Here is a 57,671-nt window from a genome sequence, read left to right on the forward strand (position 1 = left end):
CGTCGACCTGCCGGTGGTCGTGGGCCTGCCGCGCGATCATCGCCGCCCGTAGCAGCAGCGCGGGGTCGGCGGTGCCGGTGGCGGCCAGCTGCCGGGCGGCCAGCCGTACGGCGTCGCTGCGCCGGCGGCCCCCGTGGGCCTTGACCTGCTCGATGTGCTGGATCAGCAGTCGGCGCCGCCGCGACCGCGGCACTCCGTCCCGCAGCACCTCCCCGTACAGCGGGTGGGCGAGGGAGACCGTGGTGCGCCGGCCGTCCTGGTGGACGCGGGTGAGGCCGGACTCCTCCAGCTCGACCAGCGCCTCCAGCCCCGCCACCGCCTGGGCGTCGGCGAGCGCGACCGGCTGGCACAGGGCGAGCAGTTCCAGCACCGCCCGGCCCGGGCCGGTCACCGTGGCCAGCCGGGCGGAGATCAGCTCCGCCAGCACGGAGGGGACCGGAGTCGCGTCCTGTGCCAGCGTCCAGATCTCCCCGTCGTGGGTGAGCGTCCCGGCCTCCAGCGCGGCGTGGACCAGTTCCCGCAGGTAGAGGGCGTTGCCCAGGGACGACTCGAAGAACGCCCGCAGCGCCTGCCGGTCGACCGGACCTCCGAGGACCCCGCGCAGCACCCTGTCGGTCTGCTCGGCGTCGAAGGGAGCCAGGTCGATCCGGAGCATCGCGTCGCCCTGGGCCAGGGCGTCGACCGCGTCGCCGAAGGGCGCGCCGGTGCGCACCGTACCGATCAACCGGATCACCCCGGCGTCCAGCAGGTAGTGCAGGAGCACCGTCGAGGCGGTGTCCAGCAGGTGGAGGTCGTCGACGAGCACCACCCACCGGCGGTTCCCCCGCGGCCCCGCCAGGTCGCGGGCGACGGCGGCGAAGCCCCGTACCGGATCGGTGAGGTCCGCCCCGTCCGGCAGCAGATGCGCCACCGCGCCCAGAGGCACGTGGGGACTGCTCCCGGCGGCTATGTGGGTCCCCGTCCAGCGACCACCCACCGTCCGCGACTGGAACTCCTCCGCGAGCCGGGACTTACCCACCCCTGCCGGCCCGAACAGCACCGCCCCGCGAAGCCGCCGGTCAGCCCACGCCTGATCGAACGTCGCCAGCTCGCTGTCCCGGGCCACCAGAGGCCATGTCGTTCCCCCGTCCGAAACTCGCACAACGCCCCCCTCGCGTCGCGTGCGGCCGCCTCCTGGGAACTGCCGGGGCGGTACGCGCACTTCACCCTACTCATGCGTAATGGCCGCGGCCCGCACAAAGTTCTGTGCTCCCGGTACGGGCCGGGGAGCGGAGACGGTGGGCGTCCGGTGCGAAGCGCTGGACGCCTACCGGTCGTGGCATGAAGAATCACCGTAGTGTGGGCTATGGCCCTGTATGCGCCACAGAGGGGTCATGGGTACACACAATCCGGCTTCCCGCTGGCCCCTGGTCGCGCGGGACGCCGAACTCGCGGCGTTCGGCGAGCAGTGGGCCACCGGACGCTTCCGGGGCTGCGTGCTGTGGGGACCTGCCGGGGTGGGAAAGACGCGACTGGCCGAGGAGTGTCTGGCCCGTGCCGCGCGGGACGGTTACCGCACGGCTCGTGCGCGGGCCACGGCCGGCGCCGGCACGGTGCCTCTGGGGGCGATCGCCCACCTCATCCCGGCGACGGTCGATCTGTCGGATCCGGCCGCGGGTTTCCCGCGCGTGGCCGCCGCGCTCGCAGGGCCGCACGGCGACCGCCGCTGGGCGTTCCTCATCGACGACCTGCACCTGCTGGACGCCACCTCGGCGGTCCTGCTGCGGCAGTTGTCGCAGACCCGGGCGGTGCGGCTGATCGCCACCGTCCGGGCCGGTGAACCGGTCAGCGAGGCGGTGCTCGCCCTGTGCGCCGCCGAAGGGGTCAGCCGTACGGAGCTGGCCGAACTCGACCGGGAGCAGGTCGCCGAGGTCCTGGAGGCGGCGCTGGGCGGCCGGGTGGGACGGCGCGCGGTCCGTGACCTGCACACCGCCTCGGGCGGCAACGTGCTGTACCTGCGCGAGCTGGTCACCGGCGCGCTGGCCGCCGGCACCCTGTACGGCGACGGGCAGATCTGGGAGCTGAACCGGAGCAGGTCACGGGGCACACCGAAACTGGCCGAGCTGATGGCCGCCCGGCTGTCGGCCGCGGACCGGGTCGGCCGGCCCGTGCTGGAACTGCTGGCCCTGTGCGGCACGCTGTCGCTGGCCGACGCCCGGGCGGTGGTCTCCCGCGACGTTCTGGCCGGGCTGGAGGACAGCGGGCTCATCGAGGTCACCACCGACCGTAGGCGCGCCACCGTCCAGTTCCTGCACCCGCTCTACGGCGAGGCGGTACGGGCGGAACTGCCGACGCTGCGCCGCCGGACTCTGCTGCTGGGGCAGATCGAGCGCGTCGAGGCGTACGGCGCCCGCCGACGCGAGGACGTCCTGAACCTGGCCACCTGGCGCCTCGCGGCGCACGGCACGGCCGATCCCGCTCTCCTGCTGCGCGCGGCCACCCTCGCCCGCCATGTGCGGGACTACCGTCAGGTCGTCTTCCTCCTGCGCTCGCTGAGCGCGCGGGACCACACCGCGCGCAGCCAACTGCTGCTCGGCGAGGCCCTCTTCGAGCTCGGGGACGCCACGCGGGCGGAGGAGACCCTCGTCGGGGCCGCCGGGCTTGCCGCGACCGACGCCGAGCGGCTGGACGTGGCCTTCGCCCGCACCCTGAACCTGTTCTGGGCGGCGAACGACGTCGCCGCCACCCTCGCGGTCAACACCGCCGCCCGCGAGAGCCTGTCCGGGGCGGACGAGCAGCGCATGCTGCGGGTCAACGAGGGCGCCCTGCGCGCCGCGTCGGGTGGACCCGCGCGGAGCCTGGAGTTACTGGACGAGCTGGACCCCGACCCGCGGCTGTCCCCGAACTCCAGCGTCTGGCTGATGGCCGCGATGATGAAGCCCGTGGCCCTCGCCGTCACGGGCCGGGCCGAGGAGGCGGTGGCGTTCGCCGGGCGCGCCTACGATCTGCACCGCCGACTGGACGAGCAGTCCCTGCTGTTCGCCCCGATCGGCCATCTGATCTCCCAGACGCTGGCCCTGGCCGAGGCAGGCCGACTGGCGGAGGCACGGACCGTCGGGCACGGCGCGTGGGAGACGCACGGGCACGAGCAGAACCCGGTCACCTGGATCTGGCTCGCCTTCCACCAGGCTCGCACCGAGTGGCTGGCCGGCCATGTGGAGCCCGCCCACCGCTGGTTCGCCGAGACGGTGGCGACCTGCCGCACTTTTCGCATCCATCGCGGTATGCGGCTCGGGCTGGCCGGGCTGGCCGCCTGCGCCGCGCTGACCGGTGACATCGCGGCGGCGGAGAGCATCGAACGTGAGGCGGCGGAGCATCCGCCCTCCGACTTCCGCGCCGGGGAGGACCGGTTGGGCGAGGCGTGGCTGTACGCGGCCCGGGGCCAACTGGCGGAGGCACGGCGGACGCTGACCGAGGCGGCCGCCTCCGCGCGGGTCGGCGGCGACCTGGCTTCCGAGGGGCTGCTGCTCACCGACCTCGCCAGGCTGGGCGGCCCGGAACCGGCCGCCGACAGGCTGGCCTCGATCGCCCAGCGGTGTGACGGGGTCCTCGCGGCGGCCCGGGCCGCCCTCGCCGCGGCTCTTGCCGCCGGCGACCCCGAGGCGCTGGCGGACGTCTCCGGCGAGCTGGAAGCCATCGGCGCGGACCTGCTGGCCGCGGAGGCGGCTTCGGCGACCTCCGCGGCCTGGACGCGCGCCGGGCACACCCACCGGGCCGCCGCCGCTGCCAGACGGTCCGCGGCCTGCGCCGCCCGCTGCGGAGCCGTCCGCACGCCCCTGCTGGCGCCCGCCCCGACCGCAGCCGCTCTCACCGCCCGGGAGCGGGAGATCGCCCTGCTGGCCGCCGGCGGCTCCACCAGCAAGGACATCGCGGCCTCCCTGCGGCTGTCGGTCCGCACGGTCGACAACCACCTGCAGAGCGTGTACCGCAGGCTCGGCGTCTCCGGCCGCCGGGAACTCGCCTGGGCCCTCGGCGGTGCCGGTCGCTCCTAGGGCGGGTCCGCGCCGAGACCGTCCCCGGACGCTCAACCGCTGGTGGCGTCCGGGGCGTTGAGCGCCGCGCCCGGGCGGGGCCGCCTCGTTCGGGGAAGCGGCCCGGCCGGAGGGGCTTCAGAGCCCTGAGCGGAGCTGCCAGATCTGGCGGGAGGCGGACAGGGGGTCGGTTGTCTCCGACGGGGGGACGTCCCAGACCCGGGCGACCGGGGTGGTGGGGGTGAAGCGGGGCCAGCCGGGGTCTCCCGAGGTGGCGAAGGAGGTCCAGGACGTGCGGAGTTGGGCGGACAGGCGGAAGAACTCGGCGGGGGCGGAGCGGCCGAGGAGGAAGGAGCCCATCGGGCTGTGCGGGGTGCCGAAGGTCACCGGGAGGTCGATGGTGTGGACCGCGCCCAGCACGTCGCCCCAGACCGGGCTGTGCCAGGCGAACTCGTAGAGGTGGGTGCGGCCGCCCGCCGCGGAGTGGGCGAGCGCCAGCCAGGTGGTGGGCATACGGAAGAGCGCGTCGGAGTACATGACGGTGTACAGCTGGGGGTCGGTCAGGTCCGGGTAGGCGGTGCGGTAGCTGTCGGCGGCCGCGGCGCCCAGCCGCAGGTGGCCGGCGACGGCGGCGAGGTCCAGCGCGGCGCGGGCGGCGCGGCCGCTGCGTCGTTTGCGCCGGGGGTGGGGTGCCGGGGCGGGCCGTTCCTTGCCGCGCAGCTGCTGGGCGGCCATGCGCAGGGCCATCGGCAGGGTCCTGGCCAGGTCCCCGACACCCATTGCGACCAGGCCGCGCTCCATCGCGAACAGGGTGAACTCGTCGCGGGTGTAGCCGCAGATCAGGTCGACCTCGCGCGCGGCGCCCGCGCGGACGGCCAGCCATGGCTGGTCCACCACCGTGACACCGTCGATGACCGGCGAGAACGCCGTGATCGCCTCCGGCGTGGTCCAGGCCGCGGGGTCGGCCTCCATCGCCTCCAGTGGCGCGTCCTGGACCGCGAGCAGCCGCTCGGGCGGCACGGTGCCCACGTCGGCGGGCTTCACCCCGGCGGCTTTCGCGATGAGGGCGGAGATGCGCGCGGCCTCCTCCTCGGGCAGGAAGCGCCCGGCCATGCTCTGGACGATGGCCCGGTGGAACAGGCCCTTGGCGGCCGGCGCCGACAGCAGCGCCGCCACGGAGGCGCCGCCGCCGGACTCCCCGAAGACGGTCACGTTGTCCGCGTCACCGCCGAACCGCGCGATGTTCTCCGCCACCCAGCGCAGCGCGGCCGCCTGGTCGAGGAAGCCGCGGTTGGCGGGGGCGTCGGGCACGTACCCGAAACCCTCGAAGCCGACACGGTAGTTGAAGGTCACCATGACGACACCGCCGCGGGCCAGGACGGCCCCGTCGTAGGCCGGGTCGGCGCTGTGGCCGGACTTCCATCCGCCGCCGTAGATCCACACCATCACCGGCAGGCGGTCCCCCTCTCCGGCGGGGGTCCACACGTTGACGGTGAGGCAGTCGCATCCGTCCTCGGGACGCCAGGCGACCGGCATCCCCGGGAGCAGTGGCATCTGGGGTGGTGCGGCGCCGAACTCGCGGGCGGGGCGCACCTCTTCCCACGGCTCGGGCGCAGCCGCTGCGGCGAAGCGCAGCGGGCCCTCGGGTGGTGCCGCGTACGGGATCCCCTTGAAGATCCGCAACCCGTCCGAGGCTGTTCCCTCGACCGGCCCGGCGGTGGTCACGACGACCGGATTCATCCTGGTTCCTCCTGCGAGCTGTCTCTTGTCACGGGTACGACACATCGGTGGCCGGCTGGGGGAGGCGCGACCGCGCGCCGCTCCCGGACCGTGCGGCGGCGGACGCCCAGAACGCGCACTGGTGGTCGGCGGCGAACGTGGTGATGGTGCGGGTGGCCCCGTCCGGGCGGAGGCTCTGGACGAGGTAGGTGTCACCGGTCAGCGGCGGCCAGGCCGTCCGGCCGACGGCGGCCGGGTCGCCGGTGAGGGCGAAGGCCGCCCAGGAGCGCTTCATCTGGTCGGCCAGCACCAGCTGTGCGGGGGTCAGCGGGCGGTCGGCCATGGTGAAGTCGAAGAGGTAGGCGAGTTCGGCGCTGTGCGCGTTGGACTCGTCCAGCCCGGGGACCTGGGCGCCCGCGAGGGTCGGCGAGTTCGGGTCGTCGAACTCGTAGACGTAGGTCGGCACTTGGCCGCGCAGGACGTTGGCTGCCCGGTAGGTCTGGCAGGCGAAGGTGGAGTCGGTGAGCAGCGCGGACCAGGCGAGGTAGGGCGAGGCGTAGTGCGTCAGCGGGTAGTGGGCCAGCACGTCGGGCGCCGCGGAGCCGTAGGTGGCGGTGATCTGGGCGGTGTACTGGTCGGGGGTGAGGTAGGGCTGGGTGAGGGCGACGAAGAAGCGGGCCTCGGCGGCGTTGGAGCCGATCAGGATCGGTACCTTGTGCCAGTCTCCGGCCGCGATGGCCTCGGAGGGCTGGCGGGGCAGGACGGGTGTGCCGGTGGCCGGTCCGGTGACGGGGTGCGCCTGGGCGGCGGCGAGCAGGGCGGATGCCGGTGCGTTCCTGAGGCAGTCGAGGGTGCCGGGGCCCTGGGGGCAGCCGGCGTCCGCGGCGTACGCCTGGCCGTCGGCCTGGGCGCTCTGCTGGTCGGGGGCGGTGAGGAGGGTGCAGGGGCCGCTCTGCAGAATGGCGCGGCTGAACAGCCCGGTGGTGCTGGGGGACGTGAGGAGCGCGCAGACCGACGCGGCGCCGGCGGACTGGCCCGCGATGGTGATGTTGCCCGGGTCGCCGCCGAACGCCGCCGCGTTGCGGCGGGTCCAGGTGAGGGCGGCGATCTGGTCCTGCAGGCCCCAGGTGCCCGATCCGCTGGTGCCTTCCTGGCCGAACTGCCGCAGGGCGAGGTAACCGAGCTGGCCCAGCCGGTAGTTGACGCTGACGACGATGGTGCCGGTGAGATCGGCCATGGTCCGGCCGCCGAACTGGGTGCCGGTGCCCTGGGTGAAGCCGCCCCCGTGCATCCAGAAGATCACCGGCAGCCTGGCCCCGGGGAGCGCGGCGGCCGGGCGGTAGACGTCGAGGTAGAGGCAGTCCTCGCTGACGTTCCGCGGGTCCCTGAGACCGTACGGCGAGAACTGCAGGCAGGCCGGCGCCTGGTGGGTGGCCTGCCGCACCCCGTCCCAGCGGGCCGCGGGTCGGGGTGCACGGAAGCGGCGGTCTCCGGTGGGCGGGGCGGCGTACGGGATGCCGAGGAACTCCTGTGCGCCGTCGGTGGTCTGCCCCGCCACCACCCCGGAGGTGGTGACCGCCAGTGGTTGCGGGGCGGAGTCCGTGGTCGCTCCGCGGGCCGGGAGGGCTTGCGGTAACAGGACGGCGAGGGCGAGTGCGAGGAGCAGGACGATACCGCGGTGCGGTCGGACGAGCGCGTGAGGTCGCATGAGTGACTCCAAGGGATGTGGGGGGTGCTTCTCGCGCCGGGTGGTGGGTCAGGGGGCGGGCACGCGGTCGCCGGTGGCCGCTTCCAGGCCGTGGACGGTGCGGAGCGGGTCGCCGCTCACGCGGGTGCGCCGGTCGAAGATCATGGTGGGACGGTCCCGGGGTTCGAAGGCGGGCCAGCGGGCACCGGGGGTGCCATGGCGGGCGAAGGCCGTCCAGGCGGCGCCCATGGCGTCCGCCAGGGGCCGGGGCGGTGCGGCCCCGGTGAACCGCGGCACGGAGCTCTGGCCGAGGTTGCCGAAGACGAAGGGCAGTTCGAGGGAGTGGCAGGCGCCCAGGTGTCCGCCGAGCGCGGTCGAGCGCCAGGTGAACAGGTAGTGCCACACGTCGGGGGTCCATACGGCGTGGGCGTCGGCGATACGGGCGGTGGGTGCGCGGAACATCCGCTCGGTGGCGAGCGCCGTCGCGAGGCCGGTGGGCGTCGGGTCGGGTTCGACCGCCCGGTACGCCGCCAGGGCCGTTCCCGGATCGCGGTAGGCGGCTCCGAAGAGCCCCGGCAGCGCCGCCTCGTCGACGGGGTCGGGCGGGGCGAGGAGCAGGGACAGCCGTGCTTCCTCGAGAGTTGCGCCGACGATCAGCGGGACGCGCGCGGCGCGCCCCGACCTGATCGCCTCCAAGGGGGTCGTCGGCAGCGTGATCGCGTCGACGACCGGGAGGAAGGGCAGGCCGGGGCCCTCGCCGCGGGCCGCCATGGCCTGCTCCAGCGACTGCTGGGCGGTGACGAGGGCCCGCGGTTCGACCTCGTGCAGGCGGTGGGCGGTGGCCTCGTCTAGGCCGAGCAGGGAGAGGAGTTCGCGGCTGAGTGCGGTGGCGCGCTCCGGCGGGTGGACGAACTCGGCGTTGCCGCTCTGGATGATCGCCTTGTGGAAGAGCCCCCTGGCGGCGGGCACGGCCATCAGGCACAAGGCGCTCATGGCACCCGCGGACTGCCCGAACAGGGTGACGTTCGCCGGGTCGCCGCCGAACGCGGCGATGTTGTCACGGACCCAGGCGAGGGCGGCGACCTGGTCGAGCAGGCCGGTGTTGCCGCTGTGCGCGTACTCCTCGCCGAGCAGGTCGCCCAGGTGGAGGAAGCCCAGCGCGCCGAGCCGGTAGTTGACGGTGACGACAACGACATCGTGACGCTCGGTCAGATGGCCCGCGTCGAAGACCGGGTCGCTGCCCGACCCGGTGCGGAAGGCGCCACCGTGGAGCCAGACCATGACCGGCCGCGGACCGCCGCCGGTGGACGGCGTCCACACGTTGACGGTCAGACAGGCGGCCTCGTCGGTCGGGAACGGCGGCCGGCCGAACATCTTCTCCAGCAGCTCGTCGCGCGGCTGCGGGGCGGCCGGGCCGTAGGCGGTGGCGGGCCGGGTCTCCCGCCACGGTGTGACCGGCCGCGGCGGCCGGAAGCGCAGCGGGCCGGTGGGCGGGGCGGCGTAGGGGATGCCCTTGAAGACGGCGCCACCGGCGGTGGCGGTGCCCTCGATCGGGCCGTGCGCGGTGTGGACGATCACGTCGCGGGTTCCTTCCGGCGCGAGAGGTGTCCGGTGGGGGCCCGGCCGGTGGTTCCGGCCGGCCCCTTCACGGGGAGGTCAGGTCCTGGGCGCGGTGGACCACGCGAGGTCGGGCAGGGAGCCGGGAGAGGCGGCGAAGCCGGTCACCTTGCGGGCGTTGTAGGCGTAGATCCCGTCCATGCGCAGGACCGAGACGAACCATGCCTGGTCGACGGCGTACCGCATGATGTCCTGGTAGAGGGCCGGGCCCCGGTCGGCGGGCGCCGCCGCGGCGGCGGCCAGGCGGCGGGTCAGTTCCGGGTCCTGGGTGGCGAAGGGGTTGAACGCGGTGGGGTGCGGCAGCATCCAGTCGAGGGAGACCACGTAGCCGGTGGCGCCGCCGTAGCCGAAGCCGAGGGCGGAGTACTTCCGGGAGGTGGCGTTGCCCAGCCACTGGCCGATGCTGGTGTCGGTGGTGATCTCGGCCTTGACGCCGATCTGCTTCCACTGCTCGACGACGGCCTGGGTGACGAGGTCGATCCCCATCAGTCCCTGGGTCTCCATCTTCAGCGAGAAGCCGTTGGGGTATCCGGCCTCGGCGAGCAGCTTCCTGGCCTTGGCGGGGTCGTAGGGGTAGTGGTTGTCGTAGTCGGCCGCGTAGCTGTCCAGGCCCGGCAGGGTGATCTCGTCGGTGGGCGCGCCGTACTGCTGGACGATGGCCTTGGTGATGGCCGGGCGGTTGACGGCGTAGTTCAGGGCCTGCCGGACCCGCAGGTCCTTCAGCGGCGCGGCGAGGGTGCCGTCGCGGTCGGCGAGGTTGACGCCCATGAACACGGCGGGCGACTTGGTGATGGTCAGGCCGCCGGACCTGGCGGTGTCCACCTGGCCCGGGTTGAGGGTGATGATGTCGGCCTGGCCGGTCTTGACGGCCTGCAGCGCCGAGTTCGGGTTGGGGATGACCTTGATGACCACCTTCTTCCAGTGGATCTTGGACTTGTCCCAGTAGTGGGGGTTCGGGGTGTACGTGTAGTGGTCGCCGGAGGCGGTGTGCGCGGTGTCCAGGAGGTAGGGGCCCGCGCCGAAGGACTGCGTGCCCAGTTTCGACGGGTCCGCCAGTCCCTTGGGGCTGATCACCGAGCCGATCATCAGGACCTGGCTGAGCATCTGCGGCAGGTTGGGGTGGGCGGACGAGCAGTGGATCCGTACGGTGAGGGGGCCGGTGGCGGTGACGGAGTCGATCGCGGAGACCCAGGCGACGTTGAGGCCGTTCTTGCGCGAGTAGTTGAGCGAGGCCGCGACGGCGTCGGCGGTGACGGGAGTGCCGTCGGCGAACGTGACGCCCTCACGGAGGGTGAAGTCGAAGGTCCGGTTGCCTGCTCCGACGTATCCCCACGTGGTGGCGAGTCCGGCGTCGACCGTGCCGCCCGCGCCCATCCGCAGGACGGTGTCGTAGCTGAGGTTGACGAACCAGTTGTCGGAACCGACGTTGGCCTTGGCCGGGTTGAGGCTCGCCGGCGGGCTGGCGGAGACGATGGTGAGGGTGTCGCCCTGACTCTGGGAGGAGTGTGCCGCGCTTCCGCAGGCGGTGACGGAGGCGGCGAGCAGGGCGACTGCCGCCAGGGCGGGGGCCGTTCGGCGTCTGAGCATGGTGCGTCCCTTCGGGGTGCGGGTGGTGGGCCGGACCGGCGACGGTCAGGCGGCCGGAGCGGCCAGTTCGTTCGAGCGGTGGCAGGCGGACAGGTGCGCGGCGCCGTCGGGGACCGATCCGGTGGGCAGCGGCAGCAGGACGGGCCGCGCGGTGCGGCAGATGTCGACGGCGTGGGCGCAGCGATGGGCGAAGGCGCATCCCGTACGGGCCGGGGGCGCGGGCGGGGCAACCGCCTCGCGCGCTGTTCTGCGGGAGCGTTGGGCGGCCGGGTCCGGCTCCGGGACGGCGTCGATGAGCATCCGGGTGTAGGGATGCGCGGGGAACGCGTACAGCCGCTCGGCCGGTCCCGACTCCATGACCTGGCCCCGGTACAGGACGACGATGCGGTGCGAGAGGTGCCGGACGACGGGCAGGTCGTGGGCGATGAACAGGTAGCCGAGGTTCATCTCCCGCTGGAGGTCGGCCAGCAGGTTCATCACCTGGGCCTGGATGGACAGGTCCAGGGCGCTGACGGGTTCGTCGCAGATCACCAGGCGCGGGGAGAGCATGAGAGCGCGGGCGATGGCGATGCGCTGCCGCTGCCCGCCGGAGAACTGCCCCGGGTACCGGTGCGCGGTGCCGGCCGGCATACCGACGCGCTCCAGCATGGCCGCCACGCGGTCGGCGGTCCGCCCGCGCCCGGGTCTGTCGTGGACCAGCAGGGGTTCGGCCAGCGTCTGGCCGATGGTGCGAGCCGGGTTGAGGGAGGAGTACGGGTCCTGGAAGACCACCTGGAGGGACGAGCTGATGGTGCGCCGGGTCCTGGCGTCGGCCCGGGTGATGTCGGTGCCGTCGAAGAACACCTGGCCGGAGTGGACGGGGTTGAGGCCGAGCACGGCGCGGCCGATGGTGGACTTGCCGGATCCGGACTCTCCGACGAGGCCGACGGTCTCGCCGTTGCCGATGGTCAGCGAGACCCCGTCGACGGCTCTGAGCGGTGGGGTACGGCGGCCCTGGCGGAATTCGACGCTCAGGTCGCGGATGTCGAGGATGGTCGGGGCGGTCATCGGCGCTCGGCCTCCAACAGGAGCTGCTCGGCACGGACGCAGCGGGTGATCCGGGCGGGGGCCGGTTCGGTCAGCGGCACGGCGGCGGCGGTGCACCCCTCGTCGGCCCTGGTGCAGCGGGCGGCGAACCGGCAGCCGTCGGGCCAGTTGCCGGGCGGCGGCACGGTGCCGGGGATGGTGGGCAGTGCCCGGCCGGCGGCCGCCAGGTGCGGGTTCGCCGCCAGGAGCCCTGCCGTGTACGGGTGGAGCGGGAGGGCGAACACCTGCTCGACGTCGGCGCGTTCGACGACCTGGCCCGCGTACATGACCACCGCGCGGTGGCACAGGTCCGCCACCACACCCCAGTCGTGGGTGACGATGACGACGGCCATGCCGGTCTTGTCCTGCAGGGTGCGCAGCAGGGTGAGGATCTCCGCCTGGACGGTGACGTCGAGCGCGGTGGTGGGTTCGTCGGCGATGAGGAGCCGCGGTTCGCCGGCGAGGGCGAGGGCGATGGCCACGCGCTGTGCCATGCCGCCGGAGAGCTGGTGGGGGTAGCGTGCCGCGACGGCCGCCGGGTCGGGGATGTTGACCATGGCGAGGAGTTCCAGGACCCGGTCGCGGGTGGCGGCGCGGGCACCTCGGTGGTGCGTGCGGACCGCCTCGGCCAGCTGCCTGCCGACGGTGAACGTCGGGTCGAGAGCGACCATCGGCTCCTGGGAGACATAGGCGATACCGGCACCGCGCACACGGGCCAGCGCCGCGGGATCGTCCACTAGGTCGGTGCCGTCGAAGACGACCCGGCCACCGGTGACCCGGCCGCCGCCCGGCACGAGGCCGAGGACGCCGAGGGAGGTGACGGACTTCCCGCAGCCCGACTCGCCGACGACGCCGAGGGTCTCCCCCGCGTGGACGTCGAAGCTGACGCCCTGCACGACGGGGATGCCGCCGATGGAGATCGACAGGTCGCGTACCGACAGCAGCGCGTCGTGGTCCGGCGGGTCGGCCGCCTCGCTCGTGGACGACCGCTCCGGTACGGGCGTGCGCCGCGGGGACGCGGTGCTCCGGCCGGCCGACCAGTTCTCCACCGCGGCGTCGCGGATCGCGTCACCGAGCAGGCCGAGGGCGATCACGGTGATGACGAGCGGGACGCCCGCGGGGACGAGCATCCACGGGTCCCGGTCGATGGCCTGCGAGGCGTCGGCGACCAGGCCGCCCCACGAGGGGTTCGGCGGCTGGGCACCGAGCCCGAGGAAGCCGAGTCCGGCCTGGATCGTCACGACGATCGCGGCGAACAGCGCGGCCTGGACGATGACGGTGCTCGCCAGCCGGGGCAGGACGTGGCGCCGCAGGATCTGGCCGCGGGACAGGCCCGCGACCCTGGCCGCCGCCACGTACAGCTCCTCGCGGATGCCGAGGGTCTGCGCGCGCAGGATCCTGATCAGCCCGGGGCTGCCCAGGATGCCGAAGGTGATCATCGCGGCATGCAGGTTGCCGGGGAAGACCGACAGGACGACCAGGACGATGATGATGCCGGGCAGGGCGAACATCAGGTCGGCGGTCCTGGTGACCAGCCAGTCGACCCAGCCGCCCAGATAGCCCGACGCGAGGCCGAGGGTGACGCCGATGACGAGGAACACCGCCAGCGCCTCGACGACCGCGAACAGCGTGGACCGGCCGCCGAACAGCAGGCGGCTCAGCAGGTCCCGGCCGAGGGTGTCGGTGCCCAGCGGGTGCGCGCCCGACGGTCCGGCCAGGACGCTGTCGAGGTCCTGGTCCAGCGGCCCGTGCGAGGCGATCAGCGCCGCCCCGGTGGTGACCGCGGTGAGCATCGCCAGCCAGCCGACCGCGAACACCGCGGACGGGCGCCGGGCCAGACGGCGCGGCAGGCCACGGCGCGCGGGCGCCCCGGCGGCATCGGTGAGAGGAGTCCGGTCGGTCATGCCGCACGCACCCGCGGGTCGAGGCGCCCGTAGGCGAGGTCGACCAGGAGATTGACGACGACCACCAGCACGGTGATGTAGAGGACGGCGCCCTGGATGACCGGGATGTCGTGCTCGACGGTGGCCTGCTGGGTGAGGCTGCCCATGCCCGGCATGGCGAAGACGGTCTCCACGAACACCGCGGCTGCCAGCAGGTTGACCAGGACCACGCCGAGGACGGTGACCACCGGCAGGGCGGCGTTGCGCATCACGTGCCGGTAGAGGAGGGAGCGCCGCCGGAAGCCGTTGGCCTCCATGACGCGGATGAAGTCCTTGCCGAGGGTGTCCAGGACCGAGTCGCGGGTCTGCTTGGCGATGATCGCCACCGCACCGAGCGACAGCGACAGGACCGGCAGTACCAGCGAGCGGGCCCACTGGGCGGGATCGTCGAGCAGCGGAACGTACCCGGTCACCGGGAACCACGGCAGCTTGACGGCGAAGAGCGCGATCAGGACGAGCGCGAACCAGAACGCCGGTACCGCCAGGCCCAGCAGGGACAGCCCGTCGACGGTCCTGACCAGCAGTCCGCCCCGTCGCGCGCTGGCCAGGCCGAGCCCCACGCCCAGCAGGCCCGACACCACGGTGCCCGCGACGATCAGGGACAGCGAGACGGGCAGCCGGCTGTTGAGCAGGGAGGTCACGGGCTCCCCGCTGAACAGCGAGGAGCCGAGGTCACCGTGGAAGACCTTCTCCAGCCAGTGCCAGTACTGGGCGGCCAGCGGCCGGTCCAGGCCGAGTTGAGCGCGGACGCTCGCGTACTGCTCGGCCGTGGCGTGCTGGCCGGCGATGGTGCGGGCGGGGTCTCCGGGTACGAGGGAGACCAGGACGAATGTCAGACCTGAGACGACGAAGAGCAGGGGGGCCGACGAGAGCAGCCGTCGGGCCACCAACCTGAGAATGGCCATGCTTACCTCATTTGTTGCGCGACTCTGGAGACAGCGGGGTGAGGTGTGGACGCGGGGCGGTGGGCCAGGAGTCATGGGGCAGCCGGTTGCGACCGGGGCCGGGAGTCGGATCACACGTGTCACCACCGGTGAGGGTGGAGTGGTGTCACGAGTAACCGGCGGTGGGTGACCGCGGCGGGATTTGCCCCGCCGCGGTCCGCGGGTGGCGGACGGGCTCGGCTCAGCCGGCGGCCAGGCCCCTCGGGTCGTGGACGGCACGGCCGCCGACGAGGGTGAGATCGGGTTGCAGGGTGGCCAGTTGGCCGGTGGGGCAGGTGAACGGGTCGGCCGCCCACAGGGTCAGGTCGGCGAGCATGCCGGGGGCCAGGGCGCCGCGGATGTCGGTCTCGCCGAGCAGGCGGGCGGCGTTGGTGGTGTGCAGCGCGACCGCCTCGACGCGGGAGATGGCGTGCCGCGGGCCCTGGGGGCCGACCACGGTCTGACGTGTGGTCATGCCCCACACCGAGGTCATCGCGCCGTACGGGCCGACCGGGAAGTCGGAACCCGCCGTCAGCAGGGCGCCCTCGTCCAGCCACTCCCGCAGCGGGAAGAGATCGCCGACCCGGTCGGCGCCCCACTCCCTGATCTGGGCCGCCGCGGCGTCGTGCAGCAGCGGGTGCTGCACGGTCACCGGGATGCCCAGGGCGATCGCGCGGGCCCGCTCCCCGGCGCGGGCCAGCCCGCCGTGCTCGATCACCAGCGTGCCCCGCGGCAGCCCGGGGTAGCGTCCGAGCACCTTCTCGTACACGTCCAGCAGCACCCGCAGGCCGCGGTCCCCCCAGGCGTGGACCCCCACCCGCCAGCCGCGCCTCACCACCCGGTCGACGGCTTCGACCAGGGTGTCCGGCTCCCACAGCAGCGTGCCGCAGTAGCAGGGCCTGTCGGTGTACGGCGCCTCCAGGGCGCCGGCCTCGATGCCGCCGTCGATGCCGAACTTCACGCCCCACACACGCAGCCAGGGGTCGTCGTGGTCGCGCCAGCCCTCCATCCGGTCCAGCAGGTCGTCGACGTCCGCCGGGGTCCGGGCGCCGAAGCCCGACACCAGGGCCCGGATCCGGACGCCGAGGGCTCCGGCGTCGTGGGCGGCGCGCAGCACCTCCAGGTCGTCGACGGGGACCATGCAGTCGCGGACCGTACCGATGCCGGTGGCGGCGTAGTCGGCGGAGGCCGCCCGCAGGCCGTCGATCCGGCCGGCCAGGTCGGGGCGCGGGAGCAGCCCCTCGACCAGCGCCATCGCCGTGTCGACGAGCCGTCCGGTCAGCCGACCGTCCGCGTCGTGCTCGATGTGACCGCCGGCGGGCTGCGGGGTGTCCTCGGTGATTCCGGCGAGCCGCAGCGCGTGGGAGTTGAGCACGTCGTTGTGGCCGCCACGTTTGACCAGCACGGGGTGATCGGTGGTGACCTGGTCCAACTCGGCCGCCGTGGGCAGCCGTTGCTCGGCGAGGTTGACCTCCTGCCAGTTGACGGTGGTGCGGATCCACTCCCCCGGCGGCGTGACCGCGGCGCGCTGCCGGATCAGGTCGAGGAATTCCGGGATGGTGCGGGCCCGGTGGACCGGCACGTCGTGGATGCCGTACGCGGCGAAGATCAGATGGGTGTGGGTGTCGTCGAAGGCCGGCAGCACGGTGGCGTCCGGTGCGTCGATGACCACGGTGGTCTCCGTGATCCAGCCGTCGAGGCCCGCCGGATCGGGCGAGACGGCCGTGACGCGGTCGCCCTGGACGGCCAGGGCGCGCTGTGGGGCCGCACCGGGCACGAGTGTGTGCACGGCACCGGCGCGGATGACCAGATCAGCCTGTGGTGGGGGCAATTCCCTCTCCTCGCTCAGTTCGATGGAAGATGCGGCCGGTTCAGCTCATCGGCGGGATGTCCAGGGCGACCGTGAGGCGGCGGTCCGCCACGCTGCGCCCGGCCTCCACCGCGTACTCACCGGGACGGACCCGCCAGTTGGCCGCCGAGGTGTCCCAGGTCTGCACGGCGCGCAGCGGGATCTCCAGCCGCGCCGTGGCCTCCTGCCCCGGCGCCGCCTCCACCACGGCGAACGCGGCGAGCTGCCGGGCGGGACGGGACGGGTCGCAGCCGTCGTGGGCCAGGTAGAGCTGGACGATCTCCCGCCCGGCGCGCTCCCCGGTGTTGCGCACCACGACACTGACCTCGGCGACGGCCGCGTAGGGGTCGTCTCCCGCCACGGGGTCACGGACGAGCCGCGCCTCCAGGCTCTCGTACGACCAGTCGGTGTAGCCGAGGCCGTGGCCGAACCAGTACGCGGGGGCCGCGGTGGAACGCTGCCAGGCGCGGTAGCCGATGAACAGGCCCTCCTCGTACGGCAGTACGCCGTCCTCCGGCTCCACCCGCAGGACCGGGGAGTCCGCCTCCTCGGCGGGCCAGGTGGTGGGCAGCCGGCCGCCCGGCTCGACCGCGCCGAGCAGGACGTCCGCGAGGGCTGCCCCCGCCTCCTGTCCGGGGAACCAGGTGAGCAGGACGGCGGCCACCTGCTCGCGCCAGGGCATGAGCACGGGAGAGCCCGCGTTGACCAGCACCACCGTACGGGGGTTGGCGGCGGCGACGCGCGAGACCAGTTCGTCCTGGCGGCCGGGGAGCGCCAGGTGGGCGCGGTCCACGCCCTCGCTCTCCACCTCCTCGGTGGTGGCCACGACGACGACAGCGATCTCGGCCTCGGCGGCGGCCTCGACCGCCTCGGCGATGAGCTCCTCCTCGGTACGGCCGGGCGCGGCGTGGCCGAGCGAGAAGGACACCAGGCCGAAGCCCGCGAACCCGGAGCCTTCGGGAAGGGTGTGCAGCAGGCGGATGTCGACGGACTGGCCCGCCGTCAGGTCGATCTCGGCCACCCGCTCCGGCGGGTTGAGGAAGGCACCGGCGGGGTCGTCGCCCTCGAACTCCAGGACGCCGTCGAAGAGTTCCCGGCCCGCGACCTCCAGCCGGAAGTGCCCGGCGCCGCGCACCGCCAGGCGGTGGGTGCCCGTCGCCCCGGAAGCGAGGGAGCCGGTGACGCGAACGGCGGCCAGCTCACCGAAAGCAACTCCTGCCGGGAGTTCGCCGATCCAGCGTACCGACCCGTCGGCGAGGGCGGTCGTGGCAAGCGACCGCGCGTCGCGGCCCAGGAGTTCCGCGGTGAGCGGGAAGGCGGCGGGAGCCAGGTGGACCCGCGGGTCCACCCCGAGCGCGTACCGCAGTTCGATGTCGTCGGGCAGCGCGGCCCGCAGCCCGTCGAGGGGGCTGATCACCCGGGTGGGGAAGACCTGGGCGCTGCCGCCGCCGCCGATCCGGGCCTCGGCCGCCGCCGCTCCGATCAGCGCGATCCGGGAAAGGCCGGTCGCGAGTGGCAGCGCGCCGCCTTCGTTGCGGACGAGGACGAAGGAGCGGGCGGCGATCTCGCGGGCCAGTGCCTCGCCGTCGACGGGCGCGGGCAGCCGCTCGTCGGGTACTGCGGCCGGTGCGCCCTCCAGCAGACCTGCCCGGGCGGCGAGCCGGAGCACCCGGCGGGCCAGGTCGTCCACCGCCGTCTCGGGGACCAGGCCCTCGCGCACGGCGGCGACCAGGTGCCCGCCGTAGACAGTGACCGGACCTGGCATGGCGATGTCCATGCCGCCGAGCGCGGCGCGGACGGTGTCGCGCGCACCCGTCCAGTCCGAGACGATGACACCGTCGAAGCCCCACTCGTCGCGCAGCACACCGTTGTTGAGGGCGTCGTTCTCGGTCATGCTGACGCCGTTCACACGGTTGTAGGAGGCCATCAGGCCCCAGGGCCGGGCCTTGCGCACGATCGCCTCGAAGGGCGCGAGGTACAGCTCGCGCAGGGTGCGCTCGTCGGCCCGGACGTCGACGGTGTAGCGCTCGGTCTCGGAGTCGTTGCCCACGAAGTGCTTGGGCGTGGTGCCGACGCCGCCGTCCTGGACGCCGGAGACGAACGCGGCGCCCAACTCACCACTGAGGTACGGGTCTTCGGACAGGCACTCGAAGTGGCGGCCGCCGCGCGGGCCGCGGTGCAGGTTGACGGTGGGCGCGAGGACCACGTGGGCGCCCTTGCGGCGGGCTTCCTGGGCGAGCAACCGGCCGGTGCGGCGGGCCAGTTCCGGGTCCCACGTGGCGGCGAGCGCAGTCGGGGACGGGATCGCGACGGACGGGTCGTCGGGCGTCCAGTGCTCGCCGCGCACGCCGGCGGGACCGTCGGACATCACCAGGCGGCCCAGGCCGATCTCCTCGTTCGGCGGCAGGGACCACATGTCGGCTCCGGCGAGCAGGGCGACCTTGGAGGTCAGGCTCAGCTTGGCGAGCGCCTTCTCGACGGCGGCCTCCCGGTCCCTGTCGTGCGCGGCGGAGGCTTCGGTGTGGGTGTTCATGGTTTCCTGACGGTCGGATCGGGTGGGTTGGCGGGTGAGTGGTTCGGTGGGTGGCGGCGGGCTCGGGCGCGGGGCCTGGTCGGTCACAGCCAGCCGTCGAGACTGGAGAGGAAGGCGTCCGGGTCGTCACGGTGGATGCAGTGGCCGACGCCGGGCACCACCCGCACCTCCAGACCGCGCTCGCGCATCTCCTCGACGGCCGCGGGGCGGAAGTGGGCCAAGCTGTCGGAGGCGAGCTGCGCCAGGCTGGGCACCGGCGGATGGTCGGGGACGGAGTCGGCGGCGGCGATCAGGATCGCCCCGTCGACGGTCGCCGTGTCCCACAGCGGCAGGGTGGCCAGCTCCACCTCGACGTCGGAGGGATCCCAGCGCGGGTTCACCGCCACGATCTGCTCGCGGGTGGCCTCCTTGAACCCGGCGAGCATCGACAGGTCGAACGGCGGGTCGGCGTGCACCGTCATCCAGGCCGGGTCGCTGTAGACGGCGCGGGCCGGGCGCAGCCGGTCGGCGGCCAGAGCGAGGGCGACCGCGCCGAGCGAGTGCCCGATGGCGAGGTCCGGCTCGGGAGGCAGGGTGTCGACCAGGTCGTCGGCCCAGGTCCGCGGGCTGTACGAGCCCCGCGGACTCTGCCCGTGGCCGCGCAGATCGACCGCGACGACCCGGTAGCCGAACTCGGCGATCCTCGGTGCGACCCGATGCCAGGTGCGCGAGTCGGACATGATCCCGTGGACCAGCACGGCGGTCCGCTCCCCGCTCCCCCACTCACGTGTGTGCAGTTTCATGGCCGGGCCTCTCTCTGGTGACGGTGAGTTCGTGACGGTGCGTCAATGACGGTGCGTCAGTGACGGCAGGTCAGTGGTGGTGCGGCCTCCCTGACGTGACGTCAGCGGACGCTGCGGATGGGGACGATGGCGAGGGCGCCGAGTACCGACAGCGCGCCACCGACCACGAACAGGGCGGTGTAGCCGCCGAGGTCGGAGATGACCGCGGAGGCGACGAACGGCGCCATGATCTGGGGGCCGGCGCTGGCGATGTTGAGCACGCCCATGTCGCGGGCCGCGTTCTCCGCCCTGGGCAGCACCAGCGTGACCAGCGCGGTGTCCACGGCCATGAAGCAGCCGAAGGCCAGACCGTTGAGCGCGCTGAAGACGATCATGCCCGGCCAGCTGGGGCTGGCGACCGGGACCGCCATCACCAGCCCCGCCAGTGCGGCGGAGACGCCGACGAACAGCTTGCGCCGGTTCCAGCGGTCCGAGAGCACACCGCCGATGACGGTCGAGACGGCCATCGCACCCATCGACACCGGGGTGAGGATCGCGACGGCGGAAGGAGCCGACAGACCGGCGGGCAGCGTGATGTGGTCGGTCAGGATGTAGAGCTGGTAGCCGACGACGGAGAAGTAGCCGAGCACCATCAGCGCGCGGCCGATGAACGCCCAGCGGAAGTCGTGGTGGGACAGCGCCGACAGGAAGGCCGCGACCTGCTGGCGCAGCGGCGCGGCCGGCTCCGCCGCGCGCCGCGGCTCGCGGCCGAACGCGGTCAGCAGGGCCGCCGCGACGGCCACGATCGCGCCGAGCACGAGATAGGCGGTGCGCAGATGGTCCACCAGCTGCGAGGCGACCAGCACCCCGGCGGTACCGCCGATCGGAAGCCCGAGGCCGACCAGAGCTGACGCGGTGCCGCGCTTGGCCGGCGGTATCCGGTCGGGCACCACCGCGGTGACCGCGGCCTGGTAGACGTTCATCGTGGCCTGCCCGAGGCACCAGCCGATGGTGATCAGCAGGACGGTGCTGACACTGCCGAGGAAGGCCATCGCCGCCAGTGCGGCGAGGCCGCCGCCGAGGATCCAGGGACTACGGCGGCCCGTCCGGTCGGAGAGCGCACCGGCGATCGGGTTGAAGACGGTGGCGAAGACGGCGCTGACCCCTGCCACCATCCCGAGCGTGGCGACCTTGTGCGCCGGGTCGACCTGGGCGATCTGGACGGGCATCAGCACCGCGCCGATACCGAGGTAGAGGGCGAACATCGACGAGTTGGCGAGCGCCAGCATCGTCATCAGCCCGCCCAGGCGGGGCGGGGCGGCCTCGGGGGCCATGGTTCTGGTCGGTTCGTCCACGGTTTTGAGGGTCATGGTCTGCTCCGGTACGCGGGGGCTGCGCGGGGCCACGCAGCGATGGCGGGGGGACGTCCGCTCCTGGATGTGGGCAGACATGGGCGGCGACGGGGCGCCTGCCGCTGAGAGGTGCCAATGTGAGGCGGGACCTCGGCCAAAGCGTCGGTAACACGTGTAACCATGTCTAACACCTGCCCCCGGGCTGCACCAGCCCCCGACGACCTGGAATGATGCAATCGTTATGTCACCTCAGCCGAACCCCGGACCTCACCTCACCAGCGCCGACGTCGCACGCGCCGCCGGGGTCTCCCGCACGACCGTGTCCTTCGTGCTGAACGACACGCCGTCAGCGCGGGTCAGTGAGGCGACCAGGGCCAGAGTGCTGGCCGCCGCCGAGGACCTCGGCTACGTACCGCACGCGGCGGCCCGCTCCCTGCGGGCCGGGCGCAGTGACCTGGTGGTACTGCCGACGGCGGGCGCCGCCATCGGCCGGCTGTTCAGCGACTGGCTGGACCGGCTGGAGACCGCCCTGGGCAGCCGGGGTTACACGGTCGTCCTGCACGGTGACAGGTCGGCCGACCCGGTCGCGGCCGCCGCCGCCTGGGCGCAGCTCCGCCCGGCGGCGGTGCTCGACATGAGCGACGGCCGGCTGACCCCCGAGGCGGCGCAGGTGCTCACACGTGCGGGCGTACGCGCCGTGGTGACCATCGGCGCCGCTCCCGTCGAGGGGATCTTCACTCTTGTCGGTGACCAGTCGGAGATCGGCGTGGCCGCCGCCGAGCACCTCATCGCCCGGGGCCGCCGCCGGATCGGCGTCGTCATGCCGGCCGAACGCGGCCTGGCCCGGTTCGCCGATCCCCGGCTGGCGGGCGTCCGGCGGGTCGCCGAGGCACACGGCGCCGAGGTGACGACCCTGCCGCTGCGCTACAGCGACGACGCGGCGGCCGCGCTGGCCACGCTCTGCCGCGCACTGGGCCTCGACGCCGTCTGCGGGTACAACGACGAGTACGCGGCGCTGCTGTCGGCCGCCCTGGGTGACTGCGGCATCGACGTCCCCGGGGAGATCGCCGTGGTCGGGGCGGACGACCTGCTCCTCGCCAGGGTGGTGCGCCCGCAGTTGACCTCCGTGCGCTACCACCTGCCCGACGCCGATCTGGTGGCCGAGCGTGTCGACCAGCTCGTCAACACCGGCACGGCACCCGCCCTCCCCGACCTGTGGTTCGACGTCGTGCACCGTCAGTCGTCCTGAGCCCCTCCGCAGGAATGCTCAGGGAGCGTTGAACACGTCCGGGCCGAAGGGTTCCAGCCCCGGTGCCCCGGCGAACCCGATATGCCCGTGGCCGTCGCTTCCGCCGTCGTGAAGGCCGAGCAGGTCCTCGTAACTGCGCAGGGCGGAGTAGTGGTTGTAGAAGCCGGAGGTGTTCACGCTGCCGACCCGGACGAAGCGCTTGCTGAACAGGACGGCGCCGGTCTGGCCGCCGCCGGGGGCGTTGTCGACCGTGGCCTTGAAGGTGCTGTCGCCCGGCGCGACGACATTGGGCCCGGGCTGCTCGAAGCAGCACGCGGCGGCGTATCCGGGGGTCGACGGGTCGGCGTCGGCCTCGTCGAACGTGAGCACCACGAGGGTGTCGCCGTGCTGGTAGGCGGGCGAGCCAAGGATCAGTGGCATCCAGTGCTTGAGCCAGAGGTCGGCGGCGGCCAGGCCGCCGGTGTGGCCGCCCTCGGAGTTGACGCCCGCGCAGGTGTCGTCGTGCCCGTCGTCGCACAGGTTGGGTGTGATGAAGCCGAACCGCGGGGTGCGGGACGCGTCGGCCAGGTCCTGGGCCAGGTGCCCCGAGGGATCGGGGGTGCCGTCGGCCCGCAGCTTGCCGAGCGGTACGACGTTGGCGTCGCACTCGGCCCGGTTGTCGATGGCCGAGTGGAAGTACATGAACGGGTTGTGCCGCATGGCGTACTGGTCGGTCGCGGTGGCGGCCTCCGCGGTGTCCGGCGCGCCGACCGCCGGGTGGGCGCAGTCGGTGCCGCCGCTCGGGTCGGGCGTGCCGCCGTCCCGCGCGGGGTCGTTGCCCATGTCCTCGGCGTACTCGCGCCAGGCGGCCCGGTGGGTGGCCGGGTTCGGCGGGAACCGGGCGTCGAGCTGGTCGGCGATGGTCGGCGCGCCGTGCGAGCCCGTCGCCGGATTCGGCGCCGGGTACACGCAGCCGTTGCCGTCGACCTGGCCCGGATGGGTGGTGGGGTTCGGGTCGTCGGTGCCGGGGAGGACGTCGACGTATGTGAAGGCGCGGGTGGCGAAGTCGCCGCAGTCGGCCTTGGTCAGCATGGTCGGTGCCTGGCCGGAGACCTGGGCGATGTAGTTGTCCAGGCTGAAGTGGCCGGTGGCGTAGTAGTGCGGCACCAGCTCTCCCTGGCTGCGCAGGGTGGTGTTGAGGTAGGTGGCGGGGGAATGCGCGCCGAACGTGGTGTCGTATCCCTCGTTCTCGAGGTCGATCACCAGGACGTGGTTGATGAGGCCGGGCGCCAGTGCGGCCCGGTCGGGGGCGGTGTTCGCGGCGGCCCGGTGACCGGCCCGGACCGGTGAGGCGCCGGCCGAAGCCGTACCGACGCCCAGGGCCAGCAGACAGCAGGCCCCGACGACGGCACGCAGGCCGGGGCTCCGAAGCAGGGTGGTCGCTCCGGATCGACGCGGAGGCTGTGGCAACGTCAACTCCTCTCTCATGGAGGGTGGTTACTCGTGTAAGTGATTACACGTGTCACTTCTTAGCAGTGGACTCCCCCGGTCCGCCAGACCCCGGCACAGACGGGTACGCGGAGCCTGCGGACCCAGGGACCGCGTTCGCTCCGCTCCTGGCGCGTGAGGCGGACCGCCGCCGGGTCAGTCGCCCTGGTGCGACGCGGGCTGTTCCAGACCGGTGACGGCGGTGACGTGGCGCAGGCTGGGCGCGGCGAGCAGCGTGTGGAGTTCGACGAAGACCCGCCGGGCCTCGACGGCGTTCCAGTCCTCGGGCAGCAGTTCCACGGGCAGCCCCGGGTCGAGGTAGGGCAGCCGCCGCCAGTCGGTGAGCATCGGCACGTAGTCGCGGAACGCCTCGACGTCGCCGAACTCCGGGTACTCCCGCAGTTCCTCGGCGATGGGCTGGTAGGTGTCGGTGAAGGCGGCGTACTGCTTCTCGATGGCGGTGAAGTCCCACCAGGAGCTCACGGCCTGCTTCAGTTCGGCGAAGTCGGCGTACTGAGCGGTGAAGAGGTGCACGTACTCGCTGAGGCCGAGGCGCTGGAGCATCCGCCGGGCGTCGGGCAGCAGGCGGGCGGGCGCGAGCCAGACGCCGGAGGCGGCGTTGCCGAAGCCGAGCCAGGTGAGGCGGGAGCGCAGCTGGTAGCGGTGGGCGCGCTCGGACTCGGGCACGGAGAACACCGCGACGACCCACCCGTCCTCCAGGGCGGCGGGTTCGAGGCTGCCGAAGATGCGGTTGTCGCCCTCGTCGAAGACCGGGCCCATCTCGGGGCCGAGCCGGTAGCCGATGCCGGTCCGGCGTTCCTGGACGATGGTGCCGCCCTTCTTCAGGCGGGAGATCGCGGAGCGTACGGCGGGCCCGTCGACGTCCAGTTCCGCCATCAGTCCGATCAGGTCGGCGATGGAGATCCAGCCGCCCAGGCGGCGGACGAACTCGCCGTAGACCGTGCTGATCAGGGAGCTGGGCCGCGCTGCGGTCTCCGGCATGCTCCTCCCTCCTCCTGGACGTCCCGGTGATCCTGGTGATCCTACCCAGCCGGGCTACCGCCTCCGACGGGGCGGTCCAGGGCCATCGGGCCTCCGGCCGCGTCATCCGGTGGCGGCAGTCACCTCGCTCACCTGCGGCGGCGTGTCGGCGTAGGCGCCGGAGAGGAGGTGGCCTGCGCCGGGGGCGACGGCGGGAAGGCCGAGGGAACGCAGCATCTGGTGGACGGTGCAGACCGCGGCGGAGACCACCGGCTTGCCCAGCTTCTGCTCCGCCTCGTCGATGGCCGACAGCGACGGCATCTGCACACAGGCGGACAGCACGACGGCGTCGGCGTCCTGGTGGTCGAGGCGCTGGGCGATCGCGGGCAGCTCGGCCGGGTCGTGGGCGGCGACGTCGAGGTTGCCCGGGATCTCCAGGGCCGCGTAGTCGAGGACCGTGAAGCCTTCGTTGCCCAGGTAGTCGACGACCGTGCGGGTCAGCGGACGCATGTACGGGGCGACAAGGGCGATCTTCTTCGCACCCAGGGTGTGCAGACCGTTGACGAGGGCGCCGGCGCTGGTGACCACGGGCGCGGGAGAGCCGTTCTCGGCCGTACGGGTGTGCAGGCGCCGCTGCGAGACGCGGTGGTAGCCGTGGCCCATGCTCATGATGGCGACCAGGCAGGCGTAGCCGAGGACGTCGACGGCGGCGTCGGAGAGCTCGACGGCGCAGCGGTCGGAGTCGGCGTCCATCGCCTTGAGCTGTTCGGCGGTGACGTGGGTCATCCGCATGCGGCTGGAGTGGAAGGTGAAGCGCTCGGGCGCGACGGTCTCGCGGGCGCGCAGGATGGCGGGGACCTCGGTCTCCATGGTGACGTTGGAGCTGGGGACGATCTGGCCGATCCGGTAGGTGCGTGCCGCCATGGGGCGCTCCCTTGTTTCGTGACGGAGGGTGGGGTGGGTCGTGGGGCGGGGTGGGTCGTCCGGCCGGAGCGACACGGGGACACGGGGGTCAGCGGGCGTCGACGACCGGGTTGGCGAGGGTGCCGACGCGCTCGATCGTCGCCTCGACCAGGTCGCCCGGCTGGAGGAACTGCGGCGGAACGTGTCCGGCGCCCACGCCGGACGGGGAACCGGTGGCGATGACGTCGCCGGGTTCGAGGGTGACGCCGGAGGAGATGTCGGCGATCAGCCGCCGGATGGGGAAGAGCATGTGCCGGGTGTTGGAGTCCTGCTTGGTGTCCCCGTTGACCCGCAGCGACAGGTCGAGGTCCAGCGGGTCGGGGATCTCGTCGGCGGTGACCACGGCGGGGCCGAAGGGCGCGTAGGAGTCCTGCCCCTTGGAGAAGAACCACTGACCCGATCGGCGCTGGTCGCGGGCGCTGATGTCGTTGATGACGCTGTAGCCGAAGACGTGGTCCATCGCGTCGTCCTCGCTGACGCGGAAGGCGGGGCGGCCGATGACGACGGCGAGTTCGCACTCCCAGTCGAGCTGCCCGGTCAGATCGGCGTTGTGCAGGATCGGCTGTCCGGGGCCGGTGACGGCGGTGGCGGGCTTGGAGAACAGCACCGGCCGGTCCGGGATCTCCCGGTGGGTGTCGAGGGTGCGGTGGGACTCGGCGACGTGCTCGACGTAGTTCAGGCCGACTCCGATGATCTTGCCGGGCCGGAGCGGGGCCCACAGGGTGACGTCGGCGAGCTTGTGCACGGCGCCGCCGGGCAGCTGTCCCGGGTCGGTGCCGTCGAGCAGGGCGCGCAGCGCGTCCAGGGCAGCGGGTCCGGCCTGGATCAGGGAGAGCAGGTCGCCGGGCAGGTCGGGGCCGGTGGTCCGGGCGGCCGCGGCGATGTCGATCACGCGGTCGTCGAGCTGGGCGCCGAGGCGTGCGGACGCCCGGCTCGTGTCGTGCGGGGAGAAGGTGACCAGGCGCATGGTGGCTCCTTGCGTTGAGGGTGTCGGGATGTCCCCGGGAGGGGGAAGTGGAGGTGGGGGTGGGCCGGCGATGCCCGGTCAGGTGGGTGGATCGCCGGCCCACGTTCTCGTGGCCGCTACCGGCCGTCAGAACCGACGGGCTGGTGGCCGTCGTTGTCGGTGTAGGACTCTTCGCGGGTGAAGCTCAGTGCGTTCATGACCGGGAAGTCGTTGAAGGAGAACAGGCAGGCGTCCTCGGACGGGTCGAGGTTCGCGTGCTCGTGCCAGGCCCAGGAGGGAACGCAGAAGATGTCGCCCTGCTTCCACTCGAAGCGCCGGCCCGCGATCACCGAGACGCCCCGACCCTTGGCCGCGGTGTAGATCACCGATCCGGTGTGGCGGTGGGCCTTGGTGGCCTGGCCGGGGCGCAGCAGCTGGATGTGGGCGCCCATGGTGGGCATCACGGAGCCGCCGGTCAGCGGGTTGGTGTACTCCATGATGACGCCGTCGTAGGGGGAGCCGTCGGTGGCCCTGGCGAGGTCGAGCAGGGCCTGGTAGGTCGGCTCCCAGGGGTAGCCGAACACCGGGGAGTACGGGCGGGTCCACTTCTCCGCACCGTACGGGAGCAGGTTGCCGCCGTAGCTGAGGACGGAGGAGTTGATGACCTTTCCCGGGGTCTGGTACATGTCGGGGTGGATCTCGTAGAAGCCCGCGTCAAGGGCGTTGACCAGGGGGATGTCCAGGCCGTCCTGCCAGATGACGGGGGCGTCGTCGGCTTCGTTGCCGTGTTCGTGCCAGGTGCCGTTGGGGGTGATGGCGAAGTCGCGCGGGCCGACCTTGAGCTTCTGGCCGTCGACGATCGTCCAGGCGCCGGTGCCCTCGTGGACGAACCGCAGGGCGGCGGCCTGGTGGCGGTGGGCGGTCATGAACTCGCCGGGACCCATGATCTGCAGGCCGGTGTAGAGCAGGCCGACGGCGGCGCTGACGTCCCGGCGGCCGGGGTTGACCAGCATGACCACGCGGCGGCCGGCGTCGTCGGCCTTGACCAGGGGCAGGGCCTGGCGGACCAGGGGCCGCAGTTCGTCGTAGCGCCACAGGACGGGCACGGACTTCGGCTGGGGGTACCAGGGTTCGATCTCGTTGGCGACGGTCCACAGTGCGCCGGCGTCGAGCGTGGCCAGCTCTTCGTAGTAGGCGGCGAGTTCGGGCGTGGTCGCGACCCGGGCGCGTCCCAGCTTGGTGTCGTCGTAGTCGGTCACGATTCCTCCTCCAGGGGAGCGGTGGTGGGGGCGGCGGTCCGCGTCCGGACGGGGTCGTCGCCCGTCGTGGGGTGCGGAGCGGCGGCGGGCGGGTCGACGAAGGCGAGCGGGCCGCGGGGGCGGTTGTCGACCTGGAGCTGGAAGATGTCGAAGCGGTTGTAGTGGCCGACGATGTCGTGCATCTGCTTGGGCTGGATGCACTTGCCCAGGTCGATCTCGGCGTAGACGATGCCCTCGTCGTCGACCAGCGGCTCGGTCACCGGCCGCCCGTCGGGGCCGAAGATGCCGGACAGGGCGCTGCGCGGGCGGGCCAGTTGCTTGCGCACCTGCTGGTCCTCGCCCGCGACGAGGTCGACGATCTCCGGGGAGATCGTCGAGCAGGCCACCACCGAGAAGACCTTGCCCTCGAAGCTGTGCGCCGCCGTGCGGACCGCGATGGCGTCCGCCATGTCGTAGTCCTCGGGGGCGACGGGCAGGGCGATGTAGCTCGCGGCGTGGACGAGTTCGCCCTGGGCGAGGAGTGTGAAGCGGGCCAGGGTGTTGGTGTTCTCCCCGCAGGCGAGCACGCCGAGGGGGCCGACGGCGGTCCGGTGGACCTTCAGTGAACTGCCGTCACCGCCCGTCCAGGTGAGCTTCTCCGCCCAGGTCGGCACGAGTTTGCGGTGGACGCCGAGGAGTTCACCGTCGGCGCCGATGGTCAGCAGGGTGTTGTAGAGCACGCCCAGGCTGTGGGATCCGCGTTCGTTGACGCCGATGACGAGGACCACCCCGGCCTGGCGGGCGGCGGCGCACAGGGTGTCGACGTGCGGTCCCGGCACCTCGATGGAGGAGCGGTAGAGCCTTTCGAACCAGGGCGAGCCCTGGACCGGGTTCATGGTCCAGTTCCAGTACGGGTATCCGGGGACGAACACCTCGGGGAAGACGACCAGTCGGGCGCCGTTTCCGGCGGCCTCGTGGATCAGGGAGACGGCCTTGTCGACGGTGGCGGCCGCGTCCAGGTAGACCGGGGACGCCTGGACGGCGGCGGCGGTGAAGCGGGGCAGGTTGTCCATCATGCGGGTCCTCCGTGTCCGGTTGCCGAGCGCGGCTCAGCAGGAAGCGGTGGCGGCGAGCGGGCGGGCCGGGGTGCCGGGCACCCATCGCCGGTGGACCGGTGCGGTCCTGGCGCGCAGCAGTTCGAGGCGGGGCGGGACGCGGTCGGCGCGCGGGCCCGGGGGCTTGCGGCTGCCCGGCTGCCAGGGCGCGGGCCAGCTGACACCGGGTCCGGTGTAGCCCTGCTCGGCGGCGGCATGCAGGGTCCACAGCGGGTCGTAGAGGTGGGCACGGCCGACGGCGACCAGGTCGGCCCGGCCGGCCAGCAGGATGGAGTTGGCGTCGTCGTAGCTGGAGATGGCCCCGACCGCGACGGTCGGGACGCCGGTGGCGTTGCGGATCAGGTCGGCGAAAGGCGTCTGGTAGCTGCGGCCGTACGGCGGCCGCTGGTGGGCGACGACCTCGCCGGTGGACACGTCGATGGAGTCCGCGCCGGCGGCGGCCAGGGCCTGGCAGATCTCGACCGCCTCGGCCTCGGTGGTGCCGCCCTCGGCCCAGTCGCTGGCGGAGATCCGTACGACGAGCGGTTTCGCTTCGGGCCAGGCGCCGCGGACGGCGGCCAGGACCTCCAGCGGGAAGCGCAGCCGGTTGTCCAGGGTGCCGCCGAAGGCGTCGGTGCGGTGGTTGGTCAGCGGGGACAGGAAGCCGGAGACCAGGTGGCCGTGGCCGAACTGCAGCTCCAGCACGTCGAATCCGGCGCGGTCGGCGCGCGCGGCGGCCTGTGCGTAGCTCGCGGTGACGGCTGCCAGGTCGGCGGGGGTGGCCTCGCGCGGGGCGGGGTACGCCTCGTCCCAGGGCAAGGGCGAGGCGGCCAGCGTCGGCCAGCCGTTCGCGCCGAGTGGCAGGCCGATTCCGTCGGGCCCGGGGACCGTGGTCGCGCCGCGGCGCCCGGCGTGGGTGAGCTGGATGCCCAGCGGCGTTCCGGACAGCCGGCGGACCGCTTGCACGGTGGTCCGCCAGGCGGCCTCCTGCTCGTCGGTCCACAGCCCCGGGCAGCCGGTAGTGGCGCGGCCCTCGGGGCTGACGGCCGTCATCCCGGCGAAGACCAGGCCCGCCCCGCCGAGTGTCTGGGCGGTCAGCTGGGCGCGCGGGAAGGCGTCCGGCACACCGTCGACCGCCGTGTACGTCGCCAGCGGCGGCACCACGATGCGGTTGCGCAGTGTGAGCCCGCCCAGCCGGATCGGGCGGAACATCGGCGGCACGATCTCGCCCTCGCCGAGGGCGGTGTCGACGGCGTCCAGGAATTCCGCGTCCCGGGCACGCAGGTTGTCGTAGGTGACCCGGCGGCTGCGCGTGAGCAGGTTGAAGGCGAATTGGTCGGGGCCCTGGCCGCGGTACCTGCCGATGGTCTCGAACCACTCCAGGCTGGCCTGGGCGGCGCGTTGGACGGACTCGACCGCGGGGCGGCGCTCGGCCTCGTAGGCGGCCAGCGCCCCGGGCACGGTGGGGTGCTCGTGCAGGCTCGCGGCGAGTGCCAGGGCGTCCTCCATGGCGAGCTTGGTGCCGGACCCGATCGAGAAGTGGGCGGTGTGCGCGGCGTCGCCGAGCAGCACGACGTTGCCGTGGCTCCAGGACGCGGTGCGTACGGTCGAGAAGCGGATCCACTTCGACGCGTTGGGGATCAGACGGTGGCCGTCGAGGTGCCCCGCGAGGATCTCCTCGCACCTGCGTACGCTCTCCTCGTCGCTCTCCCCGCGGGCGAACTCCCGGTCGGCGAGGGCCTCGAAGCCCGCCCGCCGCCAGGCGTCCTCCTCCAACTCGACGATGAAGGTCGAGCGGTGGTCGTTGTAGGGGTAGGCGTGCACCTGGATGACGCCGAAGTCCCGCTGTTCGACGATGAAGGTGAAGGCCTCGAAGACCTTGTCGGTGGAGAGCCACATGTAGCGGCAGTGCCGCTCGTCCAGGTCCGGCAGGAAACTCTCCCGGTAGGTGTCGCGGGTGGCCGAGCGGATTCCGTCGGCGGCGACCACCAGGTCGTACTCCGCGCGGAGTTGCCCGACGGGCGGCGCCGGGGTGCCGTAGCGCACGTCCACGCCGAGTTCGGCGCAGCGCCGCTGAAGGATCTCCCGCAGTCGGTTGCGGTCCAGGGCAGCGAAGCCGTGCCCGCCGGAGGTACGGACCTCGCCCGCGTAGCGGACGTCGATGTCGCTCCACCGCGCGAACTCGGCCGACATCGCGGCGAACACCTCAGGGTCGCCCTGCGCGATCCCGTCCAGCGTCTCGTCGGAGAACACCACGCCGAAGCCGAAGGCGTCGTCACGGGCGTTGCGCTCCCAGAGCGTGATCTCCCGCTCCGGGGAGAGCTGTTTGGCCAGGGCGGCGAAGTACAGGCCGCCGGGCCCTCCTCCGATGACTGCTGCACGCATGAAAGGTCCTCCAGTGGTTCCGTGACACTCACGGTATTCCGCATTTCTTACGAGCGTCAATAATGCGCGATACTTTTCCGAATAAGCGACCCGCAGCGGCTCACCCGGGCTCGCGGCCGCCGGGCGGCGCACGCGCTCAACCGGCGTACGACTCCGGGCGCTGCGGACCGGACTCGGTCAGCTTTCTGCGCGTCTCCTCGGGCCACGGGACCGATCCCGTGGCCGTCGCGGCGGAGTGGACGACGGACATCCGCCCGGTCGCGGCGGGCCCGTTCGGGCCGCGCACCTCGAAGGCGTAGTGCAGCGAGGCCGCGCCGACCTTGTGCACCCTCAGCTCGATGCGCACGAGGTCCCCGAACCACAGCCGTGCCAGGTAGTCCGCCTCGAAGTGCACCCGGGGGATGCTGCCGAACAGCTCCTCCAGGCCGAGCCCGCGCAGCAGCACCGCCTCCGCCGCCTCGGCCCACCGCAGCGCCGAGGAGAAGTGGTAGTGGCCCGCGGCGTCCGTGTCCGACCACTCGACCCTGCGCTCGATCACCACACTGGGCGGCGCCGGGGCCGCGGGGCCGCGGCCGGCGCCGGGCTCGGCGGGTGCGGCGTGTTGGGGCACGGATCGGTCCATGGCGATGCCTTTCATAGGAGGGAGCCACCCCGGGCGCACTCGCGCGGCCCGTCGGGCGGCCGTACGGCGACGGTCAGCGCCCGTCGCGCGCCCGGCGGCGGAGCTCCGCACGCTGGAGCTTGCCGCTGGAGTTACGGGGCAGGTCGTCGACGAACTCGACCGCGCGCGGGTACTTGTAGGGGGCGATGGCCTGCTTGACGAAGGTCTGCAGCGCCTTCACGGTGCCGTCGCCTGCGGGGGCCCCGTCGCAGAGGACGACGTAGGCCTTGACGACCGTACCGCGGCTCTCGTCGGGCATCCCCACGACGGCGCAGTCGACGACGTCCGGGTGTCGGATCAGCGCCTGCTCCACCTCGGGGCCCGCGATGTTGTATCCGGACGAGACGATCATGTCGTCGCGGCGCGCCTGGTACCAGAAGTAGCCGTCGGCGTCGCGGATGTAGGCGTCGCCCGTCACGTTCCAACCGCCGCGTACGTAGACGGTCTGGCGTGCGTCGTCGAGGTAGCGGCAGCCGGTGGGGCCTTTGACCGCCAGCAGGCCCGGCTGTCCGTCGGGCACCGGAGTGCCGTCGTCGTCCACGACGATCGCCCGGAAGCCGGGCACGGGTCTGCCGGTGGCGCCGGGTCTTATGTCGCCGTCGGCGGCCGAGATGAACACATGCAGCATCTCGGTGGCGCCGATGCCGTCGATCAGCCGCAGCCCGGTCGCCTCGTGCAGGGCCTCCCAGACGGCCGCGGGCAGCGGTTCACCCGCCGAGACGCAGCGGCGCAGCCCGCGCAGCCGGTCCGCGAGACCAGCCGCGAGGATCGCCCGGTAGGCGGTCGGCGCCGTGAACAGCACGCTCACCCCGTGCTCGGCCACGAGGGCGGCGAGCTGGTCGGGGGTGGCCTGCTCCAGCAGCAGCGTGGCCGCGCCGGCACGCAGCGGAAAGACCACCAGCCCGCCGAGGCCGAAGGTGAAGGCCAGCGGCGGCGTGCCGGTGAACAGGTCGTCGGGCTCGGGTTTGACGATGTACCGGGAGAAGGTGTCGGCGTTGGCCAGCACGTCGCGGTGGAAGTGCAGCGTCGCCTTCGGACGGCCGGTGGTGCCGGAGGTGAAGGCGATCAGCGCGACGTCGTCGGCGGCGGTGTCCACCGCGGTGAAGACGCCGTCCTTGGCCGCGCACCGCCGCGCGAGATCGTCCGCGCCGTCGCCGCCGTAGGGCACGACGACCAGGCCCGGGGTCTCGGCCTCCTCCAGCGCGTCGAGGAAGCGGTGGTCGCACAGGGCCACGACCGGTGAGCTGATCTCGTGCAGCGCACCGATCTCGGAGGCCCTCAGCAGCGGCATCGTGGTCACGACGACACCGCCGGCCTTCAGCACCCCGAGCCAGCAGGCCACCAGCCAGGGGTTGTTGGGCCCGCGCAGGAGGACGCGGTTCCCCGGTACCAGCCCCAGGTCCTCGGTGAGCACCTGGGCGACCTGGTCGGACCAGCGCCGCAACTCGCCGTAGCTCCACTGCTGAGTAGGCGTCAGCAGGCAGCGGCGGTCCGGGCCCCACGTGTCGACGGCGTCGTCGACAAGGACCCGCGCGCAGTTCAGGCGGTCCGGGTAACGGAGTTCAGGCAGGTCGAACACGAGCTCCGGCCACTGCTCGGCGGGTGGCAGACGGTCGCGACAGAACGTGTCGACGTGGGCGGAAGGGAGCAGCTCCACGGGCGATACCTCATTCGGGTCAGCAGGGAGTGAGGCAAGTATGCAGCCGTTTTGACGACAGTCAATAGACCAACATATTTTTCCCTCGACCTCGCGAGCGGGCCTGGTCCTCGCATGATGACACGTGTTACCTTGCGAGGACCGGGCCGTGGTGCCCTGTCCCCGCACACCCCATCGTGAACTCCGAGGAGCCGCCATGACCGAGCCGCAGCAGGAACCGGACTCCGGCTGGCCGCCGCCGGTCTTTCTCCCGCCCCCGCCGCCGCGCGCCCACGACGGCGTGCTCACCTACGACGCGGTCACCTACGCCAGGACCTCCGGGTACCGGCCGCGCCTGCTCGACGTGCATGTTCCGGCCGGCACCGCTCCCGCGCCGGCCGTCGTGTGGATCCACGGGGGAGGCTGGATGGACGGCGACCGGCGCTACCCGCCGCCGACCGTGCCGGTCGATCTGCTCTTCGGCTCCCTCCTCGACGCCGGCCTGGCGGTCGTCACCCTCGACTACCGGCACAGCCTGGAGGCGCCGTTCCCGGCGCAGTTGCACGACGTCAAGGCCGCGATCCGCTATGTGCGGTACTTCGCCGGGCAGTTGGGGATCGACGGTGAGCGCGTCGGCGTGTTCGGCGAGTCCGCGGGCGGCCATCTGGCCGCGATGGCCGCGCTCACCGATCCCGGCGTCGACGGCGGCCCCTTCGAGTTCGAGGGCACCGACGGCGTCGCCCAGGGAAGCACCTCCGTGCGCTGCGCCGTCGACTGGTACGGGGTGTCCGACATCGGCACCGCCGCGTCCGCCTTCTCCGCTCTCGCGGGGGGTACGCCGCTGGAGGGGACGCTCGACCCGTACACCGCGCTGCTCGGCGTCTCCCCCGCGGACGAGCCGGAGCTCGCCGCCGCGGCCAGCCCGGTCGGCTATGTGCCGTCCGTCGTCCCGCCGTTCCTGCTGATCCACGGCACCGGGGACAACCTCGTGCCGTACAGCCAGAGCGAGCGGCTGGCCGCGCACCTGAGCACGCACGGCGGCTCGGTCGAGCTGGTGCCTGTGGACGGCGCCGATCACATCTTCCTCGGCTCGAAGGAGATCGCGTCGATCGTCTCGCGGAGCGTGGAGTTCCTCGCCCGGCACCTGGCCGCCACCCACTGAACGCGCGGACCGGTGCAGGCCGGTCCGACCCGGTCCGGACGGCGCGCGCGGCGTCCACCGCCGCGGTCCGGTGCGGCCTGTGGTCCGGGCCGCACCGGGCCGCGGCCCGTTGTGCCTCTCCTGACGGGAGCCTCACACCGTGTCCACCGTTCCCTCCCCGCCTCCCCCGGGCCGTTCCGGGCAGATGCCGCCCGCCGGTCTGTTCGGGGCCGCTTTCGCCGAGGACCCGCACGGCCTGTACGCGCGGCTGCGGGCCGAGTGGGGCCCGATCGCGCCCGTCAGGGTCGCACCGGGCGTCCGCGCGTGGCTGGTCCTCGGGTACCAGGAAGTCCTCGCCGTCACCCGCGACGTGGAACTCTTCTCCAGCGACGCACGGCACTGGCACGCCACCACCACCGGCTGGCTTCCCCGTGACTCACCGCTGCTGCCGATGCTCGGCTGGCGCCCGGCCCTGACGCGCCAGGACGGGCCCGCACATCTGCGTCTGCGGCAGGCCGTGTTCGACGCGCTCCGCCGGATCGACCAGCAGCGGCTGCGGCGTGTCACCGCCCGCGACGCCGACGCCCTGATCGACGGATGGCTGCGGGACGGGAAGGCGGACCTGATCGGACGCTTCGCGCGCCCCTTGTCCGCCCTCACCTTCACCCGGCTGCTCGGGATGCCCGACCGCGACGGCGAGCGGCTGCACTCCCTGGCCGGCACCGTGGTCGACTCCGCCCCCGGCGCCCTCGCCGCCGACCAGGAGATCCGGGCATCCCTCCTGCGACTGGTCGCGGCACGCCGCGCCGCGCCGGCCGAGGACATCCCGTCCTGGCTCCTGAACGGCCGGACCGGTCTCAGCGAGGCGGAACTGGTCCACCAGCTGGCGGCCCTGGTCCTCAACGGGCTGGAGAGCACCACCAACCTCATCGGCAACACCTTGGCGTACGTCCTGGCCCGCCCCCACCTGCTGGCCGATCTCGCCGCCGGCCGCTCGACCGTGTCGGACATCCTCGACCTGGCACTGTGGGCCGAGCCTCCCCTGCACAATGCGGGCGCCCGCTGGGCGACCTCGGACGTGACATTCGCCGGCCAGTGGATCCAGACCGGCGACATGCTGGTCCTCGCCCTGGCCGGGGCCAACGCGGACCCTGCCGTCCACCACGGCGCGGATCCCCGTACCCCCACCGCCAGCCGTGCCCATCTCGCCTGGGGAGCGGGCCCTCACGCCTGCCCCGCCCGGGACCCCGCCCTCCTGGTCGCCGAGAGCGCCATCGAACGCCTCCTTCAGCGCGTCCCGGCCCTCACCCTCGCCGTCGACGCCACCACCCTCGCATGGCGCCCCTCCCCCTGGACCCGCGCCCTGACCACCCTCCCGGTGCACTTCCCACCCGCGCCCCGGCCCGAGCCCGACCCGGACGTGACACCCCCGCCCGCCCGGGGCACCCAAGATGCCCCCCGCAAGCCCCGTGCCACCAACTGGGCCTGGTGGAACCTGGACGTGTGACGCCCCGCCCACCCCTTCGCCCCACCGCGGCCGGGCCGCCGCGGTAGGCCACTACCCGGCAGCCACCACCTGGCCGGCCGAGACCTGGGGAGGGTTGGGGAGCAGTGACGCGAGCTTGTCCGCTACGAAATCCGCCGCCTGCCTGACCGACTCCTCGGCGCCGGCTCGGTCGTCGAAGACGCTGGTGGAGACCATCGTTCCGTCCCCGGCGTCAATCCAGTAGTAGGCCACGAATCCGGGGACCCGGCGGAGCAGAGCCACGAATTCCTCGTCCACTCGGCGTCCCGCTTCGGCAGGATCAGTCACGCCTTCGTAGCGCCGAACCACTGCGTACATAGCTGAACTCCTCTTGGATCCCTAGGTCGCCATCCGCGGATCGACATACCCCCACCGCGCGTTTCTCGCTCGCGGGATGTCCGAAAGCGACTCGGATGGGCGCAGAGGTGGTCCGCACGGAGCGCCGCTGCGGCCAGGACCATCGCGGAGGCGCGCGGCACCCTCACTCCCGAGGACACAGCCGGCGGTGGTCTGACCATGGTGGTCTCGCTATCTGCCGCCCGGCAACCGCGATAGGCAGACGGCGCTGTGGGTCAGGGGCGGTCGAGGATGCGCCGGCATCGTCAACCGGTGGTGGAGACCCGAGCATCCTCGTCATGCCCCTTGGCGCCGCTCTCGGTGAGGGCGGTGCGCGCGGCCTGCAGTATTTCCTCGGAGATCGGGTTGCCGCGGGTGGCGCGGGCGAGGGCGAGGGCGCCGACCAGGGTGCAGAACTGTGCCAGGCCGTCGTCGTCGGCAGTGGCGAGCCGGGCAGCGCGGTTCCGTACCCCGTTGACGTAGATGTCGCGAGCGCCAGCAGCCTGATCGGGCTCCCGCGCGAGGTCGGGGGCGAATCCGGAGACCGGGCAGCCGTCTGCCGCGTGATCGCGATGCCAGGTCGAGAGGTAGTCGTCGATCATGGCCTGGCGGGCGACCTCGTGGTCCTGGCCTACCTCCGGCGGGAGGGCCGCGGATGCCGAGTACGGTGCCGGATGTTCGAAGGCGTGGGCGATGGCCTCGTCGACGAGATCCTCCTTCGAGGCGAACTGCTTGTAGAACCCGCCATGCGTGAGCCCCACAGCCTTCATCAGGTCCGCGACGCTCACCGAGGTGCCCTTCTCGCGGAACATCCGGGATGCGGTGGCGACGACGCGCTGCCGGTTCTCCTGCGCCTGGGCTTGAGACACGCGCCCCATGCGGTCATCTCCTCAGTTGGATGCCATTTGACATCTATCGTACCCGCTGTTTAGATTTCAAGCGACATCTATTTACTCCGGGCCGACGAGAACCCGGCGCCGCCTCCGCCACCCGCAGCCCGCGTACTCGCTCCGCGATCGCGCCCTCACCGACAGCACTGGAGAATCCTGTGTCCTCACCGCCCGGCCCCACCGAGTCCCCGACGTCGGCCGCGTCCGCACCGCCCGTGCCGTCGGGCTCGGGACGAAGGACTCCCGAGGCGGTTCACCGCCGACGCTGGGCGATCTTGACCGTGCTGCTGTTCAGCCTCCTGGTGGTGATGCTGGACAACTCGATCCTCAACGTGGCCATGAAGACCGTCGCGCAGCCCGCACCCACCGGACTCGGCTCCACCCAGAGCCAGCTGGAGTGGGCGGTCAACTCCTACACACTGGTCTTCGCCGGACTGCTGTTCACAGCGGGACTCCTCGGTGACCGCCTCGGCCGCAAGAAGGTGCTGCTCTTCGGGATGCTGGTGTTCGGCGTGGGCTCCGTGCTCTCCGCGATGTCGGAGTCCTCCGGACAGCTCATAGCCTTCCGGGCCGTGATGGGCTTCGGCGGCGCGTTCATCCTGCCCGCCACGCTCGCGATCATCATGAACGTCTTCGAGCGCGAGGAGCAGCCCAAGGCCATCGGCATCTGGACCGGTGTGGTCGGTTTCGCCATCGCTCTCGGCCCGATCACCGGCGGCATCCTGCTGGAGCGCTTCTGGTGGGGCTCGGTCTTCCTGGTCAACGTGCCGATCGTGATCGCCGCGATGGTCGCCATGACCGCGATCGTTCCCGACTCGAAGGACCCCAGGCCCGGAAGGCTCGACCCGATCGGCGTGCTGCTTTCGATCATCGGTCTGGCGCTGCTGGTCTACGGCATCATCAAGGGCGGACAGTACGGCGACTTCGCCCGGCCCCAGTCCTGGGTGACAATCCTCGCAGGCGTCGCGGTCCTCTCCGGATTCGTGAGACACGAGGCCCGCAGCAGCCATCCGGCTCTCGACGTCACGTACTTCCGCAACCGGCGGTTCTCGGCATCCGTCGCCGCCATCGGCCTGGTGTTCTTCGCCCTCATGGGCGTCACGTTCTTCAGCGTCTTCTACAACCAGAGCGTCCGCGGCTACAGCGTGCTGCAGTCCGGCCTGCTCGTGCTGCCTCTGGCCGCCTCCCAGATGTTCTTCGCCCCCCGCGCACGGCTGGTCGTCAACCGCTTCGGCGCCCGTGCCGTCTGCGCAGGCGGCCTGATCCTGACCGCCGCGGCCTTCGCCGGCTTCCTGCTGCTCGGCCAGAGCACTCCGATCTGGGTGCTGGAGGCGCTGTTCTTCCTGATGGGCACCGGGATGGCCCATGTCATGCCGCCCGCCACGGTCATGATCATGTCGTCGTTGCCACGGGAGAAGGCCGGCTCGGGATCCGCGATCAACAACACCTTCCGTCAGGTCGGCGGGGCCATAGGCGTCGCGGTACTGGGGTCCGTGCTGTCCACCAGCTACCGCAACGGCATCCACGACCACCTGGGCATGCTGCCGCCGTCCGACCGGCCCGCCGCTGGCGAATCCGTCCAGGCGACCCTGGCCGTTGCCGACAAGCTCGGGCTGGCCGGTCGAGCGCTCGTGCGGCCTGCGAACGACGCGTTCATCCACGCCATGCACATCGCTGCCATGGGTTCGGCGGCCGTCGCTCTGCTCGGCGCCGTCGTGGTGCTGATCTTCCTGCCGCGCAAGGCCGCCGCCACGGCTACCGGCGCCGACGGGGCCCAGCCCCGGCCCCTGGAAGCCCGGCGATGACCACGCGTCAGCTCGCGACACACCGCAGTCGACCTGCCCGCCAATGCCGCCCGCCGCACCCGCCCGAGGCGATGGTCGAGACAGCCCTCGAAGAACGCACGCGCGGAAGTGAAACCCCTACCGCGTCCCCGGCAGGTCCGATCACCCCTCGACACCGACACTCACCCCACCCGAAGGAGATCCACTGATGGTCACCAGCAACCTTGTCCTCATCCCCGGTGCCGGCGGGGTAGGCCGTGCCGTCTTCGATCAACTGCGTGCCCACGACGTGCCAGTGCGCTTCATGGTGCGCCGGGAGGACGAGCGCGCGGCTGAGCTGCGGGCGCTCGGTGCGGAGGTGGTCGTCGGCGACCTGACCCGGCCCGAGACGGTCGCGGCCGCTCTGCAGGGCGTGAAGCGTATGTACTTCGGGATGGCTGTATCGCCGCACCACCTGCTGGCGGCCACCGTGGTGGCTTCCGTGGCAAGGGAGTACGGGCAGCTGGACGTCCTGGTCGACCTGTCGCAGATGACCGTGTCACAGATGACTGCCACCAGCACCGAGGAGTCACACCAGCAGCGGTTGCACTGGCTGGCGGAGCAGGTGTTCGACTGGTCCGGTCTCCCCGTGGTGCACGTCCGGCCGACGGTTTTCCTGGACACGCCGCTGTTCACCGATCTCGCAGCGCGGTCCATCAAGGAAAGCGGCACGATCGCCCTGCCGTTCGGCAGCGGACGCACCTCTCCCGTCGCCGTCGACGACGTGGCCCGGGTCCTGGCCACCGTGCTCCGCGACCCGGCTCCGCACATCGGACAGATCTACGAGCTGACAGGGCCCCGCTCGGTCGACATGACGGAACTGGCCACGGAATTCTCAGCAGCGCTGGGCCGTGAGGTCTCCTACGTGGACCTGCCCCCGCAAAGGTGGGAGGAACAGCTCCCCAAACTCGGCCTGCCCCCGCACGTCGTCCAGCACATCATCACCATGGCCAAGCTCCACCGCGACAACCGCTACGACCGCACGACCGACGGCGTCGAGCGGGTCACGGGCGTCGCCCCGCAGTCCATCCAGGATTTCGTGGCGGCCCGCAAGGGCTTCTACCTGGGCTGAACCGCCCCGATCAGTCACCGTCCAGGGTCGGCGCCTCAAGGCAGGCCGAGGCATCAGGCCGAGGTCTCAAGGCGTCTGGAGGCGATCGAGGCACAGGGCCAGTCGAGCCCCGTCATCTCCCCCGTCGGCCCGCCGACCCCCATCTCGGCGGGCCTCGCGGTGCTCAAGGAAGTGCCGGATACGGAGCTGCTGTGTGTGATGCATGGGCAGTACCGCGATCTCGTCGGGGTGAACGAACCGCAGCTCGGTCGACTCGTCAGAGATGGCGAGTTGGCCTCCGGTGACGCGGGCCGTGAAGCAGATGTTGAACTGGCGGCGCACTTCTCCGTCGGTGTACGCGATCACGTGGCGGGGATCGGTGTACGTGCCGACCAGTCCCGTGATCTCCACGTCGAGCCCGGTCTCCTCCTGCACCTCCCGCACGGCCGTGCCGGGGAGGGAATCGGTCATCTCCATGCCGCCGCCGGACAGGGCCCACAGGTCGTTGTCGCGTCGACGCTGGAGGAGGATGCGTCCCCGGTCGTCGGTCACGACCGCTGAGGCGGCGACGACCAGGCTGTTCGGCTTGGGGGCTGCCGGGTCGTCGTAGTACTCGGTGCGGGCCAAGGTCACTCCTCCTGTACGGGTGTTGCGGTCGCCCACACGGCGTCGAAGCTCTGGGCGTAGGTGTCGAAGACCCCTCCGGCACCGTTGCGTCGGAGGTGCCAGATGGGTGCACCGTAGGCGTTCACACCCCAGACGTGGGCGTTGACCAGTATCTGGTCGTCTGCCGGTAGAGGGAGTTGTAGAGCGTCGTCGTGTGGGTCCGCACCTCAATGCCCGGCACGCCGATCAGCGGGCGGTAGTGCATCAGTGCCAGTCGGCACCTGGATTCGATCCCGTGCCCGAACCGCTCTTCTTCACCTCGCTGTCGGACGTTCTCGCTGTCGGGGTCGCCCAGCGCGATCCTGACGGAGCAGCCGTCGGCGGCGCGCTCGCGCAGCAGGTCGTTCAGGCGCGGGTACGCCTCGTGCAGGAAGACCGCGGCGTAGACCAGGACGTCGATGTGCTCTCCGGCCTGGGCGAACATGTCGGTGAACGTGGACACGGGGGTTTGGGTTCCAGCTGCGGTGGCTACGTGGCGGCGGGGATGTTGCGCGGAGCCAAGGACGGGAGGGTAGGCATCTCGGTGTCACTTCGCTTTCTGTGAGGGGTGTTCAGAGGTTGAGGCCCAGGACGCGCTCGACGGTGATTTCGATGACGACCAGGTCCGGTGGGGCCGGAGGAACCATGCGGTAGCGGTCGGTGTAGCGGCGCACCGCTTCGGCCACGCGCGTGCGGTCGTCGCTGACCTCGGCCCGGCCTTCGAGGGTGATCCAGCGCAAGCCGTCCGCCTGGCAGAGGGCGCCACGCGCCAGGGGGCCGCCCGTCGCGACGTTGCGGGCCTTGCGGGTGCGTGCGCGGGTGGTCACGCGTGCCAGGCCGGCGGCGGCGTCGAAGGTGAAGCGGACGGGGGTGACGTGGACGGTGCCGTCGGGGCGGAGGGTGGTGAGGGTGGCCGGGAGCGGGAGGGCGAGGAACGCCCGTGCGACGGTGGGTAGTTCGGTGGTTGCCCGGCTCACTTCTTCTTCACGCCCTCGTTCCAGATCAGCTTGGCGATGTTCGGCTTCACGGCCGTGGTGACGACACCCATGGCGGTGCGGACGTACCGCTGTTCCTCCAGTTCCCGCAGCATGCTGGCGGCGAGGTCCGCGCGGGCGGTGAAGACGCCGTCGGCGCTGGTCTCGGCGGTGACGTAGTCGGTGACGACCGGGTGCTCGAACAGGCCCGAGGGCCGCACGAGGGTCCAGTCGAGCTCTGTCCCACCGATGACGGCCTCCATGCGGCGCATGTCCTCGTGGAGGGTGCGGCCCATACGCCGGTTCACCAGCGGGTCGAGCACGTAGTTGAAGAAGTGCGCGCCCGTGGGCCGCCACATCGGGTCGGCGATGCTGGAGCTGACGGCGAGCAGCCGCTTGATGCCGTGGTGGGTCATGGCCGCGGTGAAGGCCGTGGCGCTCGCCGAGTACGTCGTGATGGTTTCCTTGCTGAAGCGCGCGCCCAGCGCGGACAGGACGGCATCCGTCCCGCTGACCGCGGCCTCGACGGCGGCAGGGTCGGTGGCATCGGCGACCGCCACGGTCAGGCCGGGCCGTTCGGGCAGGGAGCCGGGGCGGCGGGTCACGGCGACGACCTCGTGCCCGGCCGCGAGAGCCTGGTCGGTGAGCTGGCGGCCGGTCGGCCCGTTGGCGCCGAAGACTGCGATACGCATGATGTCGGGTCATCCCTTCAGGGGGTTACGGAACGCCCTTGACTGTGCCGAGCATCAACTGCAGGCTCAACGCTGATGAATAACACCGCCCCCGCGCCCGCCCGCGGCCGAGGCCGCCCCCGCGGCAACCCGCCGACCCGTGAGTCGATCGTCTCCGCCGCCAGGACGCTGTTCCTCGAACACGGCTACCAGCGCACCACGTTGCGCGCGGTGGCCGGGGCAGCCGGGGTCGACCCGGCCCTGATCGCGTACCACTTCGGTTCGAAGAAGGGCCTGTTCGCGGACGTCATGCAGTTCCAGTGCGCCCGCGCGTTGACCGTGGACGACGTCCTCGACGGCGACCGAGCCACGCTGCCCGACCGCCTCATCGACGCGGTGACCGGCCTGTGGGAAGACGCCGACTTCCGCCGGCTCACCGACCAGGGTGAGGAGGCGGCCGAAGCCATCGCTGAATACCTGGAACGGGAGCTGCTGGCCCGGCTTGTTGAATTTCTCGGCGGCCGGGACGCGACGGCCCGAGCGACAGCCGTGGTGACGATCCTCGGCGGCCTCGTCTACACCCGCTACCTCAACCCGCTGCCCACCCCGGCCGCCCTCACCCCCTCCGAGACCCGCCGCATCCTGCTCCCCGCGATGCGCGCCGCGCTGGCCCCCACGCCACGAACCGCAGCACCAACTGCCAGAACTGGCCACCACCGTTCGCCAGTCACCGGCCGGAGTCCCGTACGGCCCTGACCGCGCTCATCACCACCAGCACACCTACTTGGCGCCAACGGCGGCACCGTGACCTGGCATTACACCCGCGGCGCACTCCCCCGGTCGCCCCCGTGGAGTGGGCCGCGGGACCGGCAGGGTCAGAAGATGTCGTGGAAGCCGTTCCAGCCGCTGGTGCCGATCTCGGCGCGGCGGCCGAAGTCGCCGTCCCCCAGGCCGGGGTAGAGCCACAGCCGGCCGGCGGAGTCGACGGCGACCAGGTCGCTCTTGCCGTCGCCGGTGAGGTCGCCCGGGGCCGCGAGCTTGGTGTAGATCTGCCAGCCCCCGCCGACGCGGACTCGGCCCGCGAAGGTCCCGTTGCCCAGGCCCGGGTAAACGTAGAGGTCACCGCCGGGCGTCGCGGCCGCGATGTCGGCGATGCCGTCACCGGTCAGATCACCGGCGCCGACGACGGTGCGGTAGATGTTCCAGCCGCCTCCGATCAGGCGCCGCTGGGCGGTGGCGATCGTACCGTCGGCGCGGCCCGGGACGAACCACAGGTGACCGCCAGTGTCGCGGGCCACCACATCCCCGTGACCGTCGCCGTTGAGGTCTCCGGGGCCGGCCAGCGCCGAGCAGTGCGCGAGCGACAGGTTCCGGGCGGTCACCCAGGCGAGCAGCAGCTCACCGCCGACCGCGTCCACCGGCCGGGTGGTGTAGACGAAGCCGGACAGCCCGTTGTCGCCGGACGCCACCGTCGAGGTCACCAGGGGGTAGACCGCCGGAAGGTAGCCGAAGGCGATCTCCTGGCGCGGCAGGAAGGTGCCGTTCTCCCGGCTCTCGTAGGCGTAGACGTCGCCGTTGGGCATCCGCCCGACGACCTGTCCCTTGCCGAAGTCCGGCTGGTGGCCCTCACCGGCGATCGCGTTGACGCTCGGCCAGCCCGGCCAGTCGCTGATGGCCACCGACACCCCGACCCGGGCCGCGTAGCCTCCAGCCCCGTTGCCCGCGTACAGGTACAACGAGCCCGCCTGCGTGCGCCCGAGGATGTCGCCGTGCCCGTCCTGGTTGCGGTCCAGGCCGATGAGCTGGTTGTAGATGTTCCAGCCGGTACCGATCAGCCGACGGGCGGACAGGGCACCGTTCGACCGGCCGTCGTACAGCCACAACCGGCCCTGCAGGTCTCGGGCCACCAGCGAAGCGGGCGCGGAGGCGTCGAAGCGCACCGCGCCGATGATCTGGTCGTAGATGTTCCAGCCGGTGCCGACCTGCACCCGCGCCCGGAACGGCTGGCTCAGGCTGTTCTGGCTGGCATAGAACCAGAGTCGGCCATGGGTGTCGCGGGCCATCAGATCTGCCCGGCCGTCCCCGCTGAGGTCGCCGATGACGGTGACCTGGTTGTAGGTCTGCCATCCGCCGCCGATGACGATGGGACGGCCGCTCAGCTGGGTCTGAGTCGTGTGCAGCCGGAGCTGGCCCGAGGCCGTGATACCGAGGATGTCGTCGTCGCTGCCGCCGCTGATGTGGCCGATGTCCAGCAGTTGACGGTACTCGTCCGTGCACGACCCGCAGAGCAGTGTCGTCGCACCGTCCGGCGCGGTCGTCGACACACTCATGGTGTACGCCTGCGTGGTCAGCCCCCCGGGCTCGGCCCACGCGGTGACCGCGGACGCGGGGCCAGCCGCGGAGACCGTCAGCGCCGTGGTCGTCAACGCGGTTGCGGCCGCCAGCCCCAGCGCCGTTCCCGCGGCCCTCGCCGCACGCCTTCTCACCAAAGCCCTCGCGGACCGACGCGACGCCATTGTTCCCCACCCCTGTTCTGAGGGCGCCGACCGTCTGCCGGCCATGCCTGCCCCCTGATCGATGGCGAGGATATTCCTTCGTCCCCTGGCCGATCCGACCGGGATCACACCCACGGTCCGTCGCCCCCCCCGCTGAACCTCGGCACCCGTCATCGACGGGCTGGCAACCTCACCGCGGAAGGGCTCACGTCGGCGGCGAAGCACCGGCCCCGAGCATCAGGGCCTCAGCAGGCCGCCCACCCACCAGTCGTGCGGTTCGCCGTCATTGGCGATGCCGCGATTGCGCAGTGTCCCTTCGACGGTGAAGCCGAGTTTCTCGGCGACGGCACGCGAGCCGGTGTTCCCGGCCATGGCCCACCACTCGATGCGGTGGACGTCGAGGGTCGCCCAGCCCCAGTCGCACAGACACCGAGCGGCCTCCACCGAGTACCCCCGGCCGCGCTGCTCCGCGACCGCCCAGTATCCGAGTTCCCAGACACCGCGGCTGACGAGGGTCAGGCAGTACGACCCCACCAGGGCGCCGCTGTCCCTACGAAACGCGCCGAAGGTGTAGTCCCTGTCCTCGGCCCACTGCGCGGGCAGCTTCTCACCGACGAGCTTCTCCGCGTCCGCACGCCGATACGGCACCGGCACCGGCGTGTAGAACTGAATGTCCTCGTCCTGGCAGGCTTCGTACACCGCATCCACATCGGCAGAGGTGAAGGCCCGAAGCACCAGACGGTCGGTCTCAAGAGTCACCGGATCCATTGCGGCAGTATGAACACCGCCAGCAGGCAGCGACCAGCGAATATCCCCGTGCCCCGCACATCACGCCCCCCAATCCCCGCCTGGACCGGGGCGTCCTGATCGGTCAGCGATGCCCCGCCTGCCTGCCGCGCTCGCCGGGATAGGGTGCGTCCGTGGAGCGGATCCTGGTAGTGGGTGTCACCGGTGCGGGGAAGTCCACGCTCGCCCGTGCCGTGAGTCGTCGTCTGGGCCTGCCCTACCACGAGATGGACACGCTGTACTTCAACGGCCCCGGCTGGGCCGTCAACGACAACGTGACCGAGGACCTGACACAGCTCACGGCCGAACCGCGCTGGATCATCGACTCACTCGGCTATCCGGAAGTGCGTGATCTGCTCTGGGACCGCGCGGATACGGTGATCTGGTTGGACTACCCTCGACGCGTCATCATGCCTCGTGTGCTGCGACGATCCCTGCGGCGCACCGCGCGGCGCGAGGTCCTCTTCGGCGGCAACAGGGAAACCTGGACGGGGTGGCTGAGCCGGGAACACCCGGCCTGGTGGGCCTGGTCCCAGCACCGGCCGCGCCACCGTGAAGTCGCACTCCGTGTCCGCGATCCCCGCTTCGCCCCACTCGACACCCTCCGTTTCGGCCACCCGAACGACACCGCCGCATGGCTGGCTTCCCTCTGATCGGGCACGCAGAGATGCCGCGTATCAGAGGGAGGCTCAGGAGCGCTTTCCGCTCCTCTTGAGCGGTCTCCTCGGCCGCAGAACCCCGGCACCACCGCTCCCAGGCACACCCCGCGTTCTACGCGGCCAAGGCCGCCCAATCCGTGCTCGACTGCCTCCTGTTCGCGATCGGCCAGCCGCGAGACTGCTTCATCCGGTCCTTCCACTGCGAGCAGATGTAGGCCCGGCCCCAAGCCCCGGCCGGGGATGAACCCGCGTGTCCGGGTCAGTGGAGGCTGATCAGCTGTTCGGTGTGCTGGTGGTTACAGGTGTAAACCTGCAGGTTCGAGCCGTCGTTGGGGAATTCGGAGGGCCGGTCGATGCACACGTTGAAGCCCTTCAGGCGGAACTGCTGCGGCTCCATGAAGTTGGGCACGAGCTGATCGAAGACCGTCATATGGTCGTTCGGATCGCACGTGCCCAGCAGGAGGGCGCCGTGGGGGGCGGTGTCGCCCGCTCGGGCGCACTCGGCGAACGGGACGTTGCGGAGCTCGAACTCCTGAAAGCCTTCGGGAGAGACCGTGTTCATGGGAAGCATCTGCCAGCCCTGCGAGGTGAAGGCCGTGCACTTGTTCGCCTGAACGGTACGCGTGGACGTGTTCGCCACCATGCACTGACCAGTGCCGAAGCCCTTGAACTGGAAGGTCCGGGGGGCGGCGTCGGCGGTACCGGGCATCACACCCATGGCGAGGGCGGTTGCGAGTACCGCGACAGCGGTGGAGCCGATCGCCCGTCGTGTGAACATCACTGTCATCAGTCCTGTCTGAGGTGAGGGACCGTCACCAACGGTCCCTACTCGGATAGTTCCCTTCCCCTCTGGATACGCGGCCGGGTTACACCTGAGGGCTTCCAGGTACGTGCCCCCGCCGTCCGGCGCACAGGACCGGCTCAGGGATAGAGCCCGGCCCGGAAGGTGAACGAGACGAGCTGTGCTCGATCTCGGGCGCCGACCTTCGTCATGGCGCGCACCGCATGCGTCTTCACGGTGAACGGCGACACGGACATCCGGGCCGCGATCTCGTCGTTGCCGAGGCCGCCGGCGATGAGAACGACCACGTCCCGCTCTCTGGGGGTCAGCGCGCCGAAGCGCCGCAGCAGCTCCCGGTCGATCACCGGCGGCGGGCTGTCGGTCATGTGCCCGATGAGCGCGGCGGCCGCGGCGGCCGACAGCGCACCGCCACCGCCGACGACCTCGGTGATTCCGGCGACGAGTTCAGCAGGACTCACGGTCTTGCTCAGGAAGCCGTTGGCGCCCGCGCGCAGCGCACCGAGAACGATGTCGTCCTGGTCGAAGGTGGTCAGTACGATCACCCGCGTCTTTTCGGGTGGGTGCTCCTCGCGGATCCGGCGGGTGGCTTCGACGCCGTCGATGCCGGGCATCCGGATGTCCATGAGGACCACGTCGACGGGGTGGTCCCGGAGGAAGGGCAGCACCTGCAGGCCGTCGGAGAGGTCCCCCACGACGACGAGACCCGGGTCGAGCCGAAGCATCGTCCGGATCCCCGCCCTGACGTCGTCCTGGTCGTCGACGATCAGAATCCGCGTCATCGGACGAGGGCTCCCAGGGGGCTGAACTCCGCGTGCACCCGGAATCGCCCGTGCTGACGATCGATCGTCAGCCGGCCGTGGGAGGACTCGACGCGTTCGCGCATTCCCACGAGTCCGAGTCCGCTGCCCGAGTCGGCGCCGCGGGGGGCGTGGGCGACGCGGTTCTCCACGGTGACGCAGATCCTGCCGTCACGCTCACGTACTTCCACCGTGGCTGTCCCCTCTCCGTGCCGGTAGGCGTTCGTGAGTGCTTCCTGCACGACCCGGTAGACCGTGACGCCGACGCTGGGCTCCACGAAACCCGTGGGGATGTCGAGGCGGGGGCGGATGTCGAGGCCGATGCTCTCGAAGGAGGCGAGGAGCCCTTCCAGGCCGCTGAGCGACGGGGTCGGCCGGAGCGCCTCGTCGTCGGCGACGTCGTCCCCGAGGCGGAGGAGCGACAGGATGCGCTGTGTTTCGACGATGACGGTGCGGGCGCTGGACCTGGCGGAGTCAAGGGCCTCCCGGGAAGACACCGCGTCTTCGGGCAGCCCGATTTCCGCGGCGCCCAGGTGCAGGCTCAGCATCGCGACCTGGTGACCGATGACATCGTGCAGGTCCCGGGCGATACGGAGCCGTTCCTCGGTCACGCGTCGGGTGGCTTCGCTCTCGCGGGTGGCGATGGCGCTCTCCGCCCGTTCCGCCAGGATCCACCAGTGGTCACGATGGATGCGCAGTGCGGCCCCTGACGCGCCTCCCGCCACGGCCGAGAAGAGGGCGGCGGCACCCACGACCGCCCCGCCACGGAATCCTCCCAGCGTCATGAACGCCCCCAGGAAGGACGCCGCCACGATGCCGGTCCCGGCCAGCGGCTGTTTCCCCCGGAGCGTCACCGAGAACAGCACGAGGACCGCCATCATCCACACCGACAGAGGGTCGCGGCCCACCGCCGTGACGGCGAAGGACGCCGCGCTCACCACCACCAGTCCCGCCCACGGCTTCCACCAGGAAAGGGCGACACCACCGCCGGCCAGGAGCACGGACAAGGCCGTCGGCCAGCCCGACCCCCTCACCAGCACCGCGACGATCTGGCCGGTGAACACCAGCGCGGCCACGGCGTAGGCGGCTCGGTGCAGCACCTCGGGGCGCCGGACCCACAGCGGTACCGCGGGCCCTTCCTCACTGCTTCGCACCTGGAGCATGAGGTCATTGTCGTTCACGTGTGCAACGGTCGTGTACTTCGAACGAAGTAGACGGCGACGTCGTTTCGGTCGAGGGAGGCATGGAATCCATGACATCGAAAATGGCGGGCACAACTACTTCGTTCGAAGTACGTGGGCCCGCCGAAAGCCGCTGAGACTCGTCATCGAGGCGACCGCCTCACACCGTCACGAGCACCACGGGACATCCGATGACGCAGACCACCGTGCCTTCACCGACTTCGACCACGACCGCGGCGACGCCCTCCGGGCTCCGATCCCTCCACCTGATCCGAGTCGCCTTCTCCCTCCTATGGGTGGCGCTGGTCCTCGCCACCTCCGCCTCGCTGGTGCCGACGGACAAGCCCACCGCGACCGCGGCCGTACTGCTCGTCGTCTACCCCCTGTGGGACGTCATCGCCACGCTCCTCGAGCGGCGCCTGTCCGGCACCGGCTCCACGGACCGCGTCACCACCGCCAACATCGCACTCGGCCTCGCCACCACCGCCGTAATGACCATCGCCGTCTTCTCCACCATCAGGACGACCCTTGTCGTGTTCGGCGCCTGGGCTCTCCTTTCCGGAGCGATCCAGCTCGTCGTGGCGATCCGCCGCCGACGCAGCGTCGGCGCCCAGTGGCCCATGGTCATCAGCGGCGGCCAGTCCGTCCTCGCGGGTGCCGCCATAGCCGCCATGTCCGCCTCGGCGACGAGCCACCTGTCCACCGTCGCTGGCTACTCAGCCTTCGGTGCCTTCTGGTTCCTCGTCTCCGTCATCACCCTGAGCATCCGCGCCCGACGCGAAGAGCGCTGACATCCGGGCTGACCCTCGATCAGGGGAGAGCTCGGGGAGGCTCCGAGGAGCAGCCGAGGCTCGCACGGCATAAAATGACATGAGGAAGGTACCGCCGTCTCCATTGAGCCGCCTCCCGAGAGCGTTCCGCCCTTCGCACCGTGGTCCGATGGGTAGAGGAGGGACGATGTCCGTTGCGCAGATGGATGCAGCGAAGCAGGAGGCGTTCGCGGGACGCATGATCGAGGTCGTCAACGACACGTGTCTGGGGCTGATGGCCGGCCTGGGTCATGAGACGGGCCTGTTCGACACGATGGCGGGCATGGCGCCCGCCACGAGCACGGCAATCGCCCAGTCGGCAGGTCTGAACGAGCGCTACGTCCGGGAGTGGCTGGGCGCGATGGTGACCGGCGGCATCGTCGACTACGAGCCCGCGCAGGCCACCTACGCGTTGCCACCCGAGCACGCCGCCTCGCTGACCCGCGCTGCCGGGCCCGACAACCTGGCCCGCATCGCCCAGGACTTCGGCATGATGGGCGAGGTCGAACAACAGGTGGCGGATGCGTTCCGCACCGGAGCCGGGGTGCCGTACTCGGCGTACCCGCGTTTCCAGGCGCTCCAGGCGGAGGAGTCCGGGGAGGTCTTCGACCTGGCGCTGGTGAACGGGATCATCCCGCTGGTACCCGGTCTCCCCGAGCGGCTGACCGAGGGGATAGACGCGCTGGACATCGGTACCGGCCAGGGCCACGCGGTCAACGTACTGGCCAAGGCGTTTCCCGCCAGCCGCTTCCACGGCCTCGACAGGTCCGAGGACGGCATCGCCACCGCACGTGCCGAAGCCGCCACTTGGGGCTTGGACAACACCGACTTCCGGGTCGGTGACAGCGCCGAGCTGACTGGCTCCTACGACCTCATCACGGCGTTCGATGTCATCCACGACCTCGCCGAGCCCGCGCGTACTCTCGCTGCCGTCGCCGGCGCCCTCAAGGACGACGGCGTGTTCCTGATGGGTGACATCGCCGCGTCGAGCCGCCTGGAGGAGAACATCGACCACCCGCTGGGCCCCGGCCTCTACACGTTCTCCGTCTTCTACTGCATGAGCGTCTCTCTCAGCGAGGGTGGCGAGGGCCTGGGCACCGTGTGGGGCGAGCAGACCGCCCGGCAGATGCTCCGTGAGGCAGGGTTCAGCCAGGTGGACACCCAACGCGTCGAAGGCGACATCCTGAACGTCTACTACGTCGCCCGGCGCTGACTGCGCGCCACGAGGCGTGCCGGTCCCACCGCCGCAGGCCGGCCAATCCAGGACGACGGCGACGCCGTGACCACACCAGCCCTACCAAGATCATCTCACCCGGGACCAGCAGTCTTGGGACCACCCCATAGGGTGAGCGGATGGTCGAACGCGGCGTAGGGAAGATACGGGCGGTGTTGCCTGCCCACACGATCGAGGTCGGGACCGAGTCGCTGGACCGGCCGGCGCGAAACTCGGTGGGTGGGTGGCCTTTCCTCGACGACACCCAGCAATGGCCCGAGTGCTTCTGCGGTGAGCGGATGGCCCTGTTCTTCCAACTCGACGTGCCCCCGGACCTTCAGCACTTCGGCGGAGACCACCTGCTGGTCTTCCACTGCCGTGCGCACAACGACGCATCCGACCCCCAGTTGGCAGGCGGCCGGCTCGTGCCCCGGTACTGGGACGCTCCGCAGCCGCCCTACCCGGGTCCGTTCTGGCGGGTGCTGCTCCAGCGCCACGCAGCGCTGCCGGTAGCGGAGGTCGAGCCGTCCCTGTGTGCCCGACCGCTGAGGCTGCAGCCTCTCGTGGACACCCCCGACCCGCGCGGGCTCGGAGCGCAGACGTTCAAGGTCGGCGGTGCGCCGTCCTGGGCGCAGGATCCCGAGCAGTTCAGGTGCGCGTGCGGGGCCGACTTGGTGTACATCTGCCAGGTGCCGGAAGGCATGGAATTCGCTGTGCATCCCGGCCTTCCAGAGCAGCCATACAGCATCGGTGCCGACACGTACAACCTGTTCCTGGCCAACGAGGTCTACCTGCTGGCATGCCCGGACCACTGTGATCCGGCGGCGGTCTGGCCGGTGAACCAGAACTGACCCCCGGCATCACCGACCCGCACCACCCCGTCGGAGCCCATAGGCCGGTTACTCCACCCCACACTTCGCCAACGATGTGATCGCCGTCCTCGACGACCTGGGCATCGAACGCGCTGATGTCTACGGCACCTCCATGGGCGGGCGGGTCGCCCAATGGATCGCCGCCCTTCATCCCGAACGCATCCGTCGCCTGGTTCTCGGCTGCACAACTCCGGGCGGTCTGCACAGTGTTGAACGGGACGTCTCCGTACGGCGCCTGCTTGCGCAATCCGACCCGCGAGCGGCACGCGATGCGCTGATCGACCTCATGTACTCGCCCGCCTGGCGCGCCACCCACCCCGGCCCGTACAACACCCTCGGTGATCCCGAAATGCCTGCGCACGCCCGACGGGGCCATCTGGCGGCCAGCAACCAACACGATGCCTGGGACGTCCTCCCGCAGATCAGGGCACGCACCCTCGTCCTCCACGGCGACCAGGACCGCATGGCGCCGCCGGACAACGTCCCCCTGCTGGCCTCCCGTATCCCCGACGCACGCACCCACCTCTTCCGTGGCGCCCGGCACGCGTACTTCGAGGAATGTCGCACGCAGGCGAGCGCGCTGGTCTCGGCTTTCGTCACGGAGTGAAGGGAAGGCGCGCGGTGGCCGCCGAACCATCGGCGGCCACCACGCGAAGTTGTCAGGCGTCAGGTGTTGTTGGCGAGGTTCTGCAGGCCGGCGTAGGCGCCGTTGAAGTAGTCCTGGTCGCCGGGGAAGACGCCGGAGTCGGCGTGCTGCCAGAAGGTGTAGAAGCCCCAGCCGGACGGCAGGGTGCCTGGTGCGGAGGCATAACGCGCGATGAACAGGGGGTCGTTGGACGCGTAGGCGGCCGTGTTGCCGGTGCAGGTGGTCCACCAGTTCGTGGTGGTGTAGATCGTCGCCCAGCGGGTGGTCTTCGCGTGCACCTCGTTGATGAAGGAGGTGATCCAGCTCCGCATCGACGCCTGGCTCAGTCCCCAGCACGTGGACGTCGGACCGTATTCGATGTCCAGCATGGGCGGCAGGGTCTTGCCGTCCTTGGACCAGCCGCCACCGTGGGCGACGAAGTAGTCGGCCTGAGCGGCACCGGTGGAGGTGTTGGGCGTGGCGAAGTGGTAAGAGCCGCGGATGAAGCCGGCGTTGTACGAACCGGTGTAGTTCGCTGAGAAGTTGGGGTCCCGGAAGGTGGTGCCCTCGGTGGCCTTCATGTAGACGAAGCGGCCTCCGTTGGCGTAAGCACTCCCCCAGTTGATCGCCCCCTGGTAGTGGCTCACGTCGAAGCCGAGGGTCTGGGTGACGGCGGGGGTCACCGTACCGCTGCCGGCCGACCGGCCCTCGTGGGCCGCCACGGTGGAGCCCATCCAGTCGAGTTCGGGGTGGGCGAGCTGCCCGCTCGGGGCGGGGCGGGCGCCGGCCGCGGAGGGGACCGCTGCGAGCAGGGCCAGCAGGACGATGAGCGTGCCGCCGATGGCGGCCAGGGGACGGCTCAGCCCTGATTGCTGCCGGGAGCCGTGTGGGGGGACGTGCATGTGGCGCCTCCTTGAACGACGGAGAGGGAATTGGCGTGGCCATGCCAGGAGGACGCTACGCAGGAAGTTTCAGGGCAGGGAAGGGCTGCGCTCCACGCCTTTGGTCCACTCCTGTGAAACCACACCGCGATCCGCGCGGCGAAAGCCCGGCAGCAGCTGTTCAGGCACCAACAAACCGGTTTTCATGCGCTGCCACGCGGACCGTGGATTCTTTGCTCGACGGAGGCGCCTGATGAGGTACGGGCGACACACGGTCGGCGGGACTGCTGTGGCGGGGGCTTCACGCCTGACCGACCCTGGATGGCAAGGGACACCGACGAGCGGGCCGACAGAAGGAGACCGTTTCATGGCCATCACCACGACCGACCACTCGGTCCCTCACACGTCGACCGTCCCCGCGAACGCGGGCGAGAAGGTGGAGCTGTTCGTACGAGAACACGACGGCGCACCCTCCGGCCCCCCGGCGAACCGCAAGGTCGTCCTCATGCTGCACGGCAGGAGCGTTCCGGTCCTGGCGGGCTTCGATCTCCAGCACACCTCGTACGGCTGGGCCAAGGCCATCGCACAGGCCGGCTACGACGTCTTCATGATGGACCTGCAGGGCTCAGGCCGGTCGCCCCGTCCACGGATGGAGGATCCCTGCAATGTCAATCCAAGCCAGCAGTCTGCCGTCACTCCCCCGCTGACGGGCTCGCGCACCCCGAGCTACCCGTACGTGCTGAACAACTCCCAAAGCGACCAGGACGAGGTCAGCACCGTCGTCGAGTACATCTGCACCAAGCGCTCCGTCTCAAAGGTCGCCTTCATCGGCTGGTCGGCGGCCGCGTTCGCCATGGGCCCGTACGCGATCAAGCACCCGGGGCGGGTGGAGAGCCTGTTCCTCCTCGCCCCGATCTTCCCCCCACTGGGCCCCTCGAACCCGCCGACCCTGCCGGCACCCGGCTTCCCCACTCACGTGCTGACCCGCACGGGCCTCGATCAAGCGTGGCAGAAGGAATTGAAGTGTACGGGCCAGCGCGAGCCCGGCATGCTCGACGTCGCGTGGGGCGCGCTGATGGACAACGATCCGATCGGCCGTACCTGGGGAAAGATCGACTCGTCCGGGCACCCTGCGGGCGCCAGCCGCTACCGGAACTTCGTGTCATGGGGCTGGAACAAGACCACCGCCGGACAGGGCGGTGTCCTCGGCGGAAGCGTGCCTGCGCTGATCGTGCACGGCGAGCACGACCAGACGGCCAACACCACACCGCCCAACCCCAATCCTGCGCTCGACTTCCACGTCCCCGCCCTCTACGACGCCATCACGGGAACTCACAAACTCCTTGTCACGATGAAATGCGCCGGCCATTCGATGCCGTGGGAAAGCCAGCACAAGAACCTGCACAACCTGTCGAAGCACTGGCTCCAGCACACCAGAGTCGACGGGAAGACCGAGGGTCGCTTCGAGATGGACCAGAACGGCAACATCAGCCCGGCGCCATGAACCCGGCGGCACCGGCCCCGGGACGTCTACCGCGGTCCCGCCTCGTCGGCCTGGCGGTCCGCCGCTGAGGTTCGCCGGGCACGGGGTACCACGGGCCGGGCTCGTGGTGCCGCGGGTGGTCGGGGTGATGCCGCTTGTGCCAGGCGGTGTTGCAGGTCGATGTGCCGGAACTGGTAGACCGATCCGACCTGCCGCAGCGCGCCGCGGTGTTCGTGGGCGTCGGCCAGGAAGGCCGGGAGGTTCCTCGGCATACGCCGCCGCACGGCGAGGCTGTGGCGGGAGACGGTCTCGTACCACCAGGCGGTCTGGCCGAGTGCGGCTCCCAGCCCGACAGTCACGCCGTAGGCCACGACCCGCATCAGGAGCTGGACGGACCCCAGGGACAGCCCGTGCCTGTCGGGTACGTCACGGCCGATGCCGTAGCGCATGCCGCCGACCAGCAGGTACTCGGCTCCGTAGCACAGCAGGAACGCCATGCCGACGGCCGTGCCGACCGCGGTCCACAGCCACCGCCAAGTGCGCCGGTCCTGGGCCAGCAGGGCTTTGGGGCCCACGGCGGTCGCCAGGTCGGCCGACTCGCCGCGCAGCCCGCGGACGAGTCCGACGGCGAGCCCGTAGGCGCAGCTGAAGGCGAGCATCACGCCGAGGGTGTACGAGGGGTTGCCGGTCAGCCAGCTCTGCAGGCGCAGCGCGGCCAGATGCGTGAGGCCGATGGCCGACCCGCCGGCCAGGCCGATGGCGAAGCCCCGCAGGTCCCAGGCCCATCGCGTCCGGATCGCCGGTACGGGTCCCGTATCGTGCACGGGCCCGTCCATCGACCGCGGGCGGCCTCTGCCGCCGATCAGCCAACCACCGGTGGCGTAGACGCCCGCGCTCAGCAGTGCCCCGGCCAGCGCGGCCGCGGACCCGTAGGCCGGGCGGAAGGCGAACCAGAGGGCGCCGCCGCACACCAGCCCGCCGGCGAACGGCCGCCAGTCCCGGCGCCGTTGGGTATCCGCCCCGCCGCGGCGCCGAGGTCCGCCACGGGCGGTGAGTGTGGCCACGGCGCCGCCCGCGAAGCCGTACGCCAGCCCGCTGGCCGCCGGGATGAGCAGCGCCGCGGGCCGTCCGGTGGACAGCACCGCGGTCACGCCCTCCAGCACTCCCCCGGTGACACCGGCGACCAGCCCGCAGCCCAGACCACCGGCCGTCCCACCGGCCATCCCGCCGGCGAGACCGCCCACGATCGCGGCCGGCGGCCCGGTCAGCCAGCCGCTGGGCAGGCCCGTCCACAGCGCCACCACCCACCCCGCCAGCCCTGCTGTCAGCCACGCCACCACACCCAACAGCACACCGGTGAACGCCCGCAGCACCCGCGGCGGCAGCGCCCGGTGCAGCTGCCACCAGCCGATGTCGGGCGTGCCTCCCAGATCGCCCTGCAGGTGCCCGGCCAGCCAGGTCAGGGTGCGCCGGGCCTGCTCCGGGGACCAGCGGCAGGGGTAGCGCGGATGCGGCCGGTAGGCGGCGGCCAGGAACGCGTCGAGCAGATGAGCCCGCACCGCGGCCCGGTCCGGGAACCGCCGCCGGTCGCACAACTGCGCCGGATCCGGCAGCGCCGTGGCCCGTTCACCGGGCCGGGGGTTGTAGACGGTCCGCGCCAGAAAGAGCATCAGCGGGGTGTCCAATGCCCCAGCCACCGGGTCGTCGGTGCCCAGACGCTCGATGACCGGTGCCCAGCGGTCCGCCGCCTGGGTACGGCGTCCGCCCGCGTCCCGCAGCAGCCACCCGGCGGCATCTCCGGCCCGCAACGGCAGCAACTCCACCGCCGCCGCCCCCGACAGCATCGTCGGCACTCCCGAGGGGGGCGAAAGCGCCTGCCGGTATTCGTTCACCCTGCTGGACAGCACCACCGGACGGCCCAGCGGCAGCGCGGCGTTGAGCTCGTCCAGCGCGATCCCCCGGTACGGCGGCGGGATCTCGTCGAACCCGTCGAGCACCGGCAGGATCAGCCCGTGCTCCAGCAACTCCCGTGCCCCGTCCGCCCGCTGACCGCCCAGCCCGGCGTAGTCGCGCGCCAGCCGCTCGGCCATCCAGCTCTCCAGGCTCTGCTCGCCCGGACTCCACGAAGCCAGCGGAAAGAGCACCGGCACCGGGCTGCCGTCGGCGCGCCGCTCCAGCAGCGCCAGCAGCAGTCGCACCAGCAGCATGGTCTTGCCCGTGCCCGGCTCGCCGAGCACGAGCAGCCGCCGGGTCGGCAGCCGCTCCAGGAACACCTCAGCGATCTCCGCACCGGCCCCCGCCAGTTGCTCCGGGCTCTCCGCCCACCCGTCCGGCGCCGACGGTGGT

44 protein-coding genes and 4 pseudogenes (2 of these 48 running past the window's edge) are annotated in these 57,671 nt (G+C 71.7%); 14 read left to right on the plus strand and 34 right to left on the minus strand.

Annotated elements, in window-relative coordinates; all coding sequences use genetic code 11:
* Positions 1-1,141, minus strand: partial view of a LuxR C-terminal-related transcriptional regulator gene (locus AB0M29_RS09235; protein ID WP_365381244.1) — the start only. It extends 1,562 nt beyond the left edge of the window; only the first 1,141 of its 2,703 coding nucleotides appear in the window; it begins with the start codon at positions 1,139-1,141; the stop codon falls past the left edge of the window.
* 232 nt (positions 1,142-1,373) lie between these two features.
* Here AB0M29_RS09235 and AB0M29_RS09240 point away from each other — a divergent pair, with 232 nt between their 5' ends.
* Complete coding sequence (locus tag AB0M29_RS09240) at positions 1,374-4,031, plus strand: LuxR C-terminal-related transcriptional regulator (RefSeq protein WP_365381246.1); 2,658 nt, start codon at positions 1,374-1,376, stop codon at positions 4,029-4,031.
* Between the two features lie 117 nt (positions 4,032-4,148).
* Here AB0M29_RS09240 and AB0M29_RS09245 read toward each other — a convergent pair whose 3' ends face one another.
* The 11 genes from AB0M29_RS09245 to AB0M29_RS09295 all read right to left on the minus strand — a co-directional run bounded on the left by AB0M29_RS09245 (position 4,149) and on the right by AB0M29_RS09295 (position 21,064).
* Positions 4,149-5,750 carry a carboxylesterase family protein gene (locus AB0M29_RS09245; RefSeq protein WP_365381249.1) on the minus strand — a complete coding sequence of 534 codons (1,602 nt, stop codon included), beginning with the start codon at positions 5,748-5,750 and terminating at the stop codon, positions 4,149-4,151.
* 28 nt (positions 5,751-5,778) lie between these two features.
* Positions 5,779-7,437, minus strand: a complete 1,659-nt coding sequence (locus AB0M29_RS09250) for a carboxylesterase family protein (protein WP_365381252.1) — start codon at positions 7,435-7,437, stop codon at positions 5,779-5,781.
* 48 nt (positions 7,438-7,485) lie between these two features.
* A complete protein-coding gene (locus AB0M29_RS09255) occupies positions 7,486-8,994 on the minus strand; it encodes a carboxylesterase/lipase family protein (RefSeq protein WP_365381254.1) in 1,509 nt (502 codons plus the stop codon).
* Positions 8,995-9,072: 78 nt separating this feature from the next.
* Positions 9,073-10,620: an ABC transporter substrate-binding protein gene (locus AB0M29_RS09260; RefSeq protein ID WP_365381257.1), complete on the minus strand. Its 1,548-nt coding sequence runs from the start codon at positions 10,618-10,620 to the stop codon at positions 9,073-9,075.
* 45 nt (positions 10,621-10,665) lie between these two features.
* Positions 10,666-11,667, minus strand: a complete 1,002-nt coding sequence (locus tag AB0M29_RS09265) for an ABC transporter ATP-binding protein (RefSeq protein ID WP_365381259.1) — start codon at positions 11,665-11,667, stop codon at positions 10,666-10,668.
* On the minus strand, positions 11,664-13,589 hold the full coding sequence (locus AB0M29_RS09270) for a dipeptide/oligopeptide/nickel ABC transporter permease/ATP-binding protein (protein WP_365381262.1): 1,926 nt from the start codon (positions 13,587-13,589) through the stop codon (positions 11,664-11,666). The genes AB0M29_RS09265 and AB0M29_RS09270 overlap by 4 nt, the downstream gene beginning before the upstream one ends.
* On the minus strand, positions 13,586-14,533 hold the full coding sequence (locus AB0M29_RS09275) for an ABC transporter permease (RefSeq protein WP_365381264.1): 948 nt from the start codon (positions 14,531-14,533) through the stop codon (positions 13,586-13,588). The genes AB0M29_RS09270 and AB0M29_RS09275 overlap by 4 nt, the downstream gene beginning before the upstream one ends.
* Positions 14,534-14,753: 220 nt before the next feature.
* Positions 14,754-16,382, minus strand: a complete 1,629-nt coding sequence (locus tag AB0M29_RS09280) for an amidohydrolase (protein ID WP_365381267.1) — start codon at positions 16,380-16,382, stop codon at positions 14,754-14,756.
* A 40-nt stretch (positions 16,383-16,422) separates the two neighbouring features.
* Positions 16,423-18,933: a glycoside hydrolase family 3 C-terminal domain-containing protein gene (locus AB0M29_RS09285; protein ID WP_365381269.1), complete on the minus strand. Its 2,511-nt coding sequence runs from the start codon at positions 18,931-18,933 to the stop codon at positions 16,423-16,425.
* Positions 18,934-19,016: 83 nt separating this feature from the next.
* On the minus strand, positions 19,017-19,715 hold the full coding sequence (locus tag AB0M29_RS09290) for an alpha/beta hydrolase (RefSeq protein WP_365381272.1): 699 nt from the start codon (positions 19,713-19,715) through the stop codon (positions 19,017-19,019).
* Positions 19,716-19,816: 101 nt separating this feature from the next.
* Positions 19,817-21,064 (minus strand): MFS transporter, encoded by a 1,248-nt coding sequence (locus tag AB0M29_RS09295; RefSeq protein ID WP_365381275.1) that lies wholly within the window; start codon positions 21,062-21,064, stop codon positions 19,817-19,819.
* A 223-nt stretch (positions 21,065-21,287) separates the two neighbouring features.
* On the opposite strand from AB0M29_RS09295, the gene AB0M29_RS09300 reads away from it, so the two are divergent.
* A complete protein-coding gene (locus tag AB0M29_RS09300; protein WP_365381277.1) occupies positions 21,288-22,295 on the plus strand; it encodes a LacI family DNA-binding transcriptional regulator in 1,008 nt (335 codons plus the stop codon).
* Between the two features lie 18 nt (positions 22,296-22,313).
* Here AB0M29_RS09300 and AB0M29_RS09305 read toward each other — a convergent pair whose 3' ends face one another.
* The 9 genes from AB0M29_RS09305 to AB0M29_RS09345 form a co-directional block, all read right to left on the minus strand.
* Entirely contained in the window at positions 22,314-23,744 is a 1,431-nt protein-coding gene (locus tag AB0M29_RS09305) for a hypothetical protein (protein ID WP_365381280.1), read from the minus strand.
* A gap of 174 nt (positions 23,745-23,918) precedes the next feature.
* Positions 23,919-24,764 (minus strand): PaaX family transcriptional regulator C-terminal domain-containing protein, encoded by an 846-nt coding sequence (locus tag AB0M29_RS09310; RefSeq protein ID WP_365381281.1) that lies wholly within the window; start codon positions 24,762-24,764, stop codon positions 23,919-23,921.
* A 102-nt stretch (positions 24,765-24,866) separates the two neighbouring features.
* Positions 24,867-25,667 (minus strand): Asp/Glu racemase, encoded by an 801-nt coding sequence (locus tag AB0M29_RS09315; RefSeq protein ID WP_365381284.1) that lies wholly within the window; start codon positions 25,665-25,667, stop codon positions 24,867-24,869.
* Positions 25,668-25,755: 88 nt separating this feature from the next.
* Positions 25,756-26,673 (minus strand): fumarylacetoacetate hydrolase family protein, encoded by a 918-nt coding sequence (locus AB0M29_RS09320; RefSeq protein WP_365381287.1) that lies wholly within the window; start codon positions 26,671-26,673, stop codon positions 25,756-25,758.
* Between the two features lie 116 nt (positions 26,674-26,789).
* Complete coding sequence (locus AB0M29_RS09325; RefSeq protein ID WP_365381290.1) at positions 26,790-27,911, minus strand: cupin domain-containing protein; 1,122 nt, start codon at positions 27,909-27,911, stop codon at positions 26,790-26,792.
* Entirely contained in the window at positions 27,908-28,966 is a 1,059-nt protein-coding gene (locus tag AB0M29_RS09330) for a carbon-nitrogen hydrolase family protein (RefSeq protein WP_365381293.1), read from the minus strand. Before AB0M29_RS09330 ends, AB0M29_RS09325 begins: the two co-directional genes overlap by 4 nt.
* Before the next feature lie 33 nt (positions 28,967-28,999).
* Positions 29,000-31,369 (minus strand): FAD-dependent monooxygenase, encoded by a 2,370-nt coding sequence (locus AB0M29_RS09335; RefSeq protein WP_365381296.1) that lies wholly within the window; start codon positions 31,367-31,369, stop codon positions 29,000-29,002.
* Positions 31,370-31,505: 136 nt separating this feature from the next.
* On the minus strand, positions 31,506-31,991 hold the full coding sequence (locus AB0M29_RS09340; RefSeq protein WP_365381299.1) for a thioesterase family protein: 486 nt from the start codon (positions 31,989-31,991) through the stop codon (positions 31,506-31,508).
* Between the two features lie 73 nt (positions 31,992-32,064).
* Positions 32,065-33,687, minus strand: a complete 1,623-nt coding sequence (locus tag AB0M29_RS09345) for an AMP-binding protein (RefSeq protein ID WP_365381302.1) — start codon at positions 33,685-33,687, stop codon at positions 32,065-32,067.
* 196 nt (positions 33,688-33,883) lie between these two features.
* On the opposite strand from AB0M29_RS09345, the gene AB0M29_RS09350 reads away from it, so the two are divergent.
* Together AB0M29_RS09350 and AB0M29_RS09355 are read left to right on the plus strand one after the other, a co-directional pair.
* Positions 33,884-34,828, plus strand: coding sequence for an alpha/beta hydrolase (locus tag AB0M29_RS09350; RefSeq protein WP_365381305.1), 945 nt, complete (start codon positions 33,884-33,886; stop codon positions 34,826-34,828).
* 139 nt (positions 34,829-34,967) lie between these two features.
* Positions 34,968-36,314: a cytochrome P450 gene (locus AB0M29_RS09355; RefSeq protein WP_365381307.1), complete on the plus strand. Its 1,347-nt coding sequence runs from the start codon at positions 34,968-34,970 to the stop codon at positions 36,312-36,314.
* Between the two features lie 51 nt (positions 36,315-36,365).
* On the opposite strand, the gene AB0M29_RS09360 is transcribed toward AB0M29_RS09355, so the two are convergent.
* A complete protein-coding gene (locus tag AB0M29_RS09360) occupies positions 36,366-36,590 on the minus strand; it encodes a hypothetical protein (RefSeq protein WP_365381310.1) in 225 nt (74 codons plus the stop codon).
* A 344-nt stretch (positions 36,591-36,934) separates the two neighbouring features.
* Positions 36,935-37,546, minus strand: coding sequence for a TetR family transcriptional regulator (locus AB0M29_RS09365; protein WP_365381313.1), 612 nt, complete (start codon positions 37,544-37,546; stop codon positions 36,935-36,937).
* 227 nt (positions 37,547-37,773) lie between these two features.
* Here AB0M29_RS09365 and AB0M29_RS09370 point away from each other — a divergent pair, with 227 nt between their 5' ends.
* Positions 37,774-39,363: an MFS transporter gene (locus AB0M29_RS09370; RefSeq protein WP_365381575.1), complete on the plus strand. Its 1,590-nt coding sequence runs from the start codon at positions 37,774-37,776 to the stop codon at positions 39,361-39,363.
* Positions 39,364-39,550: 187 nt separating this feature from the next.
* The gene (locus AB0M29_RS09375; protein WP_365381316.1) at positions 39,551-40,453 is read left to right on the plus strand and encodes an NmrA family NAD(P)-binding protein; all 903 of its coding nucleotides are present in this window, start codon (positions 39,551-39,553) and stop codon (positions 40,451-40,453) included.
* Between the two features lie 153 nt (positions 40,454-40,606).
* Here AB0M29_RS09375 and AB0M29_RS09380 read toward each other — a convergent pair.
* From AB0M29_RS09380 to AB0M29_RS09395, 4 genes and pseudogenes are all read right to left on the minus strand, one after another.
* Positions 40,607-41,059, minus strand: a pseudogene (locus tag AB0M29_RS09380) (NUDIX domain-containing protein); the annotation flags it as partial.
* Between the two features lie 2 nt (positions 41,060-41,061).
* A pseudogene (locus tag AB0M29_RS09385) lies at positions 41,062-41,543 on the minus strand (XRE family transcriptional regulator); the annotation flags it as partial.
* A 106-nt stretch (positions 41,544-41,649) separates the two neighbouring features.
* On the minus strand, positions 41,650-42,054 hold the full coding sequence (locus tag AB0M29_RS09390; RefSeq protein ID WP_365381318.1) for a pyridoxamine 5'-phosphate oxidase family protein: 405 nt from the start codon (positions 42,052-42,054) through the stop codon (positions 41,650-41,652).
* A complete protein-coding gene (locus tag AB0M29_RS09395) occupies positions 42,051-42,743 on the minus strand; it encodes an NAD(P)H-binding protein (RefSeq protein ID WP_365381321.1) in 693 nt (230 codons plus the stop codon). Before AB0M29_RS09395 ends, AB0M29_RS09390 begins: the two co-directional genes overlap by 4 nt.
* 75 nt (positions 42,744-42,818) lie before the next feature.
* On the opposite strand from AB0M29_RS09395, the gene AB0M29_RS09400 reads away from it, so the two are divergent.
* Positions 42,819-43,478, plus strand: coding sequence for a TetR family transcriptional regulator (locus tag AB0M29_RS09400; RefSeq protein WP_365381324.1), 660 nt, complete (start codon positions 42,819-42,821; stop codon positions 43,476-43,478).
* Positions 43,479-43,597: 119 nt separating this feature from the next.
* Here AB0M29_RS09400 and AB0M29_RS09405 read toward each other — a convergent pair whose 3' ends face one another.
* Positions 43,598-45,208: a VCBS repeat-containing protein gene (locus AB0M29_RS09405; protein ID WP_365381327.1), complete on the minus strand. Its 1,611-nt coding sequence runs from the start codon at positions 45,206-45,208 to the stop codon at positions 43,598-43,600.
* A gap of 246 nt (positions 45,209-45,454) precedes the next feature.
* The gene (locus AB0M29_RS09410; protein WP_365381330.1) at positions 45,455-45,985 is read right to left on the minus strand and encodes a GNAT family N-acetyltransferase; all 531 of its coding nucleotides are present in this window, start codon (positions 45,983-45,985) and stop codon (positions 45,455-45,457) included.
* 152 nt (positions 45,986-46,137) lie between these two features.
* Between AB0M29_RS09410 and AB0M29_RS09415 the strand changes: the two genes are divergently transcribed.
* Both AB0M29_RS09415 and AB0M29_RS09420 read left to right on the plus strand, forming a co-directional pair.
* Positions 46,138-46,656, plus strand: coding sequence for an adenylate kinase (locus AB0M29_RS09415; RefSeq protein ID WP_365381333.1), 519 nt, complete (start codon positions 46,138-46,140; stop codon positions 46,654-46,656).
* 65 nt (positions 46,657-46,721) lie between these two features.
* Positions 46,722-46,877 (plus strand): annotated as a pseudogene (locus AB0M29_RS09420) (SDR family NAD(P)-dependent oxidoreductase); the annotation flags it as partial.
* 44 nt (positions 46,878-46,921) lie between these two features.
* On the opposite strand, the gene AB0M29_RS09425 reads toward AB0M29_RS09420, so the two are convergent.
* The 3 genes from AB0M29_RS09425 to AB0M29_RS09435 form a co-directional block, all read right to left on the minus strand.
* Complete coding sequence (locus AB0M29_RS09425; RefSeq protein WP_365381336.1) at positions 46,922-47,449, minus strand: hypothetical protein; 528 nt, start codon at positions 47,447-47,449, stop codon at positions 46,922-46,924.
* 134 nt (positions 47,450-47,583) lie between these two features.
* On the minus strand, positions 47,584-48,243 hold the full coding sequence (locus tag AB0M29_RS09430; RefSeq protein ID WP_365381339.1) for a response regulator transcription factor: 660 nt from the start codon (positions 48,241-48,243) through the stop codon (positions 47,584-47,586).
* Complete coding sequence (locus tag AB0M29_RS09435) at positions 48,240-49,424, minus strand: histidine kinase (protein WP_365381342.1); 1,185 nt, start codon at positions 49,422-49,424, stop codon at positions 48,240-48,242. The genes AB0M29_RS09430 and AB0M29_RS09435 overlap by 4 nt, the downstream gene beginning before the upstream one ends.
* A gap of 209 nt (positions 49,425-49,633) precedes the next feature.
* On the opposite strand from AB0M29_RS09435, the gene AB0M29_RS09440 reads away from it, so the two are divergent.
* The 4 genes and pseudogenes from AB0M29_RS09440 to AB0M29_RS09455 form a co-directional block, all read left to right on the plus strand.
* Entirely contained in the window at positions 49,634-50,233 is a 600-nt protein-coding gene (locus AB0M29_RS09440; protein WP_365381344.1) for a DUF308 domain-containing protein, read from the plus strand.
* 166 nt (positions 50,234-50,399) lie between these two features.
* Positions 50,400-51,464, plus strand: a complete 1,065-nt coding sequence (locus AB0M29_RS09445) for a class I SAM-dependent methyltransferase (RefSeq protein WP_365381347.1) — start codon at positions 50,400-50,402, stop codon at positions 51,462-51,464.
* 140 nt (positions 51,465-51,604) lie between these two features.
* Complete coding sequence (locus AB0M29_RS09450; RefSeq protein WP_365381349.1) at positions 51,605-52,315, plus strand: hypothetical protein; 711 nt, start codon at positions 51,605-51,607, stop codon at positions 52,313-52,315.
* 49 nt (positions 52,316-52,364) lie between these two features.
* Positions 52,365-52,943 (plus strand): annotated as a pseudogene (locus AB0M29_RS09455) (alpha/beta fold hydrolase); the annotation flags it as partial.
* Positions 52,944-53,002: 59 nt separating this feature from the next.
* Here AB0M29_RS09455 and AB0M29_RS09460 read toward each other — a convergent pair.
* Positions 53,003-53,863, minus strand: a complete 861-nt coding sequence (locus tag AB0M29_RS09460) for a GH25 family lysozyme (protein WP_365381352.1) — start codon at positions 53,861-53,863, stop codon at positions 53,003-53,005.
* A 346-nt stretch (positions 53,864-54,209) separates the two neighbouring features.
* Between AB0M29_RS09460 and AB0M29_RS09465 the strand changes: the two genes are divergently transcribed.
* Positions 54,210-55,346, plus strand: coding sequence for an alpha/beta fold hydrolase (locus tag AB0M29_RS09465; protein ID WP_365381355.1), 1,137 nt, complete (start codon positions 54,210-54,212; stop codon positions 55,344-55,346).
* 26 nt (positions 55,347-55,372) lie between these two features.
* On the opposite strand, the gene AB0M29_RS09470 is transcribed toward AB0M29_RS09465, so the two are convergent.
* Positions 55,373-57,671 carry the 3' portion of an NACHT domain-containing protein gene (locus AB0M29_RS09470; RefSeq protein WP_365381358.1) on the minus strand. It continues 383 nt past the right edge of the window, so the window shows 2,299 of its 2,682 coding nt (coding positions 384-2,682); its start codon lies beyond the right edge, outside the window; it ends in the stop codon at positions 55,373-55,375.

The organism is Streptomyces sp. NPDC051976, assembly GCF_040680795.1.
Lineage (GTDB): Bacteria > Actinomycetota > Actinomycetes > Streptomycetales > Streptomycetaceae > Actinacidiphila.

Coding starts and splice junctions, on each gene's coding strand:
- AB0M29_RS09240 (WP_365381246.1), top strand. CDS start 1,374: ATGGGTACACACAATCCGGCTTCCCGCTGGCCCCTGGTCGCGCGGGAC.
- AB0M29_RS09245 (WP_365381249.1), bottom strand. CDS start 5,750: ATGAATCCGGTCGTCGTGACCACCGCCGGGCCGGTCGAGGGAACAGCC.
- AB0M29_RS09250 (WP_365381252.1), bottom strand. CDS start 7,437: ATGCGACCTCACGCGCTCGTCCGACCGCACCGCGGTATCGTCCTGCTC.
- AB0M29_RS09260 (WP_365381257.1), bottom strand. CDS start 10,620: ATGCTCAGACGCCGAACGGCCCCCGCCCTGGCGGCAGTCGCCCTGCTC.
- AB0M29_RS09265 (WP_365381259.1), bottom strand. CDS start 11,667: ATGACCGCCCCGACCATCCTCGACATCCGCGACCTGAGCGTCGAATTC.
- AB0M29_RS09270 (WP_365381262.1), bottom strand. CDS start 13,589: ATGACCGACCGGACTCCTCTCACCGATGCCGCCGGGGCGCCCGCGCGC.
- AB0M29_RS09275 (WP_365381264.1), bottom strand. CDS start 14,533: ATGGCCATTCTCAGGTTGGTGGCCCGACGGCTGCTCTCGTCGGCCCCC.
- AB0M29_RS09285 (WP_365381269.1), bottom strand. CDS start 18,933: ATGAACACCCACACCGAAGCCTCCGCCGCGCACGACAGGGACCGGGAG.
- AB0M29_RS09290 (WP_365381272.1), bottom strand. CDS start 19,715: ATGAAACTGCACACACGTGAGTGGGGGAGCGGGGAGCGGACCGCCGTG.
- AB0M29_RS09295 (WP_365381275.1), bottom strand. CDS start 21,064: ATGACCCTCAAAACCGTGGACGAACCGACCAGAACCATGGCCCCCGAG.
- AB0M29_RS09300 (WP_365381277.1), top strand. CDS start 21,288: ATGTCACCTCAGCCGAACCCCGGACCTCACCTCACCAGCGCCGACGTC.
- AB0M29_RS09310 (WP_365381281.1), bottom strand. CDS start 24,764: ATGCCGGAGACCGCAGCGCGGCCCAGCTCCCTGATCAGCACGGTCTAC.
- AB0M29_RS09315 (WP_365381284.1), bottom strand. CDS start 25,667: ATGGCGGCACGCACCTACCGGATCGGCCAGATCGTCCCCAGCTCCAAC.
- AB0M29_RS09320 (WP_365381287.1), bottom strand. CDS start 26,673: ATGCGCCTGGTCACCTTCTCCCCGCACGACACGAGCCGGGCGTCCGCA.
- AB0M29_RS09330 (WP_365381293.1), bottom strand. CDS start 28,966: ATGATGGACAACCTGCCCCGCTTCACCGCCGCCGCCGTCCAGGCGTCC.
- AB0M29_RS09335 (WP_365381296.1), bottom strand. CDS start 31,369: ATGCGTGCAGCAGTCATCGGAGGAGGGCCCGGCGGCCTGTACTTCGCC.
- AB0M29_RS09340 (WP_365381299.1), bottom strand. CDS start 31,991: ATGGACCGATCCGTGCCCCAACACGCCGCACCCGCCGAGCCCGGCGCC.
- AB0M29_RS09350 (WP_365381305.1), top strand. CDS start 33,884: ATGACCGAGCCGCAGCAGGAACCGGACTCCGGCTGGCCGCCGCCGGTC.
- AB0M29_RS09365 (WP_365381313.1), bottom strand. CDS start 37,546: ATGGGGCGCGTGTCTCAAGCCCAGGCGCAGGAGAACCGGCAGCGCGTC.
- AB0M29_RS09375 (WP_365381316.1), top strand. CDS start 39,551: ATGGTCACCAGCAACCTTGTCCTCATCCCCGGTGCCGGCGGGGTAGGC.
- AB0M29_RS09395 (WP_365381321.1), bottom strand. CDS start 42,743: ATGCGTATCGCAGTCTTCGGCGCCAACGGGCCGACCGGCCGCCAGCTC.
- AB0M29_RS09400 (WP_365381324.1), top strand. CDS start 42,819: ATGAATAACACCGCCCCCGCGCCCGCCCGCGGCCGAGGCCGCCCCCGC.
- AB0M29_RS09410 (WP_365381330.1), bottom strand. CDS start 45,985: ATGGATCCGGTGACTCTTGAGACCGACCGTCTGGTGCTTCGGGCCTTC.
- AB0M29_RS09425 (WP_365381336.1), bottom strand. CDS start 47,449: ATGACAGTGATGTTCACACGACGGGCGATCGGCTCCACCGCTGTCGCG.
- AB0M29_RS09430 (WP_365381339.1), bottom strand. CDS start 48,243: ATGACGCGGATTCTGATCGTCGACGACCAGGACGACGTCAGGGCGGGG.
- AB0M29_RS09435 (WP_365381342.1), bottom strand. CDS start 49,424: ATGCTCCAGGTGCGAAGCAGTGAGGAAGGGCCCGCGGTACCGCTGTGG.
- AB0M29_RS09440 (WP_365381344.1), top strand. CDS start 49,634: ATGACGCAGACCACCGTGCCTTCACCGACTTCGACCACGACCGCGGCG.
- AB0M29_RS09445 (WP_365381347.1), top strand. CDS start 50,400: ATGTCCGTTGCGCAGATGGATGCAGCGAAGCAGGAGGCGTTCGCGGGA.
- AB0M29_RS09450 (WP_365381349.1), top strand. CDS start 51,605: ATGGTCGAACGCGGCGTAGGGAAGATACGGGCGGTGTTGCCTGCCCAC.
- AB0M29_RS09460 (WP_365381352.1), bottom strand. CDS start 53,863: ATGCACGTCCCCCCACACGGCTCCCGGCAGCAATCAGGGCTGAGCCGT.
- AB0M29_RS09465 (WP_365381355.1), top strand. CDS start 54,210: ATGGCCATCACCACGACCGACCACTCGGTCCCTCACACGTCGACCGTC.